This window comes from Bartonella sp. AA81SXKL (assembly GCF_042196945.1).
Classification (GTDB): domain Bacteria; phylum Pseudomonadota; class Alphaproteobacteria; order Rhizobiales; family Rhizobiaceae; genus Bartonella.
The window spans coordinates 1-45,281 of the sequence record NZ_JBHIRH010000013.1 but is presented as its reverse complement, the minus strand read 5'-3'; the positions used below and the strand labels follow the sequence as shown (position 1 = coordinate 45,281).

Here is a 45,281-nt window from a genome sequence, read left to right as displayed (position 1 = left end):
CCCGCATCTCAAAGGGGAACCCGCATCTCAAAGGGGAACCCGCATCTCAAAGGGGAACCCGCATCTCAAAGGGGAACCCGCATCTCAAAGGGGAACTAAAAAACTGTAAAACCGTTTAATAGTGAAGAAGCCCCTAAGCTGACAAATTGGAGTCCGCGCTGTCAACCTGTCATTTGGAAAATAATTGATGAATCCCCTTGTTTTTATCCTCTTATTAGTTTCATGTACAGATGATTTTAATAGTTGCTATTCGAACAATACAATGGTTAAAATCTATCCCACGGCTCAAGCTTGTGAACAGGCCATGGTCCCGTCCACAAAAAAGTTTGCACTTTATGGACAACAAATTTTTGCTCAATGTATAAACGTACACCCCAATTTACATCAACAAGAAGTAAACTTGATCTGGTCTGTAACAAACCATGGAAATTTCCTGCTTAAAAGCCAAAACGTAAAGGACAAGCTGTCTACAGTCCAGAAAGAAGATATTTTACCAACATCGCTTCCTCTTTTGCATTCTTCTTCCACAAACCTCTTGCACAAAAAACTTTAAAAGCATAAACCCATCAGATCTCAAAAAAATAATCAATGAAAGACATGATGGATAATAAGCGAATGCAACCTTCAAAAGACCATCACACAGAGCAAAATTCTCTGCCTCAAGATCTCCCTTTAGACCCTGCTGTAGAACGAGTAAGAAAAAAACTTATGGGTTTAATGATTATTTCCGTTTTAATAACGCTTTTCCTTATTCTAACCGTACTGTTTTTAATTGTTTATAAAGTGATAACAACCGGATCAGCGCCAAAACAAACAGAGCTATCTTCCTCTCTCAGCAAAAACCCACACGTTATCCATCATACGCTCTCTCTACCGGAAAAAACACAGATTTTGTCGCAAAGCCTCTCAGAACACAATATTGTACTGAAAGTTTTAACCCCTGATGGACAAACAAAATTTATGATTTACAATTATCACACCGGTGCACTTGTCTCCATTCTTTCTATTGAAACAACAAAAGAGAGAACGAAGATAATGCCTCATTAAGCAAACTAACATCAATAAGCGCTGACATAGCATCCTTGAAGGTTTAAACATTTTCTGCAAGCCGGCATTATCACACGCTTTGCCAGCGCGTGGGTGTTGCTGACAATCCTTGGCGCTAGAGAGAGAGTTCATAAGAGCCATTTTTATTCCTTTCTTATACAAATTTATCCACACGGGCGACGGCGCGTTTTTTACTGTATCCCCTCACTTAAATCTTGGAAAAGAAGCAACCTTTCTGTCAACGCATTCCCATTTTTAAGAAAACTGACATCACTTGGGAAAAGCTAATAAACGTGCAAGAAATACCTCTTCTTGAGTGTAAAAATTCAACATATTAATTTATAGTGATGATTTATTTTGCATGTCAAACGAGAATCTCAAATACTGTAAGATTCTCTCATCTCAAATCTATTTATGATGAAGCTCATCAAAATCATTTCCTCACATATCCTAGCAAGGAAATCGATAAATAAAATACCTCTTATGAATGATCCGCTATCAAAAGAAGAACTGTTGCAACATTGAAAATTAAAGCAATAACGCCCAGCTTACATCTTTTATTAAGCAAAGATAACCGATGGATTTCACATGATAGAATTCATGAACACCAGCGCGAAATGGGCATGAATACATTGAATATAAGTGTGAATTAAATAAAACAACGACATTGCGTTCTTCATAAAAGAACTGCCTCTTAAAATACACGGATGTGGTTTTCTCTATATCCCCTTACTTAAATCTCAGCAAAGAGGCAATCTTTTCTGTCAACAGCCTTCGTTAAGTTTCTGATACAGCCCCATGAAAACTCAAGGAAAGCGCAAGAAGCTTCTTGAGCATATTATAATTTATTATCATGATGCCAATAACATCACCACACAAGCGGGCTTACACAGCACCCTTCAGGTTTAAACATTTTCCTCTGCCTCAAGATTGACCACTCGGCGACGGCGTGGTTTTCTCTGTATCCCCTCACCTAATCCAGGCAAAGAAGAATCCTCTTTTGTTGCTGTTTTTGTTGCTGTTGATGCATCTCCATTGCTAGAGTTTTCTGCTGTTGTAAGTGAAAGCTCAAGAGATGATTCATCTTGAGTCCGTACAGTACGTCGACGAGGAGAACGACGTATTTTTTTGACAGGTTCAACATTTTTCTCAGAGAGGCAGTGCTCTTGATCTGTTTTTTCATCCGATAGAGCCTCTAAAGCGTTTTCACGCGCATCCCCATTTTGCGCTTTATCATATTGGCCATTGCCATTTTTTTGCGACGACATTTGTAATACATCTGTATCACCCTCGACAGCATCCTTTTTTTCACCATCAAGATTTATTTCACCGCATTCTTGCCCATTGTTTTCATCACGATTTTCGTTTTCATCACCACGATTTTCATCACGCCGAACCGATTGAGACATTTGCCCAGCTGCTGCTAAAATAATACGCAAATAGTGCTCGGCATGTTGTAAATAATTTTCCGACATAACACGATCACCTGCACCTTGTGCATCACGCGCAAGGCTTATGTATTTATCGGCAATTTGCTGAGCATTCCCGCGAATTTTAACATCCGGACCGCTACTTTCATAATTGCGAGACAACGGATTAGGACCGCGACGATTATTATTGTTATTACCATTATTGTTATTATTGCGACCGCGTACCCGTCTATTTTGTTGTGGCCTCATCTTTATCCCTTTTTGGAGTGTTTGTCTTATGTGTGTCTTAATTGACGCTTCCTCATTACATTATCTTTTGATAATGCTGATCATGTTTAACATACGATTATCAAGCTATCCGCGTTTATTTCACTCAAACGAACCCTACTGATATTGATAAAAGCATATATTTTCTTGAAAATCACAAAACAGCAGGGAAATCGTAAATCAAAAATTCCCTTTTTCTCTGTCAAACAGCAGAAACCTAATGATGTTCACGTAAAATGCCAAGTGTTTTTTTTAAAATAAACCATATTTCACTAAAAAAAATAATTATCTTGTGGAAAACAAAAAGGAAAACACACATATAACACACCTGACAAAGAAAAAATTCCTGCCAGAGAATAGTAGAAGCTTCCTTTTTTGCTCTAAAACCACCGCTCCTAAAAACGCCGATATTCTCTACCCCCTCGTGCATTTAACTCACAAGCACTTCCATCCCAACGAGTCACTGCGCGAACCTCTTTATTTTATAAATATAGCCTCTCTTCATCGCTAAAGCAACCCCTTGCGAGCGATAATCCACGATCGCCTCACAAAACCTCTTAACTTTTATAGATAGATTAACACGAAGTATTATTCAAGCCCTATAATCACCAAGAGATCAATCTTCTTTCCCAAACAAGTCAATGATACTATCAATTTTTATTTTAACCCATAGAGTTTTTAAGTTAATCACAGTTTTTATTTATAACAAATTGAGCTTAAAAACAAAATATTTAAATACAAAAAAATATCAAATTATGAAAAAAACGACCAATATGTCACACTTTTTTAAAAATCAGCTTCTTCTCAAAAAAATACCCTCCTCAAAGCCTATCAATAAGAATGGCCTAACGTATTTCCTTACTTATCTTTTCTGATAAAGAAAACTAGAATTATAAAACAAGCACATTTTTAAACCCAGCACAGCGCTTTACGCATGAAGAAGCCGTAAATGTTTATAAAAGGAATGTTTTTTTACTCATTTTTGTCATGTCTATTGACTTACACCCTCAAAGAATGAAGGTTCTCAAATCACACTGGTCTGTTAACAATGAAAATACTTATAAAATTCATACACTAAATTGATTTGTAATGATAATTCATATTTTTTGTGTTGAGTAAGAAAATTAATACCGTAGGATTTTTCATCCTCAATCTGTTTGCTGTTGAATCAATCTCTTTTTCTTGCATGTTACATGTGGGAAAACCTGCGTGGAGTAAAAACGATAAAAAAGTGCCTCTTATGAACCGTCTCTAAGGCCAAAGGGCTGTCGAGAGGCACCATTGGGAGCGAGCAAAGTGTGAGATAGTACCGGCTTACTCTTTTTTAAACCATAAAGATGAACTTGCTTTATAAATTTTATACATTTCATGAGGGCTTTACCATTATACCATTCACCAGAACCATTACGAAATGGATTTCCCACACTCGTTATTTCCCTTAAAAAAGCGCAACAAATCCTCCTAAAACTCCACCACGCCTCCTTAAACATTTCAAGGAAGCATCCATGCCTTATGTCGCCACACCTTAAATAAGAAGTGCGATATAACAAGATAAATAAAATTTCTATTGGTCTCGAGGCAGATCGTAATTTAAGGGGTTTTTATCTTTTCATCAAAATTCGCATCCTTTTAACTTTCCGTATAAAAACTTAAAAGTAATTGCGCCTTTTGCCTGTTTTATTTTCTCTTTCATTCAGAAAACAGTCTCGTAAGAGAAAATAATTTCCATCCCCAGGACGGACCCTCGTCAAACATTGTTTTTTAGCACTATCAGAAAGCTTATCCCACATTTCACGAATAGCAAAATAGGCCTCACTTTCCAAATTAAGACAATGCTGATAAACCTCTCTTTTCATATCAGGCATAACGGAAGCAGCAATTTCCTTGCAATATACGCGTAGATCAAAAACAGGAATAACCAATTCAACGGGTGCTTGTTGTGTTACTTTTTTATGAGAAGAAAAATAACTAACCACCTTTGCAACAACAAAACACAAAAACACTATACAAAAAAGTATTATGCAAACAAAAGCAATCTTGCGATATAATCTTTTGAAATAAGCCTTTTGTCTTGCTCGGATTCTTTTTTCCATAAAGATTATACCCTTTAATATCCCAAGAGAAGCTTTTACAGCAAAAAATGATAGAAGTATCTGTGTACACAATACAGGTTATAGCCGCAAACGATCAAGACTCTTATGTCAAAAGACTCTCTTTTTTACCGTATAATTCTTATCGTATAAAATTCTTATGAAACACTTTTCTCATGCCCTTTATGAAAAAATAGGGCTGATGATTTTCTCTCACCACTTTTAAAGACGAAGATTCTTCATCCATGCGGATCTATAAACAATTCGTCTTTGTTAAAACACATCACATTGATTTACAAAGAGTATTTATTGTTTTGCACGTTGAATGAGAAACCCGAACACCATAGGATTCTCTCATTCCAAACCTGTTTATGTTAAATCAACCAAAACCATGTCGCTTACAAGTTACAAGCGGAACTGGCATGTGGATTAAAAACTGTACAAAAAAGGCATATGCCTCTTATGAATCGTCTCACGAACCAAGGCTTTCGTAACATTGGAAACTGGAAAAATATATGAGAGTACCAACCTGCACTTTTATGAAGCATAAAGATGAGGGAGATACCTTATAAGTTTTATACATTTCATAGGGGCTTTACCCCTATACCATTGACGAGTGTTCTTGTAAAAGGGACTTGGGAGTGGGATATCTCTTTAAAAACAAGTCCATGAATATGCAATAAATGTATATTCGGAGACAAATAATATTTTAATATTTGAGGCATTCTGTTTTTATGTGAGAGGCATGATCCCAAGAAGACACACGATACATAAAAGCATAAGGCATTATCTTCATTATTTAAATAATATTGCTATAGATAGTTTTGAAAATTATAAAGGAAAAAGATGATAGTCCGAAGAGTGATTGATATGCCTTTATATTTTTTCTCAATAAGGTTGTCTTCCTATTTCAGAAATCACTCAAATACAGCCCTCATCTGGCATATATAAAGTCTAGCTTACAAAAGCTGGAATCGCTCAGAGAGTTTTGCCCTTCTGAATCCGTAAGGCTATCATTCTTCTTTCTCTCAAACATGCTACAGCTTTGAAATTTGATGTTGATTGACAAGCAACAAAAAAAGCTCTGCACTCTCTTAAGAAAACAACGCCTTAAAGTTACACACATAATGGATTGGAAAGATGTCCTAGCTTTTTATCAAACGCGCTGTAAAACAACGAGTGTAACATATTAGCTTTGCTTATCCCAAAAATGTTCATCCCAATCTCTTGTATCCAAATCTCTTATATCTCAATCTCTTGCATCCAATTCCCTAGCCTTCAACTCCCTAGCCTTCAACTCCCTTGCATCCAATTCCCTTGTGTCCAATGCATAAAAATCAAGTTGAAGAAAATATATGGACACCCCTGAACTCGAAAATATGAAAGGAAGGCGTGACAGAGTTTCGCGTTCCTTTGTCATGCAAAAGCATTAGACATTCTGAAACAAGCACACTTACTGTCTCGTAATGATTCCTTTTTTCTGCTACCGGTCAAATCCCTTTATTTAGAGAATTGGCTATCACAAGTTATGCAACAAATAGCGCTATATGCAACAAACAGAACCTGATTTATATCCGCATGGAATTCGTTCCAGTTTACATGATTGGCTCGCAAAATCCACTTGACTTTCCCCTTTGTCTTTTCCCCTCATGGGATCTCTATCACCATAGAACAAAAAGCGATATTTTATGACGCTTTATGGACAAAATCCCCACCGCCCGAAGAGTTCATCACATGACGAAAAAAACACTCCCCATATTCACCACACACAAACACTTCAATATATAAAACTTACATGCCTTCTATCACCGCACTCTCAAAAAGCAGCACGACAACAAGATAAGAAATTATTGATGTAAAACTCCAAACAAAGAAAAAAACGGATTTTCTAATCGAGGTAAACAAATACTGTTAAATCAACGCTTCCATTTTTGATGATGTCACACCTATGCTTTATAGCACCCCTATCACACTTCATAATACCGAAAAATTTTCTCTGCCCTACGCACTATACGCATCAGAACCAATCAAATAAAACAGAAATGCACTATCTTCCTACTTTTTTGTTTTTGATTAAATAGCAAGATATAGCTGTAATTCTTTAAAGAGCTTCATACCATAGATTCATTTTATACATAATATCATCAACAGAATGTTTGTATGTGCTGCAGGAAGAATCCCCAGAACGCTCCATATGACCACTGGATGAAGAGCTGTTACAGGATTCTACAAGAAATGCCAGTGACATTGGAGATAACGCATCCTCGCTATCAGAATAATAAGCTGATAAAAAAGTGTAATCTTGTGAAGGAAGTGTCCCCGAATTTACTTGTGATGGAGCGGCAACAAAAAGAGAATTAAAGGTTCTAGGACCAATGACAATATCACCATTCGCTTGCCGCATAATACTTCTTGCAGAGTATATATGATTTGTATTGATTGCCCCCAGCGAAGCCCATTCATCCTGCCATAAATATGCATAATAAAGATCCATAACTTGTTCATGTTGAACAACGTTGTCAGCAGACATGGCTGTATCAAAGAGTGAGTTAGGAACATAATAAAAATTTATATCTGGAATAATTTCATATAGCCAGTACGTTTCATCAGGATTATTAGCAATCTGTTGCCGCGCCATTCTGTAAACTGCATCCATATTTGCAGTTGTAGACACAAATGCTGAAGTCTGTTGAGCAAGAGAGTGCCCAGTTACATGATGTATGATATCCTGATCATCCCCCCAAGGGGCAAAACCTCCTCCAAAGAATATAACAGATGGAGAGCGATCATCTATACGGAAAACCATATGGGGAGGATCAATAGCATATGACAGATTTACATCTGAAAAGAAAAAAAATAAAACTGTCACTAAAAATACTGAGAATGCTCTTTGAAACATTTTTATACCTTTGATATACACTCCATATTTTATACCTGTAACCTCTTGAAGCGTTACAGATATAAAAAGGGAGAAAAACCCCTATTGATCTTATTTTAAAGTGATGGCTAAAACCCTTTTTGCTGGCACATTACCCGCTTCAAAAATAACCATTACTTTTCGGTTCAAAATGACTGCGGTTTTTGCCAAATCCAAAATACTTTTTCCAACAATGTTATCACAGCCCCAAACACCTTTTTGAATGTCTGAAGTAGGGCTGATACCGTATCTGAGCTCTAGGAGACATTGTGCTCCTGCGCTAACGACTTGAACCGAATTAAGATAACCGTTTTGTTCATAAACTCCAGCATGAGAAACACCTGTTGTTAATGCTATTATCACCGAAACGATGGATATTTTTTTCAAAAAGCTTTTCATAATTTACCTCTTTTAAATTTATTGCAACGGACATGAAATGCATCCCCATGCAATCTAATGGATATTTTTAACCTCCTCGCCTCCTTAAAGACGAGAATTTTAACCAGCTTTAGCCCGTGATAAGACTGCCTCATCTCAGTCTATTCTTACCTCTATCCCCGCTGTTGCACGATTTATTTTACAGGCTCTACAGCAAAGCCTTCCCTTATTGATGCCGCGTGAATGATGACTCATGCACACAACAAAACACCGCATGCACAAGCTCTACCATTGGCGATATCTACCACTGACAATGTCTGCCATTGTTAATGTACGTGCATTCTACGGATTCAAAATGTGTCTATGATTTATTGCCTATCGCAAGCGGCATACTGTCAACAAAGACAATTAAGACACGTATTTACAGCCTCACTAAGCTTAAATTTGTCTAACACCAAACGCTAGAATGAAATTGCCATCTAAGCTCAAACGACGATTGATACAAAATCACTCAGTTTAAAATAGAATCAACTGTAGTTGAATATCTTAAGATAGATCCTCAATACCGATAACTCATGAATTCTGTAAAACATGAACGATTATACTCTGAGTAAAAACTGTAAATCAGAAAACTGCTAGGGTTAAAATAGCCTTAGTGTAGAAGATTGACCATTTTCCAAGCATCGCCTATTTAAGTCACAACGAATACAGATAATACGCTTAATTATCACGCACTCTCAGCCCTCGAATAACATTGATTGAATAGTTACTTCTATAACAAATATCAACGAATTGCGATGTACTGTAAGCTCTATAGGCCAGCTCAACAATCTCAGGACTTTGAATATGAAATGTTCTTCCTACAATTTTTGACATTTCTGGCTCTTCTGTAGGCCTCGTTTCTAAAACAGAGAGAATATTTACCCCTTGCAAATTTTTATATGGAATTACAGAAATATTATTGATGATTTGTGAGCGAACCATTGTTCCACCGATATCTGAACAATCATCTGAAATAGTCCACGGACGTGCAGAAGCTGGTCCAGTAAGACACAAAGCTAAAAATATTAAAATCAATTTTTTCATTATAGAATACCTCTTTTTCATTTTTGGTTGATCAAAAAAATAAATGCTCTATGGACAGGCAAATAACTATCCTGTTCACAACTATCTATCTCACTGCTTTAAAGGAGCTAAATCCCATAGAGACACAAATCGAGATGGTTAATCACCCATCGTTTTACTTTTATCCGCTTCTTCAGCGTCTTGTTTGTGTTTCACATCTTCAAGATCTCTGATAATCGTTTTCAATTGTTGTTCTAAAATATCCAAACGCTGTGTAAGTTGGAGAATATTTTGAGTCTGTATTTTATCAAAACATTGGAGATCTTGACGTGTTTGCTTCAACAGAGCATTCAAAGGAGCATGTCCCATTCTTCCGCTAGCATAAAGAACCACACGAATACATTCAGGATCATCAATATCAGCAATAGAAAATGGAAAAAGTGCCATTATATCCCCCTTTTTGATAAGCTAAACGCGTATTAAGCATTTGAATATCTTTTTCCGTTGTACGGCTCTTGCATTTCTCAGAAAACCTCAGACAACTATATGAAAGGCTTTTGAAAAAAAATTTCCTCATCGAAAATTTTTACAAGGTATTTTTTAGATTATATTCCGTTTTTCACCTAAAATGATAATTTTATCACCTGAAACCAAGAAAAATGCATGATCACCTTGCATGCTGTGTTAGCTTTCCCCAAAAGGACAAAGCCCGCTCCACCGGTCTTCAAACAATACCAATCAATAAACAACAATCTGTCAACAATCTGGCTTCGTATCTAACAGATTTAACTTGGCTTACCTTCAAATGTATCCTTGTCATGCATCCCCTGTCCAGAGTTACTCTACAAACAACACTGCTTTAGGAATACGTACAGATGAAAAACACCCCATGCATAAAATTTTAACCGCATCTCAAACAATGGTATTTTACGACACAACAGGATAAACCATTGTCTTACAGATTTTCTCGTATCACTCTCATTCTGTTTCAAGAAGTTTCCTGACAAGTACAAAATGCATCTAAGAGAGTCAATTACTCACCATGTGTTAAACGCATCGCCAAAAGACTTCGCAAACCCAGCGCCCATTTTGAAAAAAAGAATGCTTTTTGCATACACGCTCTACCCAAAAGAGGGAGAGTACCATTTTGCCTTTTCTCGCTTTAAATAAACATATCCGTTGACCTCTTCCCGCCACCTCAAAAGACAAAGATTTTAGCCCCACATCGGTTTATAAAACAATCCAACTACTCTGAAGGGATTCCGTCTGCTGCTCACTTATATGATTCACTTGCATAAGGCTTAACCAAGCAAGCCCTCCACTGAATAGATGTCTCTTCAATACTTAAATGGATCAAGTATTGTATGTCTTATTTTCCTTATATCACCAGCTTCAATAATAGTGTTTTTATGACGGTGTTTGACGGCATAACATAATAGAATAAATTTTACCCATGGGCTTTTTGTCATCGCACAGCAGCGCTTTAAACCCAACGCTTTAATAATGTATCACGATACCACAAGAGAGAAGCATTTTGGATAAAGTCTTTATTCCTCAGCAAAAACTCTATGAATAAAGAAAGGGTTTTTGTTCTCCCCCTACCTTCAATAATCACTGTCTTGATCCTCTAACGAACAATAGGCAAACTTACCTTTAGACATCCAACAAAGGCAGCACAAAAAATAAAAAAATAAAGAGAGTTGAGTTTTTTTCTAAAGCGCCTCAAAACTTTCTACACAATATATTCTATAAGACTTTATATTCAATAAGACTTTTTTTCATAACAAATATTTTGTAAGTATTTTTATCTTTCTCTCAAAGCTTTCATTCTCAGGCTTTGACAGCATAAACCACCGCCATATTGACGGGGCGTGTTTCATCTCCCCCTGTTTTTTGCAACAAGACCTTATGTTCATGCTCTCCCGCAGCCTTCGTTAACCGATCTTTATTGTAGACTTGAGCCAGATTTCTATAATATTCACCGTGATTCATATCCCAAACTACCTTTTCAATCATTGGATAACTATGCTGGTGGTTACCTGTCGAATCTGTTTTTCCTTCATGGGTATGAGATTTAAAAGACTCTTCTTGTCGACTTCCCAAGCGACGTCCTTTATCAATTGCTTTTCCACTATCGAGCCCCCGTAAAAACATTCCACGCAAATCGGGAACATTGAATGTTGTTTGCCCATTTCCTTTTCCCCATGTTTCTCCCAGAACAGCAAAGAGATTGGCATAGTTCCTTCGCGAATATTCTTTACCATCACACAGTAACCATCCAGAGGGTATTTTTTCTGTAGCAAAAGTCCCGATAAATCCAGAAGAAAAAGTTTCAGGCAAAGGAGGAAAGGGCGGAATTTCAGGAAGTTTTATAGTAGGATTGGTTAAAAACCAGCCATCAGCATTTTTTCCGGCAATATCACGCGTATAGACAATTTCATAAAGTCCCCCTTTTTGAATTTCTCCGCCCTTTAAAGGCATAATACCCTCTGGCGTTGCCATATAAGTTGGTCGTGGTAGCAATTGATTTAAAGAAATATTTGTTATTCCTCTGTTGACGCCTTGTGCTTTAAAGCGCACAACAATGCCATCCATATAAGTCTCAAAAAAAGACTTTGTTGCCAAACGAAGTGACGTTCTCTCGTTTTCCACATCGACAGTAAACTGTGTTTCAATCCCGCCTCCATTATCCAACAAATATTCTTTGATGCGTTGCATCATAGCGCGAGCACTATCATTGACTGTGCTTGGCGGTTGCCCTTCTGCCCAGTTTATATTCTCGTCGACATAAGCATTTTCTGATGCAACAATTGACCAATCATAAATCGAACTCATAAAAGATACTCTTTATTCAAAAAGGGAAAGCGAGCAAAAAATGAAGAAAAGAAAGCCGCAATTTTATTTTTAGATGCCGGTATTTTCTCCCCTTTCATTTTTTCCATTTTCAGTCCTATTTTGTCATAATCAACATGCAATAACTTTGTTTTCGCATTGACATAAACAGCTTCAGGGTTCACACGCAACACATCTTGCGCCATAACGCCCTGATAACGTTGTGGATTTCCCTTATAATTAAAGGTATAAAGTGGATATCCCTTTTTCTGCCCCACAGGGATAATATTTTCTTTTGTTCTCACATCACAAAGCCCTAAAATTCCTCCGACCAATCCAAGTACTTGCTGCGCATCACGCAATGGATCTTTTGTCACAGAAGGCATTGTCGTGGATTTTCCTGAAGTCGTTCCGTAATTTCCAGCAGCCTGTGTTCCTACCTGTAACAAACTTTGCAATCGGTTCCAATCTTGATTATCTTTTTCTGACCATTTTTGGCGTTCAGCATCTAAGACATTTTGGCGGTTTATATCTTGAATCATACCCCCTTTCAAAGCATTGCTTTGCACGTTACTCTGTCCTTGATAATAGCTATTTGCCGCATTAACTTGATCATTCTGAGAGCGATCAATCATCTGGTTTGCATTCATCATATTGTTAATATCTTGATTATATTGCTGTGCTGCAGCATTTGTTGCCAAGGCGCCTAACTCATCGGCCAGCACACCAGTATGAGCCCCAGAGCCATAACGTCCTGCTCCCGACATCGATTGATTAATTGCATCGGACGTTTTATTCAGAGCATTTTGCAATGCAGTATTAAATTTACTATTGCTTCCAATCCAGCTTCCCTTAGCCATACCGGAAAGATTTGTAGCGCTGTTGGTTGGTGCACTCAACCATTGCGTTACCGTTGGATTGTTATAGAGCCCTGCTGCTTGTTGTAAACCGGTCAGCGCATTTTTTGTCATATTGCTAAGACCAGCGACTCTGTCTCCCTGATAAACGTTTCCGCCAATTCCCTTATTATAAAGTCCAAGTGCATCAGCACTGGCTTGTTTAAGAATATCAGCCGCCCAAGCAGGTGGAGCATTTGTTTGTGTTGTTGTCTGCACTTGAGGTGTGGTTTTTCTACTCATGGGTTCAGAACCTTTCTATATTGAATAAGATTACGAGAATATCCGTGATGAGCGAGCTTTTTCGCCCATCCAGTTCTTCCAAACATGTGCATTTCTTCAGCATTAATTGTTCGCGCCCATTTTTCGACTTCATCAATCAACTTGACCAATTTCAGCCCTCCCTCTCCAGCAAGATCAGAGAGAATGACGCATTTTTTCCCCGTATGGGTTATTTCAACTTTGGTAATTGCAAAAGCACTAAATTGGATTTTATTTTTTAAGACAAGCCACAATTGTGCTTGTCCTGTAGCGATTTCTTCAGCAATTTTTTCCAGACAAACATCATCCGGAAAGCGCTGAACATATTTTTTCAATGCAGTATTGAGAGCCTCTTGATAGGGAGCTATTTTTTCCCATGGCCACCGCTCTGTCAGATGAGCAGAATATAAATCTTGACTCTCTTGCATCATAATTTTAGCTCTTTTAGCTGTGTCACTCATCTCCCCTCAAATAACATCCCCCTACGCATTTCACGCATTCCATGCCCCCCGCACAATAAAAGAAAAAAGTCTCCATCATCCCTTTGTCACAACAAAGGAGGAACTTTCTTCTTTATAAAAATAAACCATGGTGCTGCCTATTTTTCCTTTATCGCAGAAAAGCATGAAACATAACGCACCACCTTGTGCCTTTGTTTATAAAGGTTTGGGAAGCCTATGGGGCATTTGTTCTTTAATAATAGAGGCTTGAGCCTATCGCATGGTATTACAAAAGGGCATGCCTATCGCATGCCGGCCTGCGTCAATTCCACATCAAATCCAGTGACATGAGTCCAATTCACCCCTTCAGGAATACGCAATTTAAAGCGATAAAACCGTGCCCTTGCGCGACAATGAATTTGTCCAGTATTATAAGAAGGCTGTTTTTCTGGTAACCAAACAGTTTCCTCTTCAAGAGATTGTCGAAAGCGCATTCCCACAGACAAATAAAACTTTCCACTATTGACTTGAGGCATAATATTTTTCACCCGTGTTATCATGCCATTTGTCTGCCCCATTTCTTGTGATGTCACAACACAAGCCATAGGACACCCAGAAAACGAACCCAGTCTTCCCTGTTGATCAAATGCCCCCAGAATAGGCGATTCATTTTTCCAAGCTTTACTATCAAGAGAAAAGGATAAATCGTCAATATTCTTAGTCACAAAATCAAGACCTTCCAGGGTTGTTCCGGCTAAGAAAATAGGCAATACCATTTTGATATCGACGAGAGCTTTTGTCCATTTTTGCAACCCCCAATCATAAATGAGCAAGATACGTTTATGAAGATTCTCATCAGAATCAACCATCCAATAAACACGATTATACACCCCATCGATAGCAGCAGATAGAGTGTACAGATTATCCTTCCTTGATTTTGCGGTCATCGTTCGATCGACTTTTTCGAACCCAATGGGTATAATCTGTCCCTCATTTGTTATTTGATAAAACCCGCCCTCATCGGCAAAGAATGCTAAATCGCCTCTACAAACAATTGATTCAGCATTTTTTGCGCCTCGTTTATCGTGGATTTTTTGGAAACTAAAAATAATCTTAGAGCCAGGGATAAAAGAACCGGCATAGATTGCAGAACGCATAAAGATAATTGGATTTGTTGTCTCCGTTGCCCCTTGGACGAATCCGCCATCAGGAAAATCTTGATAATCACAACTTTTTTTCCCCACGGTCCAAAATTCAGCATCATTTAATCCAGACCAATGAACCCTTCTTGGATGCTCGGTTAATTTCATCAAACAAACGAAATCTCCCCAGATTCGAACAACCCCTGCCTGTGGTGGATTTCCTCCTAAATTTCTAAATGTTTTATCATGGTTAATATCAATCACTTGTGGTTTATCATTGGCATTCACCGCAATGATAAAATCACCAAACAAAGCAAAAGACCACGGAGCATCAACATTAGCCAGATAAGATTTTCCTTTTTGGCTAATATCTTTCCAGTTCATTGTTGTATTATCAAGTAAGTAGATTTTATCTCTTGTCCCGACAATAATAGAAACCCCATTTTTTGTTTTAACCGCAAGAGTGCCTAAGATTGGCTCCGGACAAGGCTCTGATAAAGGTTCAAAACTTGGCATAGGGATATAGGAGCCATCCGCCGGGAGCACATTAACAAGTTCATCGGTAAAAATTCCATTGATATCCGCCACATCGGGTCGATAATCAGCGATTGGGAAAAAAGCCATCAAGACCCCCATAAAATCTTTGAAGAGCCCAGTGCCATTCAAAACACCAAGGCTTATTGATAATAAAAACCACAAAAGCCCTTAAAACTCTAAAGGCATAAAATTCAACAAAACAAACAACCTAAAGTTGTTTAACACACCGAAAAAACGATACCATAAATAATAGCCACCCCAACGCCATCCACCAGCCCTTCACCATCAACACCCAACGCGCATCCAACCATAAGCGACAAACCAGCCACCAGTGCCAAACCAACCTTCAACGCCAGCCATAAACGATTTGGAAAAAAGTCTTTTAAAAACGCATTGGGCGAATCTTTGAAAAACCTTTTCGGCGCGATGTTTCAATGCGCAAAGCTTGAAGCTGTTCTTGAAAATCTCTGAAAGAAACGGCGGCATATTCAGGATCTTTAAGAATATTTTTATAAAGTTCATATTTTGCCCGTGCTTTAATAAGATCAAAAGCATAAATCAACCAAGGATTATCGTCTTCTCTCAACTGTTCATCAGCAAAATGAACAGGAGCATAAGAAAGCTGTACAGTTTCCACATGTTCTGGTGTTGGAAAGAGTCCTATTTTTTGATCAAGGTACGTATAAAAGAATGGCGTTCCTAGCGCAGGATGCATACCATATTGTTGATGCAACACTTCCAAGGGCTTAAAGAACAACTTTGTTGGTGTTGCATCCTTTGTTACTAAAAAGACGCCCTCCAAACTCTTTTCTGATTCAATAAAAACCCCCTCTTCTTGCCCATACCATGTTTTACCACTTTGTGTTTTAAACGTCCTTTCTCTTTTTTCATTAAAGAAAAAGGGTTCGCGTTCACACAAACGCAAAGCCGTAAAAATTGAATCTTGAATTTGCAGGGAATATTCCGCTGTTGTATCGTCAATTTCATCTTGAATAAGCGCGACCATATAAGCAAAAGTTTTAGAATGATCTGAATGTGTAAGGTTTAGATTTTGGGGATCAGTGGATAAAGTGGTCATAAGCCTGTCCTTGTTTCTGGAAGCATTTTAAATTTTTCCCCCAACAGATCCCTCTTGTTGGGGGAAGAGAGCAAAAATTCGCTTTAAGCGGGTGCTCCATAAGTTGGGATGACAATAGTGCCAAAATCCTGAGCCCCTTGCGTACTTCCTGGCAAGGTAAAGCAAGTTTTTTTCATACCAATAATGGTTTTTGCCGCGACCCCGAATTCTCTTTCATAGTCGAAGAGTTCTTCCACCAATTTATAGCGTGTTGCTCCTCGATCTTTACCAAAAGCAATCACAGCACTCTGCGCACCAAGCAGAACAGCACGACGCACATTTGGCACAGCTTTATTTGCCGTCCCAGATTCAACCCCTTCGGTAATATGTTCAGCTTCGCGCAAAACCACACCATTATACATGCCCAACGATCCATCATAGAGCGGATTTTTGATACGACTTCCACTATAGATTGCCTTGGTAATGTCGAGCCATTGCCCCGCATCTGTATTGGTTCGCAATTGTGTCACTTGGGTTGGATGGAGATAAAGCACATAGACATTTTCCCCATCGAGCCGCACAGGTCTAATTTTAGGATTTGCCAATTTAGCCCGTTCAACTGCTTTATCAATCAAGCTGAGATCAAAAACATCGTCTTCTTTTAAGTCCTCATCTTTTGCTTTATCATTAGGACGTACCACGCGTTTATTGGTTGGTGCCGTTGGCGCATTAAACCCATAATGGACAGGTTTAAGAGTAATCGTACGTCCCTCAAAGTTAATTGTTTTTGCGGTATACCCGCAAACTTGAATGAAGAACATCATACTCAGACGATCTGCATACCAATCAACCAAACCATTTTTTGCCTCGGTGCGCAAATCATGAAGAATTCGTTGTTGATCAATCGTTCCCTCATTTTTGACACGCACAGCATGAACGAGTTCATTAATTGCCAAGCGATCATTGAGAAACTGTAAAGCTTCTTCATTGCCTTCCAATGTCTGCCCTTCGCTCACCCCATCGCCTAGCAACTGCACACGCAAATTAAAGCTAATAGCATCCCCACTTGCTTTCGTAGTTTCATCTTTTAATTGTACGATACTGTTTGAATCATTTCCAATCAACGGTGCAATTGGAAGTGCTTTTGAGACTTCTTGGTTTAGTAATTTAGACCATGTGCGCACTGCCATTGGGTCATTAAGTCCGATATAAGTTACAGTCATTTTGTCCTCTAAAAGTTTTATTGACATAAAAAACCCGGCAAAGCGCCGGTTGTTAAAACACCACATTTCATTTCAAATGGTGAATATGTTGTTCGTGAGTTTTATCTAATTTCTGTTAGCGTCTGCCTCCCCCTTATAAGAGCTCTCCTCTCCACATCCGTGTTTGAGAAATCCCCCCGCATTCTCCTGCGCCAAAAGCCGCTCCACGTTCCCGCAAAAAGCACCTGCCACATTCTTGTTTTTAAAATTCTCTCCCACCCATTAAACGATTAAAAGCAGCTTTATTTTTAGGTTCAGAAACCCAAGCGCTAAACTCTGCTTCTGACATTTTATCAAGCATATCCAAAGAAATCGGCCCATTTGGCGTCAAGCCGTTATAAGCAGCAAGAGTACGTGCAGAATTGTGTCTTTCCTGTAAATTTTCACCCATGTTATTGGGAACATTTGTGTAGCCAATTTTTTGTGCAATAGAGTAAATCACTTCAGCCGGATTTTGATTTTTTTGCGCACAATCGCGCAAGATCTGCTTCAACTCATCACCAATCAACGCATCAATATTTTTGGGATCGGCCATCTCAGGATAGAGCGAAGCACAAGCTGCCAACTGTTTAGCCCGCGTTTCATAAATAAAATCAGCTGCTTGATCAAAATCATCATGCTTTTGTTTAACACTGGCAACAGACTGCTGAAAAAACGCATGCAACTGTTCTGCTTCCAAAGCAAGAGAAGGCTGTTGTTTTTCATGTACAAGCCCTTGTTTTTGGAGTGTTTTTCCCAACCATTGCATATAGCCCATAAAGTCTTTTTGTGGATCTGGTGGAGCATCTTCTCCCCCTTGAACCTCTTTTCCAGCCTTTTGCGAAGAGTCCTGTTGTTGATGCATTTGCCCTTGAAAATTATCTTCAAGAGTTTTTTCTTCTCTTCCAATTTCACCATCTTCTCCCTCTTGTGTTGAGACCAGAAAATCTTGTTTCAATTGGTTTTGTTCTGCCGGCGTTAAGTGTTCTTGATCCATGACATTAGCCTTCTCTTTTTTTTAACAATAAAATCAAATTTTTCAGATAAAACAGCCCATAAGCATTTACCCCTCAATGCTCTCTCATCATTTAGCACCAGCATTCCCCCATGGCTCCCCCACCATGACAGCAAAACTCCTTCTCCACCCTGCTTTTCCCAACAGTCCTGCCCTACAAAACAGTTCTTTTGAGAAAAGGGAGCCCATGCACTACGAAAATCGATAAGCAATTTATGATATATGGCGTTTATCAGAAGTCACGCATGACAAAGTGTCCTATTATTGAGCCTTTAGTGTCTGCAACATCTGCATTATCTGGTCTGCCCCCACATTATCCCCCATCTGCGCTGAGGCATTTTGCTCTTCTTGAAAAGAGTTTTGCGCCTTTATCGCAATTTTATGAATAAGTGAAGCCGGTAAAGGCGAATAGCGTAAGAGATCGAGCATAATCTCAGGCGTTGCAAAATTTTGCATCAAAGGCAGCAATTGCATGATCAGTGCAAAAGTACGCTCTTTTTCATTAAGACTTGTTGGTGCATCATCCACGACAATATCATATTCCAAGCTTGTCACCATTTCGCGTGTCAGCGGCACATACTGGGCATTTTCATCACCGGCAATACGCACCAACCGCCCATCGGACAGATAATTTTGAATAAGATAGAGAATAATTTTTCCCTGTCGTTGCCGATATCGACGCAACCCATCAAAAAAGGAAGCTAAAAGATTAAGTGACGATTGTCGCCGTTGTTGTTCAAGAATGCCAGGCTGATTGACAGCTCGCGTCCCAATAAATTCAGAAGACAACCCCGTCACCTGTTCGAGAGCGCTCTTTGCTTCATTAAACAATTGGAAAAACCCTTGCGGAAATTGTGCCACGGGTTTAGGTTGGATTCTTCCCCCAGACACAGCACCACTTTTCAACCAAGTAATACTATCGGCTCTAGCCCAACTCTCGAGAGCTTGTCGATCATCATCAAAAGCATCGCGTTCTGCCATAATTCCGCCTTTTGATTGGCTATTGAGCAAATGCATCACTTGACTAAAATATTTGTTTGCCCACCGTTGCGGATCTTTTGTTGGCTTAACAATTCCGTAAAATTGCCGGCTTAACTTATCAAAAGTACCGGTAATACACTCCCATCCCAATTGATTGGGTGGAACCAAGGGCTTATCAGGCGCTTCAAGCAGCTTTCTACCTAAAAATGCCCGTTTGACAATTTTTCTGTTCAACCTTGTTGCCTGGACATGAGGAAAGGTTTTGCTTAAATTTTGGAAATCCTGCTCTGAATAATCGACAAAATTTCCACTTAGAGGCTCGAGAACTTTATAAACCACCTCGCGTTCAAACCAGCGACATTCTACCAATGTCACCATTTTAGGACGTTGATAGCCGCTCCCCTCTTCTCCTTGATACCCCCTCTCGGACTGATAACTTTGTGTCATCCCATCGCTGGTTGAATGTAAAAAACTCTGATGTTTAACCCAATCAGCATTAAGATCGCTCCAATGAACATTGGGAAACATTTCCTGCGCCACAGCAAGGGGTTTTTCATCAATATACCATAAGCGTTGTGCATCAATGAGATTAGGCTTGACAGCACTTGCATCCCACACCATTTTCATCGGGTCTAAGCGTGCAATGATTGGTTTTCCTTGTGGATCTTCTTCATAATCAAGGCGTGTATCTGTCCAGCCCATTCCGCAAATAATTGCATCTTGAAAAGCATCGGAATCTTCGTATTCCCCGTCAGCTTCATCACGAAACCACTCAGCCGCCCCTGTCAGAATCTGGTTCGCAAAAGCTGCTCCTTCTTGTCGTGGAATAAATTGAACTTGTCTTTTATTATTGCGCTCAGCCCCAATCACGGCATTAATTAAAGGTGCAATACGGTTAAAAGTCATGACCGGTCTGTTTTGTTCGTTTAAGACAGCCAAGTCTTGCTCATTCCATTGCCGTCCATTATAAAAATCGTAATCTTCCTGGGCATTTTTTCGCCATTTTTCGACATGATCAATATCATCCTGATACCAACCCACGAGTTTTTTAAATAGTGCTTGATTTTCAAGCGTTTCGATTTGATTAAAAGAAGAATCTGTAGACATATTCATTAAAAAGCCATCCATGAAGTTTGAGAATGGTGAAACGAGCGATAAGGTTTTTTTCGCGCTTTAGCATTTGGCTGTTCATAAGCCACACACATCAGTCCAAAGGCATCGGCCCCATGGCTTGCCCAATCATGTTCAGCGCCTAGTCCGATATTGCGCTGTTCGTCGCGCTTTTCATGATACCAAGCAAGCGCTTTTCTGCCCGCACATGTCGTTTCACGATTAAACCATAGTGCAGGAAACAACCGCCTTACGGCTTCGATACGCATTTTCACAGCGCCTGTTCCTTGATTAGGAATTATTTTGGTTTGAAAACCGGCTTGTTGAAGGGCACTTTCAAAACTCACATTATAGACACGATCTTTTGTTGCGCCATCATGAGGCAAGACCATAAGAGCCTTTTCATATCCCCTTTGAAAGACCCAGCCCACATGCTCTGAGAGAGGTTGTCCTTGGGCTTCATAATAATCGAGCACTCGGATTTCCCGTCCAACGAATTGCGCCACCCACAATGCGGTAGCATCGGCCTTTGCTCCTGTTCCCCCGATATCCCAAAAGATTCTCACCTGCATCAAAGGATCACGTGGAACAGTTGTAATCCGCCCTTCCATTTCGGCTTCGAGAAGACATTTCTGATAATAAGCCCCTTGGACAGCTTGGAGATATTCGCCTTCCCAAATATGGTTATACTGCTCTGGTCTTTGCTGCAAATCGTCCATTCGATCACGATTGAGTTTTTCAGGAAATTGCGGATTATCACGCCAATTGATTTCCACCCCTTTGATATGAGGATTATCGACATTTCGGAAACGTTTTTCCACGGCTGCATTTTCATGGCATGGGTTCCATGTCACCCATAATTCTGCATTCCAATCTTTTCCTTCTTCGCGCAAAGTTGGAATAAGTGTTTGCCAAGCAGTTTCTGTCACGGGCTCGGCTTCATCGACCCAACAAAGGAAAACGCGCCCCATTGATTTAATACTTGCGATATTGCGATCAAGCCCAGCAAACACATAGACGATCCGTCCATCTTTTGACTTAATATATTTATCGCCGATTTCATAATAGTCTTGTAAAAAAGGATAAGATTCGATAGCGCGTTTAATTTCCTCCAAAGAACTTTCATTAAGAGAATTTTGAAATTGCCGTGCACAAAGAATAATCCCGCGTTCTCCAGCCATTCCATGGCGATATCCCACCACAGCAGACATCAAAGCAAAAGAACGTGTTTTTCCAGAACCGCGTCCTCCCCAAGCGGCTCGCACATCGGCATTTCCAGTAAAGACAGGAATAAGCTTTGGAATAAGAGCCACTTGAGCCGTTTTCTGCTCAATTTTTTGAGAAATTTTCTGAACAGTTGTCATTATAAATTTTCATACTTTAGCAATAATTGCGCTGCACCCTTTTGCTTATCCCAAGTTTAATGATCCCAGAGCAATTGAACGAAAAGAGCAATTGAACGAAAAACGCCCTTCTCAAAAGCAGCGCTTTATCTTTTCTTCATCCTAATATTCAATAAATTTCACTTTTTTGCATGAGATCCCCTTGACCCCACCTATGCGCCCCAAGCCCCCAAGGCACAAAAGCCCCACCCCCTCAAACACCGCGCCTGTCATCCCCCAACCACAAGCACGGTATCCCCTCAACCAAATCATAGCCTCAGCACATGGCTCTCAGGCATATCCAAAGCCCAACATCCTCCAAGATCATGCCTCTCAAGCATCACCAATCCTCACACTTTATCCCCCAAGATACCCCCACCAAAACACATGCATCCCGCAAGCATAACACTTCTCTCAAGTTTCATGCCCCCCACCCATCAAAACACTGTTCCATATCCACCACACAAATACCCTGCACCAAATTCCCTCCAGCACACGGTCCCTTACAGCATCATTCACCAAAGCCCCTTCCCAGTATCACGAGCGCCCACAAGCACGATAGCCTCCGCTTCAATCCCTTCAAGATAGGCAATCACCAAAGCAGCCCCCTTCCAAGATATCACCCACCCAAGCCTAACATTTTTCAATATCACAAGCCTCAGTTATCGAGGTATTATGCTTCTCCGGTCCGCTATTTTTTGCATTCACTGGTACAATCTCGATACGCGAAACTGTTTTAACCTGCCCTTCTCCAGCCTCCTGAAGAGGCAACACTTTTGCAAGAAGCGAAAAAAACGGTACGGGATTATTGAGAGCATGATACTGAAGATAAGACACCAGCCCATCTTCACCATAGTGATATCCAGCCTGCTCCGCCGCTGTCAAAAGAGCTTCATTAAATCGCTTTGTTGTTTTATTTAAAGCCCCTTTTTTCCGCCCTCTTCGACGTAAGGGAAGACAATGTTCATCTACCATCATCATGTTCCTTCCAACTAAAGAGAAACCAAAACCTCAAACACAAAAAATGACATAAAAATCAGCAACAAAATTTGACAAGCATTCAACAATTAAAAAAAATGGGACACACCCAAAAAGATAAGAGCCCACATAAAGCCCAAATCCTCCGCATAATTTTACAGATTCACATTTTTACGCTTTTACATCATTACAGAACGCAGCCAAACGAAACTCAAAAACCGCCATCCCCACGCCCCTCTGTAAACACGGGTCTGCAACAAGCTGATTTCTCGTCTATCAAATTTCCCTGCTGATTATTTCATATGGCTATCCCACACTTCAAAGAATGGTGTTTCATCAAACACGCCAGATAAGCTCTGATCTACAATTCGACTTCAAAAAGCAAATTTTCCTCTGCTGAATAAAGCTTCCACCCCGCACCGATTTTAAACTATCATCCAACCTTTTACCCAATAAATTCCCCTACTAACATCAGATTACCGCCCCCAAACATCCCTATTTTACAATATAACAGACTAGAAAATCTTTTAATTTTCTTGCCAATCCCTTGAAATTACTTTATCATTCAAAGGATATTTTGATCGTCCACGCAACGATCAATAAGGGATAGTAAAGCCCTAAGCTCTAGCGTAAAAATGAACCCACTTTGTGGGTGTCCTGGGATTCCGGGAGTTTTTGCTATGTCCAGGTGTGATAAGCACTAAAAGCAAAAATGCTGACTAGAGCTCAGTACTTTACTACTCCCGGAATACCAATGCGAGGGCGCTCGCAACCGGAGGGGAGCTTGAAGTGCAAACTAAAAATTCACATTTCAATGATATTTCAATAGGTAAAAGAATCCGTCACAGACGCATTTCAATGGGACTTTCTCAAAAGGAATTAGGAAGCCATTTAGGTGTCAGTTTCCAACAAATCCAGAAATATGAAAAAGGTTTAAATCGTGTAAGCGCGGGGTGTTTGCTCGAAATTGCTAAAAAACTAGAGGTTCCTATGAACTTTTTTTATGCGGACCTTTTAACAGCAGATATTCCCACAAAAGAACATGCCTTACACCACGATCAAGATACCACCAGCGAAAAAGAATACGCCCTTTTAAAAAACTTTAGAGAGCTCCAGCCGAAAAAACAAAAAGCAATTTTGTGGTTAATTTCTGATTAGACAAAAGCACACCCATCAACATCCCTCGCCAATATATCCAACACCCTTAAAATATAAGCTTCAGATCACGACACCTCAAAGAAGGCAATTTTATCAGACACGACAGATAAGCGCTGCCCTAAAATATTCCCTCACACACTTTTCTCCAGTCAACGCGATTTATACCCCTCTTCATCCCAGCTTTCCCCGCTCCATTCACAAATGCGTCCCCTAGTTCTCCGACCACATTCTATGTCAAGACAAAAACATACAACGCATAAATTCTTCACTTCACTTTTACAGATTCACGTTTTTACGCTTTTACATCTTTACAGAAAGCAACCAAATGAAACTTTTCCACCAGCGTCTTTCACTGCTCTGTCAAGAATCCGACATCTTGTAGCAGTTTCCTCCTACCAACCACTCAGACAGATTAGCACACCATACCCCTCAAGCAACGGTATTTCACCACATTCAACAAGCAAGGCTTTTCTGAATATTCTTACACCCATCCCTCTTCAACACAAAGAGCGAAAGCTCCTACAAATACCGATCAATTCCGCTTCGAAGCAAAGACCCCACCCAAAAGACAAAACTTCACACACACCAAAAAGCTTCTCCCACAGCGCCAATTTTCACATTCTGCATCCTAGCTTTCGACTTCATTTGCAGACTCGTTCCCCAGTCCTTTCCCCCCATTCCATGCCAAGACAAAAGCATACAACGCATAAATTCTTCACTTCACTTTTACGTATTCACGTTTTTACGCTCTTCTATCTTTACAAAAGGCAGCCAAACAAAATTTCCAAACTAACCCACCACTCAATAAACAAGAGTCTGTTAACAATCCCACTTTTTATCGAGCACATTGCATTTGGGCAACCACCTCTCACCCCCCCTCAAAGAATACTGTTTCACCAGACACGGACAGATAACCCCTACCCTCCAATATCCAGACACTCTCACAAAAAGCACCGTATAAATTGATATGCTTGAAGGTCCCTCGACGGCATATCATTGCCTCTAATGCCTCCATCTCACCCTACCTCAAATGACAATATTTTACTGCATAAGGCATAAGAATATAATGAGATAATTTTTAAGATACAAAAAAATGCTCTCATTTTCCAAATCTTTTAATTGTTCTTGCCAATCCCTTGAAATTACTTTATCACTCAAAAGGTGCCTTGATCGTCTACGCAGCGATCAATAGGGAGTTGAAGCCCGAAAACTCAAACGTTAATTTACCCCACTTTGTGGGTATCCCGGAGTTCCGGGAGTTTTTGCTATGTCCAAGTGCTTGTCAGCACTAAAAGCAAAAAGCTGATTTGAGTTCAGTGCTTTCAACCTCCCGGAATACTCATGCGAGGGCGCTTGCAACTGGAGGGGAGCTTGAAGTGCAAACTAAAAATCCAGATTTCGCACTTTTTTAAAAAGTACCCAATCTTATAGTCTTTGAAATTATTTTGATTTTTCTTGCCAATCTTCTGAAATTGCCTTATGAATTGATCTGTGTTTTTGATCGTCCACGCAACGGTCAAATAGGGATTTGAAAGCCCGAACGCTCAGTACATAAATTTATCCCGCTTTGCGGGTATCCCGGAATTCCGGGAGCTTTTGCTATGTCCAAGTGCTTGTCAGCACTAAAAGCAAAAGGCTGGCTGAGCTCAGTGCTTTCAAACTCCCGGAATACTCATGCGAGGGCGCTCGCAACCGGAGGGGAGCTTGAAGTGCAAACAAAAAATCCACATTTTAATGACATTTCAATAGGTAAAAGAATCCGTCACAGACGCATTTCAATGGGACTTTCTCAAAAGGAATTAGGAAGCCATTTAGGTGTCAGTTTCCAACAAATCCAGAAATATGAAAAAGGTTTAAATCGTGTAAGCGCGGGGTGTTTGCTCGAAATTGCTAAAAAACTAGAGGTTCCTATGAACTTTTTTTATGCGGACCTTTTAACAGCAGATATTCCCACAAAAGAACATGCCTTACACCACGATCAAGACACATACAGCGAAAAAGAACACGCACTTTTGAAAAACTTTAGAGAGCTCGAAGCGAAAAAACAAAAAGCAATCTTGTGGTTAATTTCTGATTAGGCAAAAGCGCATCAATCGACATCCTTTGCCAATATTCCCCTCTGCCTAAAGCCTTGCCCGCCTGATATCACCACATCTCAAAAAACGGTTTACGACATCATAGGATAACAAACTTCAAAATAGGATAAAAACACCAAAACCTTGGAAAAACATCCCCACCCCTCTCACAGAATCTTATCAAAAGACTCTTCTGATTTAAACGCACAATTCCGATTGTATCATTATGATACCTTTTTACATTTACCTTGTCAAGTTTTTATATTTTTCTTTTGATATTTTTGTGTTTTTCTTTAAGGAAGCCACATCCCTCAAAACACCCTTCCCTGCAAAATTCCCCTCATACAAAACACAATGTCTAAAACAACAAGAGCTAAAATAGGATTTTTCCTAAATAGCCTTCCCCCTCTAAATGGGCTTCCCCCTAAATAGGCTTTCATTGTATTGCTCATTCACCCACTTATTAAAAAAAACACTTCTCAATGCTTCTCACACCCATTTCACGGATATCCCCATACAAATATAGATGCAACTATAATTGTTAAGCTCCGCATAGAATATAAACGCCAACCACAATTTTTCTCTCTTCACATCTCTTTACACATCAACTCTGCAATCTGTTCACAGCCATTCCCCACACACTCTTCTCCAGAAAACGCACTTCAACAGCACTCTTCATCCCAACTTTCTCCTCCATTCACGAAGACACTTCCCCCAATCCTCGCACCACATTCCATGCCATGATAAAAGCCCACACAAAGCACAAATCCTCCGCTTCATTTTACAGATTCACATTTCTACGCTTTTACATCATTACAGAACGCAGCCAAAGGAAACTCCCAAACCACCACGCGATAATTTGATAAAAACAAAACACCTTTACAACAATCTCAAACAACAGATTTCTGTAAAGAGCTCATATGAATTTAATTGATCAGATCTGACTATTAGATTGGCATATAGAGCCGTAGAACAGAAAGTAATTTTCTATAAGACAGAAACGATAAAAGCGCTATATAACTGAGACAGAACATGAAGAAATGCAAACAGATAAAACGACATCTTTCTTCGTTACAACACTGAAATTGTAAACGAGACGATGAATAACTATCGTCTGAATATGCAATTTTCACATCTGCAAATTTTTATTGATTAATTCAATCCCAACACTTCCCCTGAAACACATTTCTTCATTATCTACTTCTTTGAGACAAACCGGCAAAGGGGTTTCATCTATTATAAGTGCGGATATAATAACGCGTTACTCCAACCTCATCATAAGAAACCATAGACATGATACCTGTCTTTATTGGCGTTATTTGATAAGTCAAGATTACACCATTCTGCTGTTTGTTTGGTTGATCTGTATAGATTACGTTATATCCATTCCGTCGCAAAAGATCAATAAATACAGGAGTAAAGTTGTCTTCTGTTTTATTTTTTTTCACAATAAGTGTTGTTGTAGCGGGCGGTAAAGGTTTTTTAAGATTACGAACAAAATCGTTAGCAATTAATTTTACATCATCTTTCGTAATATTTGGACCGACATAACTTGATGAATAATTACTGATAGATGCACAACCAGCCACCAATACAAGCGGTAACGGAAATAAATATTTTGACATCTTAACTCCCCTATTAATTGCATTCTCTCCTGAAAAGCTCCTACACCAGAAATAAGAGCCTCCTTTCAAAGAATAGCCTTAACAACATATTTCTTTACTATCAAGCATTAGTTAATCACTTTCTCGCTTGTTTAAAAAAACGACCACCATCTCTCATAGTACTCAAAGCTTATGTTTAAGACACAAAATATATATGTTAAAAGTACGAAAAAACACATGTAAAGCATATAGTATATGTATACTTACTTTCATGGTGTGTTGCATTACATAAACCAACGCACAGCACCCTTCATTTCCCCTCCATTCACGAAAACACTTCCCCCCAATCCTTCTCACCACATTCCGCGCCCCCAAAAGCCCAAAGTGACCAAAAACACGCACAATATATAAACCACAAATCCCCCACTTCACTTTTACAGATTCACATTTTTACGCTTTTACATCATTACAGAACGAAGCCAAGGAAAGGTTCACCGCCCCGTACCACTCTATAAACAACGGTCTGTAAAGAATTCAAATGCTTGCCTAGCAAGTTTCTACCACTGACCACTCATTCGTTTCAGATCACCCCCTTCAAAGAGCGGTGTTTTTACCTCATGAATAAGATAATGAGCGAACCGTCTTTAGAAAAAAGAAACGGCATGGAGATATCAAATATATCAATGGTCGTCATCGACTGTCGTGTTAAGAGGTGTTAACTCTTTATTTTTCTTAATTTTTACAACGCCAATAATTCCGGTGGAAATAATTAATGCGGACATAGCTAAAAAAGAGCTTAACAATCCTACGAGTACCAAAAGTCCCGCAATAAAGCCAGACATTGCTTCGGCAGAGTTCGCTAAAGTTGAAAAGGTTCCAAAACTCTTACCAAAATCTTCACGACGAGAATATAATTGAATAGCTGAGACTAAACCAATATCCACAAAGGCACCAATAAATCCCAGAACAAATGCTAACACGAGAAGGAATTTTAAATAAAGTCCAGCAGCTAAGGGCATAACAAACAGGATAACCCCATAAAGAAGCCAAAATATCATGAGCTTCAACGATGTAATATTTAATATAATTTTACTATAGAACAAACCACCAACAATAGTTCCAACAGCCATGAGAGAAAAAATATAACTCACAAGGCTCTCCTCTCCCCCCACAAAAAGAACAAAAGCTGGAATTAAAAATCTTAAAATAGCACCCGTAAAGAGAATAGCAAACGACGATCCAACGAGCGTAATAAATAAATTATTATTTTCTGTAGAAATATATTTAAGATATGAAGCTGTTTCTCGATAAATTTTTATAAAATTGAATGATTTACTCTCGCTTGAATTTAAATTCATGAGATTAAATAACATGATAATAGATATAAAATAGGTAAAAAAATCAAAAATGAGTACTGCCGATTTATTTGCTAAAAAAAGCAGTATGGAACAAACCAAAGGGCCAATGACGGCTGCCGTTTCCATGATAATTTGAGCAATGCTATTGGCCTTTGTAAGATCTTTTATTGAAAACATTCTGGGAATAGCAGCTTGAAAACTTGGTTGGAAAATACTTCTTCCTATCGTTGTACATATTGCTGCAAAAATAAGAACAATGATATGTGCCGTACCTGTTATAGTGGTTATAAAAACAAACAATGAAGCTAATAATCTAACAACTTCACTTAAGATCATATTTTTCTTCAAAGAAAAATTATCCGCTAACCAACCTCCTATAGGGCCAAAAAAGAGAAAAGGGATAAATCGAAAAAAATACACAAGACCTGTAAAAAAGGTGTTATCTGTTAATTCTAAGACCAGTAAAATAAAAACAACTTCATAAGCATAATCTCCAACTTTAGAAATAAAGAGAGAGCAAAAAAGAGCTAATGGACTCTTTTTTAAAAACAAATTCATACCAACCATCCGATATTAAACTTTTCTACACTTAAAGTTACACTTCCTTCGATACAATTGGTGATATGAACTTCAGAAGAGTCTTTTATTCTAATAAATCGCTTAATAAGTTAAGTGAAAACTTTTAAAGAAATACTCCTCTTGATATAAGCATTTACTCTAATATCAAGTAATATCTTTAAAAAAAGAAAGAATGTAAAAATTATGAGATCACAATCTTCCATATTATTACATTGACCTCCGCCCCACGTTTCAAAGAATGAAAATTCCCAACCAGCACTAGTCTACAATCCCACAATAAAAAGCAACTTTCCCCACAAAATAAAGCTTACACCCAACCACTTCTCAAACGACAGCACGTCATCAGGCTCAACACAAATCAAGCCCTATCTCCAAAACCGCCATCCTTCACGCATCTCTTTGCACCACCGCCTTACCCACACTCTCCTCCTATCCATGCGCACTCTCTTCATCCTCCATTCCCCTTTTTCTCTCCCGTCACACACTTAACAACTTAACAGCACTCTTCCTCTAAACTTCCATTCACGAAGACACTTCCCCCCAATTCTCGCACCACATTCCACGCCCCCAAAAGCCCAAAGTGACCAAAAACACGCACAATATATAATCCACAAATCCCCCCACTTCACTTTTACAGATTCACATTTTTACGCTTTTACATCTTTACAGAACAAAGCCAACGAAAAGTTCACCACCCCGCACAGCTCTATAAACAATAGTCTATAAACGAATCCAGCTTTTTGCCTAGTACCCTTACAGTCTTCAGACACCCCCCTCAAACGAAAATGTTTCATCAGACCAGACAAGATAAGCCCAGCCAAAAATATTCACCACACACTCTAAAAAACACCTAAATGTGGAAATTGATATACTTGATATCATCCCCCCTCCAAATAACGCCGTTTTATAGCACATTGATTTTTCTTGCCAATCTTCTGAAATTACTTTATCACTTAAAGTGTAATTTTGATCGTCTACGCAACGATCAATAGGGATTAAAAACCCGAAGACTTGACACATAAATTTATCCCGCTTTGCGGGTATCCCGGAATTCCGGGAGATTTTGCTATGTCCAGGTGCGATGAGCACTAAAAGCAAAATGCTGATTCGAGGTCAGTGCTTTCAGGCTCCCGGAATACCAATGCGAGGGCGCTCGCAACCGGAGGGGGGCTTGAAGTGCCAACTAGAAATCCACATTTTATCGATATTTTGATAGGCAAAAGAATCCGTCATAGACGCATTGCAATAGGGCTTTCCCAAAAAGAATTAGGAAGCTATTTAGGTGTCAGTTTCCAACAAATCCAAAAATACGAAAAAGGCTTCAATCGTGTAAGTGCCAAATGTTTACTGGAAATCGCTCAAAAACTAGAAGTTCCTATGAACTTTTTTTATGCAGACATTGCCACAAAAGAAGATCTTCCCACAAAAGAAACCCTCTTACACCACAATCAAGAAACCTATAGCGAAAAAGAACACACTCTGTTGAGAAATTTTAGAGAACTCCAGCCGAAAAAACAAAAAGCAATCTTGTGGCTAATTTCTGATTAAGCAACAGCACAACGATCAACATTATTCCATTCATATCCCCCCCTTAAGTCAAATTCAAACCAGCTTCCCCTCAAACAACAGCACTTCATCAGGCTCAATAACTCAAACCCTGCCCTCAAATATTCTAGCACACCACACCCCTTCAAAGAGCAATGTTTTACGGCAGACTAGGATAATCAGCTGCATTTTTGTTGTCACTTATAATTTTCCAATGACTTTTGAATGCCTCAATTAGTCTTTTTATAGCACTTTCACTCTTTTTAAAGCTTCTTTCTCTGCTTCTTCTTTTAACTTCATGTCATTGGTGCCTTCATACCTTTTTATTGTTTTTTCAATCTGATCATCAGTCCCTGCTTTAAAAACAATCATTGTTTCAAACGGACGAAATAATGACGATTGCGAAATATGAAAAAAGATATTCGTGCGCAAATTGTTTGGATCAAACTCGCTATACCTTTTTATTTTTAAGTCATCGATAGATATCGCTTTTTTTGACATAGCAAGACCAATAACATCGCTATTTTTCTCACCAAAATCTTTTACTTTTAAAAGGTTATTTTTAGCGTCACAAACTGTCGATATATTCATGACTTCGTTAAGAACTAGAGCATTTATATCAAATTGAGCACCTATGCCAAAAATGAATACAAGATCACGCAAAGAAAAAGCTTTTTGAAAATAACAAGCATTGTACAAACGTGAGGGAACCCCAAGACATCTGACTGCTCGTCGAATGATTTTTATAGCGAGCTCATATGATTTTTCATCTAAACGATGATCACGAATGTCTGGAATGTAGATTTCTTGTGTTTCTTGTAACGGTGCAACTTCACTGTTTACTGCACGATCAATAAGCTTTTCTAACCAATTGTAACTCTCAACATTATCCTGCTCTCGGACAGACGATCTAATCTCTTCTAAAAGATTGTCCAGCCCACACTCTTCTCTAAAAGCACGCTCTCTTCGATCACACGTCATCGTAAATGTATGGGTATTTTCTCGTTTGTCCGGTATAGATGATGCGTCAATTTTTGGATCATTCACTTTAAATGGATCAACGCTTTCTCCACTTTTAACAGATATCGAATGCTCACCTCTAATAGTATCAAAAACTCTCGGCCCTTGCTCCTCCCTAAAAGAAATGCCTTGTTCAAGAAACATCTTTAATGGATTGGAATCATCCGGTGTTAACGATATACGCTGTATTAAAGAGTCCAAAATTTCCTGTTGAAGCTTATCATCACTTATTAACGAATCTTTCCTATCCTCGTAGAAATCCTTTAAGCCTTCTGGAATACGCCGATTGTAACTCTTAACTTCCTTTGCAAACCAGCTGTTAATTAATTCCTTGTTTGTGGCTAAGTTTGTAGCTAATTTCATGAGATTATACCCCCCATTTAAATTTCAAATGACCCTTTTTATCAATAAACTCCAATACAGTTCTTATTAAAGTTCTTGAAAAAAGTTCATTATCTGTTTATTTTACTTAATATTTACCATATTATAGTTTATTGGTAAATAAGTAAAGTAAACTAAATTAAGATATAGATGATATTTTTAATATACACCTCCACTTAAACTTGTCTTTGTAACACGAATAGCGAAAATTTTAACCAAAACAGGTTAGGGAGCTTTTTTTAAGTCTTTATCTTGATTAAAAAACTGCAAAGGAGCAAACTTGATTGTGCAGATAATCATGCTTCATTATCTACGAGCCACTAACAAGAGTGCAATCAATCAAACAGTTAAAAAAAACTTTTAGCAAAATTTTAAAGCAAAAAAACGCACATCACCGAAAAAATGAGAGAGCAGTGCATTTTACGCATCCTCCACCTTTTTCTTAAACAGCAAAACTCCAATCCATCATCAAAATATCTTCGTCTAAAATCCCCCACACCCCCTCAAAGAGCAATGTTTTACGGCGGATAAACGGCATTTCTCTCTAACGTTTTTACGCACAAAGCAATAAAGCAATCCCGCTTGTGACTTCACTTATAAAATTGCAAGAAAATAGTTTTCACGACAAACAGAAGTAAAAGAATCCTACGATATTCGAAAACGCTGATTTAACATGCAAAAACACCAGCCACTCCCTTTGCTTTGCAATAAAATACCGCTGTCTCATCGTGAATTTTTCTAAATCAGCACGCTTCAAAGAGCGGTGTTTATCACATAATAGGATTATCACCGCCCTTTATACCATGAATTTTTCCAAACTTAATCTTCAGGCAAAAATTCCAACCGATCTCCTTGTTTTGTAATTTTCACCGTTGTCTCATCGTGAATTTTTCCAAATAAGATATTTTCCGCCAGTGGGTCTTGAATTTCTTTTTGGATAATCCGTTTAAGCGGACGCGCACCATAAAGGGGATCATAGCCCTTATCGGCAAGAAATTTTCTCACCTCTGGCTCGATTTGCAAAGTTATTTTGCGTTCATTGAGCAAATTTTGCAAATGTTCTATCTGAATATCGACGATAGCTTCCATATCGTGACGTTGCAGCCTTTGAAAGAGAATAATCTCATCAATACGGTTTAAAAATTCAGGACGGAAAGCCGCTTTAACGACATTCATAACATCATTTTTTGCCTGATCGGTTGTTTGCCCTTCAGGCAAAGCAGTTAAAAACTCAGCACCAAGATTAGAAGTCATAATCAACAAAGTGTTACGAAAGTCGACAGTTCTGCCCTGGCTATCCGTCAAGCGTCCCTCATCCAACACTTGCAACAAGAGATTAAAAATATCAGGGTGTGCTTTTTCAATTTCATCGAATAAAATGACCTGGTACGGTCTTCTACGTACAGCTTCGGTCAGCACTCCCCCTTCTTCATATCCGACATATCCGGGAGGTGCCCCAATCAGCCTCGCCCCAGCATGTTTTTCCATATATTCTGACATATCAATACGCAACATGGCATTGGGGTCTTGGAAAAGAAAAGCGGCCAGTGCTTTGGTTAATTCGGTTTTCCCCACACCAGTAGGACCCAAAAACATGAAAGAGCCAAGCGGCCGATTAGGATCTTGCAACCCTGCACGCGCACGACGTACAGCACGAGAAACAGCTTGCACAGCCTCTCCCTGCCCAATCACACGTTTGCTAATTTCATCTTCCATCCGCAACAGCGCCTCCCGTTCTGCCTCCAGCATTCGATCAACAGGAATACCGGTCCAGCGTGAAACAATCCGCGCCACATGTTCAGCAGTAACCGTCTCTTCGACGAGATGATTTTGTTGGTCATCATTTTCCGCGATACTCAATTGTTTTTCGAGTTCAGGAATGACACTATAAGCGAGCTCTCCAGCGCGTTGGAATTGTCCATCACGCTGTGCAATAGCCAAAGCATTACGGGCTTCTTCGAGTTGTTTTTTCAAATCGGCAGCATGCCCTAATTTTTGTTTTTCGGCCTGCCAAGCACTTGTCATCTCAGCGGACTGTTGTTCCAATGTTTTGAGTTCCTCCTGCACATTTTCCAAACGTTCTTTTGCTGTTGGCTCGACATCTGTTTTCAAAGCTTCCCGTTCGATCTTCAACTGTAAAATACGCCGATCAACAGCATCGAGTTCTTCCGGCTTTGAATCGACCTGCATACGCAACCGCGCAGCCGCTTCATCGATCAGATCAATAGCTTTATCCGGCAAGAAGCGATCCGTAATATAGCGTGAAGAAAGCTTTGCAGCTGCAATTAAAGCACTATCAGCCAAACGAACTTTGTGATGTTGTTCATATTTTTCCTTAATACCGCGCAAAATAGAAATAGTATCTTCCAAAGAGGGTTCAGGTACAAAGACAGGTTGGAAGCGGCGTGCAAGAGCAGCGTCTTTTTCGACATATTTTCGATATTCATCGAGCGTAGTAGCGCCCACACAATGGAGTTCTCCGCGTGCAAGAGCAGGTTTTAACAAGTTAGAAGCATCCATAGGACCGTCAGATTTTCCAGCGCCAACAAGATTGTGCAATTCATCAATAAAGAGGATAATTTGTCCATTTTCGGCTTGCACCTCTGCCAGCACCGCTTTAAGGCGCTCTTCGAATTCCCCACGATACTTTGCACCAGCGATAAGCGCTCCCATATCCAACGCATGAAGCTGTTTATCCCGCAAAGTTTCAGGCACATCGCCATTGATAATGCGCAGAGCTAACCCTTCCACAATAGCTGTTTTCCCCACCCCAGGCTCACCAATCAACACGGGATTATTTTTGGTACGCCGTGAAAGCACCTGAATAGTGCGGCGGATTTCCTCTTCCCGCCCAATCACAGGGTCGAGTTTTCCTTCACGGGCATCTTTTGTGAGATCCCGGGCATATTTTTGCAAGGCATCATATTGTCCTTCAGCATGGGGGCTTGTTGCTGTTTTTCCTTTCCGCAGCGCATTAATTGCCCGATTAAGCGCTTGCGGGGTCAATCCTCCACTTGTTAAAATATCGGCTGTTTTTGCGGTCTTTTCCATGATCAGCGCTTGCAACATGCGCTCCACGGTCACAAACTGATCACCGGCTTTTTTCGCAATATCCTCAGCCAGCGCGAAAACTTTTGCCAATGGCTGAGAAAGATAGAGCTGTCCATTTCCCCCCTGCACTTTAGGCAAAGCATCAAGTGCTTCTTTTAGCGCCTTTTGAATAAGAGTAAGATCACCACCAGCGTTTTGGATAAGCGATGCAGCCAATCCTTGAGAATCGTCTAACAACACTTTCAGGAAATGCTCCGGCAAAAACTGCTGATGATCAGAAGCAAGAGCGCTATTTTGTGCTGATTGTAAAAAACCCTGCACGCGTTCGCTATATTTTTCCAAGTTCATTTTTTTTCCTTAAATCTCAAGCCATCACCACACTTTAACCTCTCCAATATTCCACAAAAGAAACATCCAGAAAGGATTTTCCAGCCTCTAAAAAACACCGCGAAAAAAGCAGCAAGAAGAAGAACCATAGTGCTAAAAAGAATATGGGTTTCTACAAGCCTCATAGCAAGAGGGAGAAAAAAAATACGCTATCATTTTAAATAAAAACCGCAACTTTTCTTATACCCCCCCCATCATCACTCCCCCTTTTAAACCATCACCCCTAAATTCCACCATTAAAACTTAAATTTGAACAGCAGAAAAGGAGCATGCAAAAACACTTTAAACAAAGTAGTCTTTACAGCATATAGTTTAGAGTAAACATTAAAGTATTTTCTCTAATTTTACTTAACAAATCATTGAATATGTGCTTTAATACTTATAAAGTTACACTATTTTTATTAAGATAGAGGATTTGAGTATGTACCATACTGTAAAAAAGGTTATTTTAATACTTTTATTCCTTCTGATAAGTAAACCAAGCTATGCCATTTTTGCCGGCAAAGTTATTACAATAGAGCATGAATGGCTTAAAAATGCATCATTTGATCTATTTGTTTTCACCCAGCAAGTAAATTACGATGGTGGGTCTAACTCCATCTATTTCTGGGGAAATAAATTTGAATTCCAAAATGGAAAAAGTGGACAAATTGGTTTTTTCAACAGGAGCGGCCGTACCATTCATTTTTCTATCTGGAATGCAACGGGATGGAAGGGTAATACATGTAAGCATTTTACTCAGGAAGGTTCAGGAGTACGATGTGAAATTAACTTTCCATGGGAGATGGGACGCAGATATCGATTATATGTTGAAAAAAATGGAAATCTAGTTACAGCGACAGTAGTCGATTTTATAACGGGTAAAAAAGTGAATATTGGGACCATAGAAGTACCAAATACATTTGGACAACTCCGTAAATCTTCAAGTTTTGTTGAAGACCATTCTCGTTGGAAGAGACATCTCTCCTCCTGTTATGATTTAAGTCCGCAAAGTTCGATTTTTTTTGAGCCTCAAGGCATAAAACAAAACAAGCTACACGAAGGGAGTCTGAAAGCTTCTAATCAAGGAAAGTGTCAAGATTCTGACTTCATCCAAACATCATGTACATCCAACTTTTGCATGACAAGTATAAGCGACTTTGGAGGTTTAGCCTCGCCTACTACTAAACCAGAAATACAAATTTCCAATGAGAAAGATCTGTCTGCAGAAACAATTTCTAACGTTTTGAAACAAAAAGAGCTTGTCGTTATTCGTTCAAAAAATCGTTCTTGGGCACCCAATATCTTTTTGCCATCTCCTGATTCATTTAAGTGGAAATCAATCTTTATAGATCATCTAGCGGCTTTCAGTTCTACGCTTCACACCACTCACGGCACACAAAAGATAACCACAGGTCAAAAGATTATGTATATGTCTGATGGAAAAACTTGGAAGATTATGAAAAGAAACTAGCTTTTTTCTTCTTGATAAGCCCCTCACTCCCCTTTGAAAACAACTGGGGGTGAGAAAGTTTTTTTTCATTTCCCCACCACGGCTCCCTTTCCCAGTTATTTTTTCGAGCCCTGCTCTCATCCCGTCGTCCCCTTTAACTTCCCTCGTCACCAGACTTTCCAGGGCATTTTCTCCATTCTCACCCCCTTTCAAAACCACAACACCCTTTAATAAAATCCTCACCTCCCTCTTCTATCACCCTCACACCATCCCTTCACGCATCCCTTTGCACTACCCCCGCCTCTTATCCACACCCTCCCCTTGTCCATAGGCACTCTCTCCATTCCACGCACTCCTTTTTCTCTCCCATCACACATTCACGACTTACAGCACTCTTCATTCCAGCTTCCCTCCTCGATTAACAAGCTCTCGTTCTCCCCCCATTTATCTCACCCCATCCATGCAAAAACCCAACGTGCCCCCAAAATTAGCTCACCTCATCATCATACTTTCCAGCGTATTTTCTCCATTCTCACCCCCTTTCAAAACCACAGCACCCTTTAATAAAAGCCTCACCCTCCCTCTTCTATCACCCTCACACCATCCCTTCACGCATCCCTTTAAACTACCCCCACCTCTTATCCACACCCTCCCCCTTGTCCATAGGCACTCTCCCATTCCACGCACTCCTTTTTCTCTCCCATCAAACATTTACGACTTACAGCACTCTTCATTCCAGCTTCCCTCCTCGATTCACAAGCTCGTTCTCTCCCCATTTATCTCACCCCATCCATGCAAAAACCCAACGTGCCACCAAAACACGCACAATGCATAAATCCATAAATCCTCCTCTTCACTTTAACAGATTCACATTTTTACGCTTTTACACATTCACAGAAAATAGCCAACGAAAGATTCACCCCACGCACTGCTCTGTAAACACTGCTCTGCAAAAATCTGATTTCTTGTCTATTAGATTCCCCTGCTGATTATTTCATATGGCTATCCCACATATCAAAAAATGCTGTTTCATCAGACAAGACAAATAAGCCCTTCCTCCAAATATTCTCCACATACTCTTCTCCAGAAAACGCACTTAACACCCCTTTTCATCCCAGCTTTCCCCTCTCCACTCACAAATGCATTCCCCCATTTATCTCACCACATTCCACGCCAAATAAAAGTATACACAAAGCACAAATCCCCCGCATTATTTTACGGATATACGTTTTAACGCTTTTACGTTATTACAGAAGTCAGCCAAATAAAATTTCCACATCACCACCCCGCGCTGCACTGTAAACACTGTTCTGAAAACGAACCCAGCTTTTTGCCTAGTCCCCTTACAGTCTCCCCCCCCAAAAAAGACAGCACTTCACCAGGCTCAACAAATCAAGCCCTACCCTGAATATTCAAGCTCTTCACTCCTCCTTCAAATAGCGCCGTTTTACGGTATAACAGAATAGAAAATTTTTCATTTTTCTTGCCAACCTTCTGAAATTACTTTATCACTTAAAGTGTCATTTTGATCGTCCACGCAGCGATCAACAGGGAACTAAAAGCCCTAAGTCCGAGCGTACAATTGAGCCCACTTTTTCGAATATCCTTAGAATTCCGGGAGATTTTGCTATGTCTAGGTGCGTTTCCGCACTAAAAGCAAAAAGCTGACTAGGGTTCAGTACTTGTTACTCTCGGAATACCAATGCGAGGGCGCTCGCAACCGGAGGGGGGCTTGAAGTGCAAACCAAAAATCCATATTTTATCGACATTTTGATAGGTAAAAGCGCGATTTATAATCCATATTTCGCACTTTTTAAAAAGTACCCAATCTTATAGTCTTTGAGATTATTTTGATTTTTCTTGCCAATCTTCTGAAATTACTTTATCACTTAAAGTGTAATTTTGATCGTCCACGCAACGATCAACAGGGAACTAAAAGCCCTAAACCCTAGCGTACAATTGAACCCACTCTTGTGGGTATCCCGGGATTCCGGGAGTTTTTGCTATGTCCAGGTGCGTTTCCGCACTAAAAGCAAAAAAGCTGACTAGGGTTCAGTACTTTTAGACTCCCGGAATACCAATGCGAGGGCGCTCGCAACCGGAGGGGGGGCTTGAAGTGCAAACCAAAAATCCACATTTTATCGACATTTTGATAGGCAAAAGAATTCGTCAAAGAAGAATTGCCATGAGCCTTTCTCAAAAAGAATTAGGAAGCCATTTAGGTGTCAGTTTCCAACAAATCCAAAAATACGAAAAAGGCTTCAATCGTGTAAGCGTAGGGTATTTACTCAAAATCGCTCAAAAACTAGAAGTTCCCGTAAACTTTTTTTATGCAGACATTGCCACAAAAGAAGATCTCTCAACAAAAGAAACTCTCTTACACCACAATCAAGAAACATACAGCGAAAAAGAACACACCCTTTTAAAAAACTTTAGAGACCTCCAGCCGAAAAAACAAAAAGCAATCTTGTGGTTGATTTCTGATTAGGAAAAAGAGCAACAATTAACATACCCCCTGCCTAAAGTTTCCCATACCTGATATCACCATACCTCCAAGAATGATATTTTACGGCATATAAGATAATTCACACTATAGCTCCTCGTTTTCTGTTTCCATTATTGCTTCAAGTCAAGCTGATTAAGGATTGGCAGCTGAGTTTTTAAGTTTGGCTATTCGTAGCAAAGCGGAGTTAAACAAAAATGACATTGTTACTCAAAACCATGCCCCCTATTGCGTTTACGAGACGGTAGAACAGTGTCAAGAAGGCAAAGCCCCGAAAAAAAATATGAGCGTTTAAGTAAAAATCAAAGATTAAACCTATAACGTTGAAAAAGCTGCTCTATGTTGGATTATCTCCACGTCCTCTAAATCTCAGAAAAATGATTTAAAATATTTGTTTTATTGATGAGCCAATCATTGAGATCGAACAATTAACAAAGAACGGTTCAGCAATATCCTGATAGCCAATAAACAGAATAATCCACTCAATCCAGAAAGAAGGAACAATTTTCCAGCCGAAGTGTGACCTAAAACAAACGCTCCAACAAAGGGCGCCACCAACATAGCTAAATTTTGTATAGACTGCACCCATCCGGAAGCCAATCCAATCTGTTCATTGAAATTGCTTACCAGATAAACATTAGAAGATATGGAAAAGTAAGCGCTAACCATTCCAATAAGGAAAAAACAGAGCAACAAAGTCTCAATACGGAGTAAATCAAAGTAAAAAAAGCACACTGAGATCATGACAAAACCAATCATTGTTGACATTGCCGGCATTAACAACTCTGATATTTTGCCTGTAAGGGGTTTATACTTTGATTGTTTCACACTCCAAAATCCATAGAGAAAATTACCGATTGCCGAAGCCGATACCAGCATCCCAAGAGCCTGTTTATTCATTTTCATTGCACTAAGAATAACCGGCAACTGATTATTCACCATAAAGATCATGGCAAAATACACAAACATCACCGCCACATAGGCATACCAAGTTGTCCCATAAAGCCTCTGCTTTGATTTTATGGTATTCGCTGTTTTTATCATGAGCGACGAGACAGGTTGTGCACCAAGACAACAAAACACCATAAAGCCTAGCAATGTCAAAAATCCAGAAAACAATAAAGTATAGGTATCTGATAAAAGTACAGACAGAGCACTCCCCAAAGCAGGTCCTATCATCTTTGCCGCGATATTGATCATGTTAAGCACAGAATAGTAACGAGTCCGTCCGTTTTCAGGCACCGAATTTGCACTGAGAACGGAAATTGCAGGCATGGCTAGACTGTTGAATGTCGCTCGAATAACTGCCAGTATAATAAATCCTTGCAGACTCGTCGCCATCAATAAACCGACAGTACAGAGTGCCCGTAACAGCAGTGACGCCCGCAACCAATGGATCATAGAACGGTGACTTACCAACATTCCAATTGGCTTAGACAGAACGATACCAGGTAATAATGTTGCCGCTCCAATAAAAGCGACATCATATTGATCAGCTTTCCACGTGAACACAGATACGGTCAAAATCACGATATAATCAATCCAACCGCCAAATGACACCACGCCATTACCCAGCAAAAGCACCAACAAGCGATTTTTTGTTACCCCGTCTCTTTGCACCAAAACACGCGCCCCTCTTTTTCGTTAGCAATACTGATTAGATGATCAATTTTTCCTCACACCCTAAAGGCATCAACAACTTTCACGCAACAAAGCACTAACAAGCGATTTTTTGTTACCCCGTCTCTTTGCACCAAAACACGCGCGCCCTTTTTTTCCTTAGCAATACTGATTAGATGATCAATTTTTCCTCACACCCTAAAGGCACCAACAACTTTCACGCAACAAAGCACCAACAAGCTATTTTTTATTGCCCCATCTCTTTGCACCAAAACACGCGCCCCTCTTTTTTCGTTAGCAATACTGATTAGATGATCAATTTTTCCTCACACCCTAAAGGCACCAACAACTTTCACGCAACAAAGCACCATCGACCTTCATGCAACAAAGCAATTTATAATTATCCATGGTAAACAAAACCTCTGGAGATAAGTCTTAGATATGTATTAAAACTTCCATCGTTGATTGAACTTAATCTGCGTCTTTGCGAATGACGATAATAAGCAAGCCGTTAATCCAGCTCTTAAATACATTTACGATAATCCCGCGCGCCTCCCCTTCAGTTCCCACACAAAAAACGCTTTAGCGTTCTTTTCTCAAGAGAACTCTTTATTCTTCTTCATCACTTACTTGTGGTGGGGGTGGTAAAATATAAGAGCCTGAAAGCCAACGATTAAGATCAATAGCTCGGCACCGTGTGGAACAAAAAGGATAAGAAGATTTTTGTGACATCTGACCACAAATAGGACAAGGATGCGGAGGACGGGTCTCTTTTTGCAAATTTAGCTCTTTTTGTTCTTGGCACACCTTTGTCATTGGCTTCTTCATTAACTTTTCTTCTGTTGCTTTTTTTTCATTTTTGCTTTTCTCTTTTTGTTGCTTTTCACCTTGCATTGATCTTACCTTAAAGTTTTTCTAATGCGTTTGTTCAGCCCAATAAGTGAAAAGTGGATAGTGATAAGCGGTCAAGAGATCGGCTGTTTCAGCCAAAGGCAATCCCACAACATTAGAATAAGAACCCGTGATATGGACAACAAAAGCCCCTGCTTTTCCTTGGATAGCGTAGCCACCCGCTTTCCCTTGCCATTCTCCTGAAGCAAGGTAAGCCTTCATCATGGCAGAAGTTAAGCGTCTAAAGCGAACACGACTTTCAACCAATTTTACGGTTATTTTTCCACGTTCATTGAGCGCACAAATGGCACCATAGACCTTATGCGAACGCCCAGAAAGGTATCGTAAACATTCATAAGCCTCATCCTCGCTTTCTGGTTTGGGGAAAATGGTCCGCCCAACAGCCACCACCGTATCAGCCGCCAAGATAATCATTTTCTGTCCAGGTAATTTTTCTTGACCATTCTGCAACTCGTCTTGACCATTCTGACTGTACCAGCGCAAAATTTTTTGGGCTTTCAGTGCTTTTTCTTTTGCCAAACGTTTGGCAAGGTTTGCAGGATGTTCTTTTAATTTTGGCGTTTCATCAATATCGCTTGCATAAACCTGCTGGGGATCAATCCCTATTTGTGCCAAGAGCGCTAAACGCCTTGGCGAAGCGGAGGCAAGCACCAAATGAATTTCTTCTGTAAGAGTATCTGCCAAACGTTTTTCCCCCCACTCTCTTATATTTCTCATTTCCACCCCTTCACAATCGACTTCCCTCTCACCCCCTTAAGCACCCCCTTTTTAAGCGCCCCTTTAGCCTCCCTTTTAAGCGCTATTGATCTCCTTATCCTTTTTCCGCATCGATTTTACAGTTTTTCAAGGCTCTTCAAACACTCCCCTTTTTTCACTCATGAAAAGCAAACTAAAAAACTGTTAAAAAATAATAGAAATAATATGATAGCTTTTAGAAAAAAGTGCAAGCCACCCACGATGCTACTTATAGCGATATGTAATACGCCCTTTTGTCAAATCATAAGGTGTCATTTCCACCATGATTTTATCACCGGCCAACACCCGTATACGATTTTTCCGCATTCTACCAGCGGTATGAGCAATAATTTCATGATCATTTTCCAGTTTCACACGAAACATCGCGTTAGGTAAGAGTTCAGTAACGATACCAGAAAATTCTAAAACTTCTTCTTTTGACATAAACAAACATTTCCTTTACAGTGCACATATTTTGTTAAGCTGCGCGTTATTTCCAGCGTTCATATCCTATTTTCTTAAGTTTGTGAATAAAAATTCCACAAAAAGGGAAAGGTTTTTCAAGTTTACTCTTCCATGCTCTCAAAAAACGTCATCCCACACCTTAAGAATCAAAACTTTTTTTTCACCAATTTTACCCGCTAATTTCCTTCAATTTTTATGATGATTTTGGTTTCAGTGTGACAAGAAATTACGCTAATTTTTTCCCCTAAAGCATTTTCACAACACCTCTGACTAATCCCTCCACAACTTACGAACAATCATCCTCTCTCCAACTTTTCCTCACCTTCCACACCTTAAACATGCGCCCTTCAGATAAACACCACTCCCCCCACGCCAGAAGCCCTTCCTTTTCTCAAAAACCTTCTCCATTCTTCACACACCATTCACAACATGCTTCACTGCCCCACACTTCATACTCTACGCATTTCCTATAAAGCCTTCCCCATTTTCTCTCTCTTCACACGCTTCCTCTAAGCCACTCCTTCCATTTATGTTGTTCTTCCTACCTTCGAAAACACGATCCCTATACATTGCGTATCATTAACCACAACGCCCCTAACAACATAAAGCCTTTCCTTTTTCACGAATATACGTTTTCACGCTTTTACAGATTCACAGAATAAAGCCACATGAAACTTCCACACCGCACCACTCTATAAACAATAGTATTACCCCAGCTTCTTGCCTAGCCAATCTCCCCCAAGCACTTCAGATCACCCACCCTCAAACGAGATTATTTCATCAAACGCGACAAAAAAATCCAGCCTAAAATACTCATCATACACTCTAAAAAACACCTTGATAAATTGATATGCCTGATATCACCCCCCCTATAAGCTTCCCTTCTAATCATGATTTCGGAGCCGCGTGAGAGGGACAAAACAAGCCGTTAAGTTCTGGGGGTCAAGGACGCCGTTAGGCGCCATGTAATGGTCTCCTTGACCTTAAGAACCTAGGATTGTTAGTCCCCTCATTAAAAGCGGGTCTGATCTCATGATTTTGGTGAGCGTTCCGGAGAGTTTGAGAGGCGGAAAGCCTCTCATTAAAAAATAAAGTTTATAAATAAAAACTATTTTCATTTGCCAATCTCCTGAAATTACTTTATCACTTAAAAGATATTTTGATCGTCTACGCAGCGATCAAGAGGGATTCAAAAACCCTAAGCTCTAGCGTAAAATGAGCCCACTCTTGTGGGTGTCCCGGAATTCCGGGAGTTTTTGCCATGTCCAGGTGCTTTAAGCACTAAAAGCAAAAAAGCTGACTAGAGCTCAGTATTTTGACTCCCGGAATACCAATGCGAGGGCGCTCGCAACCGGAGGGGGGCTTGAAGTGCAAACCAAAAATCCAAATT

Annotated in this window: 35 protein-coding genes; 8 read left to right on the top strand and 27 right to left on the bottom strand. The window is 39.7% G+C overall.

Annotation, left to right across the window (positions count from 1 at the left end; genetic code table 11):
- Positions 1-187 precede the first annotated feature (187 nt).
- A complete protein-coding gene (locus ACFINZ_RS06990; RefSeq protein WP_375636963.1) occupies positions 188-553 on the top strand; it encodes a hypothetical protein in 366 nt (121 codons plus the stop codon).
- Positions 554-597: 44 nt separating this feature from the next.
- A complete protein-coding gene (locus ACFINZ_RS06985) occupies positions 598-1,047 on the top strand; it encodes a hypothetical protein (RefSeq protein WP_375655327.1) in 450 nt (149 codons plus the stop codon).
- A 905-nt stretch (positions 1,048-1,952) separates the two neighbouring features.
- Here the strand turns inward: ACFINZ_RS06985 and ACFINZ_RS06980 are convergent.
- From ACFINZ_RS06980 to ACFINZ_RS06970, 3 genes are all read right to left on the bottom strand, one after another.
- A complete protein-coding gene (locus tag ACFINZ_RS06980) occupies positions 1,953-2,726 on the bottom strand; it encodes a DUF4167 domain-containing protein (protein WP_375636953.1) in 774 nt (257 codons plus the stop codon).
- Between the two features lie 1,256 nt (positions 2,727-3,982).
- The gene (locus ACFINZ_RS06975) at positions 3,983-4,168 is read right to left on the bottom strand and encodes a hypothetical protein (RefSeq protein ID WP_375643268.1); all 186 of its coding nucleotides are present in this window, start codon (positions 4,166-4,168) and stop codon (positions 3,983-3,985) included.
- Positions 4,169-4,393: 225 nt separating this feature from the next.
- A complete protein-coding gene (locus ACFINZ_RS06970) occupies positions 4,394-4,837 on the bottom strand; it encodes a hypothetical protein (protein WP_375633300.1) in 444 nt (147 codons plus the stop codon).
- Positions 4,838-6,522: 1,685 nt separating this feature from the next.
- Between ACFINZ_RS06970 and ACFINZ_RS06965 the strand changes: the two genes are divergently transcribed.
- Entirely contained in the window at positions 6,523-6,693 is a 171-nt protein-coding gene (locus tag ACFINZ_RS06965) for a hypothetical protein (protein ID WP_375633301.1), read from the top strand.
- A 242-nt stretch (positions 6,694-6,935) separates the two neighbouring features.
- Here the strand turns inward: ACFINZ_RS06965 and ACFINZ_RS06960 are convergent, their stop codons facing one another.
- The 15 genes from ACFINZ_RS06960 to ACFINZ_RS06890 all read right to left on the bottom strand — a co-directional run bounded on the left by ACFINZ_RS06960 (position 6,936) and on the right by ACFINZ_RS06890 (position 23,066).
- Positions 6,936-7,733, bottom strand: a complete 798-nt coding sequence (locus tag ACFINZ_RS06960) for a hypothetical protein (RefSeq protein ID WP_375617997.1) — start codon at positions 7,731-7,733, stop codon at positions 6,936-6,938.
- 90 nt (positions 7,734-7,823) lie between these two features.
- Positions 7,824-8,150: a hypothetical protein gene (locus tag ACFINZ_RS06955; protein ID WP_375684127.1), complete on the bottom strand. Its 327-nt coding sequence runs from the start codon at positions 8,148-8,150 to the stop codon at positions 7,824-7,826.
- Positions 8,151-8,849: 699 nt separating this feature from the next.
- On the bottom strand, positions 8,850-9,215 hold the full coding sequence (locus ACFINZ_RS06950; RefSeq protein WP_375634556.1) for a hypothetical protein: 366 nt from the start codon (positions 9,213-9,215) through the stop codon (positions 8,850-8,852).
- Positions 9,216-9,353: 138 nt separating this feature from the next.
- Complete coding sequence (locus tag ACFINZ_RS06945) at positions 9,354-9,641, bottom strand: hypothetical protein (RefSeq protein ID WP_375633305.1); 288 nt, start codon at positions 9,639-9,641, stop codon at positions 9,354-9,356.
- A 1,383-nt stretch (positions 9,642-11,024) separates the two neighbouring features.
- Positions 11,025-12,029 (bottom strand): phage tail protein, encoded by a 1,005-nt coding sequence (locus ACFINZ_RS06940; RefSeq protein ID WP_375639968.1) that lies wholly within the window; start codon positions 12,027-12,029, stop codon positions 11,025-11,027.
- Entirely contained in the window at positions 12,026-13,165 is a 1,140-nt protein-coding gene (locus ACFINZ_RS06935; RefSeq protein WP_375655324.1) for a tail fiber domain-containing protein, read from the bottom strand. The genes ACFINZ_RS06940 and ACFINZ_RS06935 overlap by 4 nt, the downstream gene beginning before the upstream one ends.
- On the bottom strand, positions 13,162-13,644 hold the full coding sequence (locus tag ACFINZ_RS06930; protein WP_375634552.1) for a hypothetical protein: 483 nt from the start codon (positions 13,642-13,644) through the stop codon (positions 13,162-13,164). Before ACFINZ_RS06930 ends, ACFINZ_RS06935 begins: the two co-directional genes overlap by 4 nt.
- A 281-nt stretch (positions 13,645-13,925) precedes the next feature.
- A complete protein-coding gene (locus ACFINZ_RS06925; RefSeq protein WP_375683824.1) occupies positions 13,926-15,389 on the bottom strand; it encodes a hypothetical protein in 1,464 nt (487 codons plus the stop codon).
- Between the two features lie 131 nt (positions 15,390-15,520).
- A complete protein-coding gene (locus ACFINZ_RS06920; RefSeq protein ID WP_375633310.1) occupies positions 15,521-15,652 on the bottom strand; it encodes a hypothetical protein in 132 nt (43 codons plus the stop codon).
- A 32-nt stretch (positions 15,653-15,684) separates the two neighbouring features.
- Positions 15,685-16,380: a hypothetical protein gene (locus ACFINZ_RS06915; protein ID WP_375633311.1), complete on the bottom strand. Its 696-nt coding sequence runs from the start codon at positions 16,378-16,380 to the stop codon at positions 15,685-15,687.
- An 83-nt stretch (positions 16,381-16,463) separates the two neighbouring features.
- Entirely contained in the window at positions 16,464-17,582 is a 1,119-nt protein-coding gene (locus ACFINZ_RS06910; RefSeq protein WP_375643242.1) for a N4-gp56 family major capsid protein, read from the bottom strand.
- A gap of 241 nt (positions 17,583-17,823) precedes the next feature.
- Positions 17,824-18,597, bottom strand: a complete 774-nt coding sequence (locus ACFINZ_RS06905) for a hypothetical protein (protein WP_375636945.1) — start codon at positions 18,595-18,597, stop codon at positions 17,824-17,826.
- Between the two features lie 279 nt (positions 18,598-18,876).
- Complete coding sequence (locus ACFINZ_RS06900) at positions 18,877-20,709, bottom strand: portal protein (protein WP_375684125.1); 1,833 nt, start codon at positions 20,707-20,709, stop codon at positions 18,877-18,879.
- Positions 20,709-22,070 (bottom strand): PBSX family phage terminase large subunit, encoded by a 1,362-nt coding sequence (locus tag ACFINZ_RS06895; protein WP_375631846.1) that lies wholly within the window; start codon positions 22,068-22,070, stop codon positions 20,709-20,711. Before ACFINZ_RS06895 ends, ACFINZ_RS06900 begins: the two co-directional genes overlap by 1 nt.
- 651 nt (positions 22,071-22,721) lie before the next feature.
- Positions 22,722-23,066 carry a hypothetical protein gene (locus ACFINZ_RS06890; RefSeq protein WP_375684134.1) on the bottom strand — a complete coding sequence of 115 codons (345 nt, stop codon included), beginning with the start codon at positions 23,064-23,066 and terminating at the stop codon, positions 22,722-22,724.
- Between the two features lie 789 nt (positions 23,067-23,855).
- Here ACFINZ_RS06890 and ACFINZ_RS06885 point away from each other — a divergent pair.
- Together ACFINZ_RS06885 and ACFINZ_RS06880 are read left to right on the top strand one after the other, a co-directional pair.
- Positions 23,856-24,224 carry a helix-turn-helix domain-containing protein gene (locus ACFINZ_RS06885; RefSeq protein WP_375638512.1) on the top strand — a complete coding sequence of 123 codons (369 nt, stop codon included), beginning with the start codon at positions 23,856-23,858 and terminating at the stop codon, positions 24,222-24,224.
- 1,709 nt (positions 24,225-25,933) lie between these two features.
- Positions 25,934-26,302 (top strand): helix-turn-helix domain-containing protein, encoded by a 369-nt coding sequence (locus ACFINZ_RS06880; protein WP_375701273.1) that lies wholly within the window; start codon positions 25,934-25,936, stop codon positions 26,300-26,302.
- 1,226 nt (positions 26,303-27,528) lie between these two features.
- Here ACFINZ_RS06880 and ACFINZ_RS06875 read toward each other — a convergent pair.
- Together ACFINZ_RS06875 and ACFINZ_RS06870 are read right to left on the bottom strand one after the other, a co-directional pair.
- Positions 27,529-27,924 carry a hypothetical protein gene (locus ACFINZ_RS06875; protein WP_375643227.1) on the bottom strand — a complete coding sequence of 132 codons (396 nt, stop codon included), beginning with the start codon at positions 27,922-27,924 and terminating at the stop codon, positions 27,529-27,531.
- A 659-nt stretch (positions 27,925-28,583) separates the two neighbouring features.
- Entirely contained in the window at positions 28,584-29,819 is a 1,236-nt protein-coding gene (locus ACFINZ_RS06870; protein WP_375701272.1) for an MFS transporter, read from the bottom strand.
- Positions 29,820-31,016: 1,197 nt separating this feature from the next.
- Between ACFINZ_RS06870 and ACFINZ_RS06865 the strand changes: the two genes are divergently transcribed.
- A complete protein-coding gene (locus ACFINZ_RS06865; RefSeq protein WP_375684121.1) occupies positions 31,017-31,388 on the top strand; it encodes a helix-turn-helix domain-containing protein in 372 nt (123 codons plus the stop codon).
- Between the two features lie 240 nt (positions 31,389-31,628).
- On the opposite strand, the gene ACFINZ_RS06860 is transcribed toward ACFINZ_RS06865, so the two are convergent.
- Positions 31,629-32,768 carry a hypothetical protein gene (locus tag ACFINZ_RS06860; protein WP_375684120.1) on the bottom strand — a complete coding sequence of 380 codons (1,140 nt, stop codon included), beginning with the start codon at positions 32,766-32,768 and terminating at the stop codon, positions 31,629-31,631.
- A gap of 837 nt (positions 32,769-33,605) precedes the next feature.
- Positions 33,606-36,185, bottom strand: coding sequence for an ATP-dependent chaperone ClpB (gene clpB, locus ACFINZ_RS06855; protein ID WP_375701268.1), 2,580 nt, complete (start codon positions 36,183-36,185; stop codon positions 33,606-33,608).
- Positions 36,186-36,645: 460 nt separating this feature from the next.
- Between clpB and ACFINZ_RS06850 the strand changes: the two genes are divergently transcribed.
- Entirely contained in the window at positions 36,646-37,677 is a 1,032-nt protein-coding gene (locus ACFINZ_RS06850; RefSeq protein ID WP_375701267.1) for a DUF3472 domain-containing protein, read from the top strand.
- 617 nt (positions 37,678-38,294) lie between these two features.
- On the opposite strand, the gene ACFINZ_RS06845 is transcribed toward ACFINZ_RS06850, so the two are convergent.
- A complete protein-coding gene (locus ACFINZ_RS06845; RefSeq protein WP_375638510.1) occupies positions 38,295-38,432 on the bottom strand; it encodes a hypothetical protein in 138 nt (45 codons plus the stop codon).
- Positions 38,433-39,772: 1,340 nt separating this feature from the next.
- Here ACFINZ_RS06845 and ACFINZ_RS06840 point away from each other — a divergent pair.
- Entirely contained in the window at positions 39,773-40,144 is a 372-nt protein-coding gene (locus ACFINZ_RS06840; RefSeq protein WP_375701271.1) for a helix-turn-helix domain-containing protein, read from the top strand.
- A gap of 426 nt (positions 40,145-40,570) precedes the next feature.
- Here ACFINZ_RS06840 and ACFINZ_RS06835 read toward each other — a convergent pair whose 3' ends face one another.
- From ACFINZ_RS06835 to infA, 4 genes are all read right to left on the bottom strand, one after another.
- On the bottom strand, positions 40,571-41,779 hold the full coding sequence (locus tag ACFINZ_RS06835; RefSeq protein WP_375701270.1) for an MFS transporter: 1,209 nt from the start codon (positions 41,777-41,779) through the stop codon (positions 40,571-40,573).
- 609 nt (positions 41,780-42,388) lie between these two features.
- Positions 42,389-42,673 carry a DNA gyrase inhibitor YacG gene (gene yacG / locus ACFINZ_RS06830; protein WP_375611670.1) on the bottom strand — a complete coding sequence of 95 codons (285 nt, stop codon included), beginning with the start codon at positions 42,671-42,673 and terminating at the stop codon, positions 42,389-42,391.
- Positions 42,674-42,694: 21 nt separating this feature from the next.
- Positions 42,695-43,408, bottom strand: a complete 714-nt coding sequence (locus tag ACFINZ_RS06825; protein ID WP_375701266.1) for a Maf family nucleotide pyrophosphatase — start codon at positions 43,406-43,408, stop codon at positions 42,695-42,697.
- A gap of 243 nt (positions 43,409-43,651) precedes the next feature.
- Entirely contained in the window at positions 43,652-43,870 is a 219-nt protein-coding gene (gene infA, locus ACFINZ_RS06820) for a translation initiation factor IF-1 (protein ID WP_004857577.1), read from the bottom strand.
- Positions 43,871-45,281 lie beyond the last annotated feature (1,411 nt).

What these genes read in the sequence shown, in the direction of transcription:
- ACFINZ_RS06990 (WP_375636963.1), top strand. Translation starts at nt 188, where the DNA reads ATGAATCCCCTTGTTTTTATCCTCTTATTAGTTTCATGTACAGATGAT.
- ACFINZ_RS06985 (WP_375655327.1), top strand. Translation starts at nt 598, where the DNA reads ATGATGGATAATAAGCGAATGCAACCTTCAAAAGACCATCACACAGAG.
- ACFINZ_RS06980 (WP_375636953.1), bottom strand. Translation starts at nt 2,726, where the DNA reads ATGAGGCCACAACAAAATAGACGGGTACGCGGTCGCAATAATAACAAT.
- ACFINZ_RS06970 (WP_375633300.1), bottom strand. Translation starts at nt 4,837, where the DNA reads ATGGAAAAAAGAATCCGAGCAAGACAAAAGGCTTATTTCAAAAGATTA.
- ACFINZ_RS06965 (WP_375633301.1), top strand. Translation starts at nt 6,523, where the DNA reads ATGACGCTTTATGGACAAAATCCCCACCGCCCGAAGAGTTCATCACAT.
- ACFINZ_RS06960 (WP_375617997.1), bottom strand. Translation starts at nt 7,733, where the DNA reads ATGTTTCAAAGAGCATTCTCAGTATTTTTAGTGACAGTTTTATTTTTT.
- ACFINZ_RS06955 (WP_375684127.1), bottom strand. Translation starts at nt 8,150, where the DNA reads ATGAAAAGCTTTTTGAAAAAAATATCCATCGTTTCGGTGATAATAGCA.
- ACFINZ_RS06950 (WP_375634556.1), bottom strand. Translation starts at nt 9,215, where the DNA reads ATGAAAAAATTGATTTTAATATTTTTAGCTTTGTGTCTTACTGGACCA.
- ACFINZ_RS06945 (WP_375633305.1), bottom strand. Translation starts at nt 9,641, where the DNA reads ATGGCACTTTTTCCATTTTCTATTGCTGATATTGATGATCCTGAATGT.
- ACFINZ_RS06940 (WP_375639968.1), bottom strand. Translation starts at nt 12,029, where the DNA reads ATGAGTTCGATTTATGATTGGTCAATTGTTGCATCAGAAAATGCTTAT.
- ACFINZ_RS06935 (WP_375655324.1), bottom strand. Translation starts at nt 13,165, where the DNA reads ATGAGTAGAAAAACCACACCTCAAGTGCAGACAACAACACAAACAAAT.
- ACFINZ_RS06930 (WP_375634552.1), bottom strand. Translation starts at nt 13,644, where the DNA reads ATGAGTGACACAGCTAAAAGAGCTAAAATTATGATGCAAGAGAGTCAA.
- ACFINZ_RS06925 (WP_375683824.1), bottom strand. Translation starts at nt 15,389, where the DNA reads ATGGCTTTTTTCCCAATCGCTGATTATCGACCCGATGTGGCGGATATC.
- ACFINZ_RS06915 (WP_375633311.1), bottom strand. Translation starts at nt 16,380, where the DNA reads ATGACCACTTTATCCACTGATCCCCAAAATCTAAACCTTACACATTCA.
- ACFINZ_RS06910 (WP_375643242.1), bottom strand. Translation starts at nt 17,582, where the DNA reads ATGACTGTAACTTATATCGGACTTAATGACCCAATGGCAGTGCGCACA.
- ACFINZ_RS06905 (WP_375636945.1), bottom strand. Translation starts at nt 18,597, where the DNA reads ATGGATCAAGAACACTTAACGCCGGCAGAACAAAACCAATTGAAACAA.
- ACFINZ_RS06900 (WP_375684125.1), bottom strand. Translation starts at nt 20,709, where the DNA reads ATGAATATGTCTACAGATTCTTCTTTTAATCAAATCGAAACGCTTGAA.
- ACFINZ_RS06895 (WP_375631846.1), bottom strand. Translation starts at nt 22,070, where the DNA reads ATGACAACTGTTCAGAAAATTTCTCAAAAAATTGAGCAGAAAACGGCT.
- ACFINZ_RS06890 (WP_375684134.1), bottom strand. Translation starts at nt 23,066, where the DNA reads ATGATGGTAGATGAACATTGTCTTCCCTTACGTCGAAGAGGGCGGAAA.
- ACFINZ_RS06875 (WP_375643227.1), bottom strand. Translation starts at nt 27,924, where the DNA reads ATGTCAAAATATTTATTTCCGTTACCGCTTGTATTGGTGGCTGGTTGT.
- ACFINZ_RS06870 (WP_375701272.1), bottom strand. Translation starts at nt 29,819, where the DNA reads ATGAATTTGTTTTTAAAAAAGAGTCCATTAGCTCTTTTTTGCTCTCTC.
- ACFINZ_RS06860 (WP_375684120.1), bottom strand. Translation starts at nt 32,768, where the DNA reads ATGAAATTAGCTACAAACTTAGCCACAAACAAGGAATTAATTAACAGC.
- clpB (WP_375701268.1), bottom strand. Translation starts at nt 36,185, where the DNA reads ATGAACTTGGAAAAATATAGCGAACGCGTGCAGGGTTTTTTACAATCA.
- ACFINZ_RS06850 (WP_375701267.1), top strand. Translation starts at nt 36,646, where the DNA reads ATGTACCATACTGTAAAAAAGGTTATTTTAATACTTTTATTCCTTCTG.
- ACFINZ_RS06845 (WP_375638510.1), bottom strand. Translation starts at nt 38,432, where the DNA reads ATGGGGAGAGAACGAGCTTGTGAATCGAGGAGGGAAGCTGGAATGAAG.
- yacG (WP_375611670.1), bottom strand. Translation starts at nt 42,673, where the DNA reads ATGCAAGGTGAAAAGCAACAAAAAGAGAAAAGCAAAAATGAAAAAAAA.
- ACFINZ_RS06825 (WP_375701266.1), bottom strand. Translation starts at nt 43,408, where the DNA reads ATGAGAAATATAAGAGAGTGGGGGGAAAAACGTTTGGCAGATACTCTT.
- infA (WP_004857577.1), bottom strand. Translation starts at nt 43,870, where the DNA reads ATGTCAAAAGAAGAAGTTTTAGAATTTTCTGGTATCGTTACTGAACTC.